We start from the raw sequence: 56192 nt of genomic DNA, 5'->3' as shown, positions 1-56192 counted from the left end.
CGGCGCCTCCTTCCGCAATTCAGCGAAGGGAAGCGCCGCCGTCGTCAGTTATTGTTCGGTTTCGCGGACCTCGTCCGGGTCCGCCAGGGGGACGGGCCGGTCCTCGGCATCGATGATGACCGGAGGCGCCTGGACCACCGGCTCCTCCTCGTCCAGGAATTCGTCCTCTGCATCCCAGTCGTCCTCTACCGGTGCATCCTCGGCGTAGTCGTAGGCGGGGTCCGCTTCGACGGCGTCCAGGTGCGGCATGTCCGGGTGCTGTCCGGTGGTGCTCATAATCCAACCTCCGTTTGTTCGCCTGACGTGCTCTTTCGTGAGGGCGCTGGCTGCGCCACACCTTCATCACAACACTGCGGGGGAGGCGGGTCAATAGTCCCGCGGAGCCCTGCCGGGGCCTGCGGGATGGGTTCCGGATTGAGGCAGACCGAAACCTTCCAGCGAGGTTTACCGGCCAAAAAACGCCGGATTTTCGCAGTAAGCTGGGCTCTGCAATGGGGCCGCACCATGCCCTGTCCAGCCCAGGAGTTTCCGTGTCACAGCACGCCCAGCCGAATCCCGCCCGCCCCTCCCCCGTACAGTCCAGTGACGCCACGCCGGTCCCCGGGTCCGGCCCGGCCCGGCAGCAGGGGCCCGAAGGCGAACGTCCGGCCCCCACGGCTGCAGACATCAAGCGGTGGCGCCAATACCTCGCCGACGAGCGTGCCGAGGCCGCCGTCTACCGCGATCTGGCACAGAACCGGCAGGGCGAGGAACGCGAGATCCTTTTGGCGCTGGCCGAGGCGGAGGGCCGGCATGAGGCCCACTGGCTGGCACTGCTGGGCGACCAGGCAGGCAAGGCGCGGCAGGCCTCGTTCCGCAGCCGGTTCGTCGGCTTCCTGGCCAGGCATTTCGGCTCTGTGTTCGTGCTGGCACTGGCCCAGCGGGCCGAGGGCCGCTCCCCTTACGCCAAAGATCCCAACGCCACCGATGCCATGGCCGCGGACGAGCAAATCCATGAGGAAGTTGTCCGCGGGCTGGCGACACGCGGACGCAACCGCCTGGCCGGAAGCTTCCGTGCCGCTGTCTTCGGCGCCAATGACGGCCTGGTCAGCAACCTGTCCCTGGTAATGGGCATGGCCGCCTCCGGGGTCGCCAGCAGCGTTGTGCTGCTCAGCGGCATCGCGGGCCTGCTCGCAGGCGCCATGTCCATGGGCGCCGGGGAGTTCATCTCGGTCCGGTCCCAGCGGGAGCTGTTGGCTGCAACCCGGCCCACCCAGGTCACCCTGGCCGCCGCCCCCAAACTGGATATCGAGCACAACGAACTCCTCCTGGTCTACCTGGCCCGGGGCATGTCCCATGAAGCTGCCGAGCACCGCGTCCAGGAACGCATGGGACTGCTGTCTTGCGACTGCGACCCGAGCCTGTCGCTGCAGCCGGAACTGCCCGAGGACGAGGACCAGCACGAGGCCGTCGGCACCGCTTGGGGCGCGGCACTGTCCAGCTTCTGCTTCTTCGCCTCAGGCGCTGTCGTCCCCATCCTGCCATTCATCTTCGGGCTGACCGGAGTGGCGGCCCTGGTGGTGGCCGGCGTCCTGGTGGGCATCGCCCTGCTGGCCACCGGCGGCATCGTGGGCCTGCTCTCCGGCACGTCCCCCATGACGCGGGGACTGCGCCAGCTTGGCATCGGGCTGGGAGCAGCCGCGGTCACCTACCTGCTGGGGCTGGTCTTCGGCACCGTGGTGGGTTGATGGCTGGCATTGCCGCTGTGGCGCGGACCACATGATTGAGACCCGTCCGCCGCGCCATGCGGGCGACAAACCCCGCGCGGGGCTGGGATACCGGTCCGTGCTGGTAGGCGCTCTCCTGTTGGCGGCAGTATCAGGCGGCGCGCTGGTGCTGGACGATCCCCGGGTCAAACACCTCCTGGACGTCCGGATCGGCCCCGGGAATCCGCAGGCCAAGCCAAGGGAAGGCAGCAACCCTTCGGGTGGCGCCGGCGCGCCACAACCTGTCGAAGCCCATGTTGACACTCCTCCCCCGGGCTATGAGGAAGCAGACGCCCCGCTGGGTACCCCCAGCCCGCCCGCCGTCGGCAGCGACTCCTACCGTTTCCTGGCCGTCAATGGCGACGGCAGCCCGGTAGGGTATTCGCCCTGCCGCCCGCTCCACTACGTGGTCAACGCGGATCTTGCCCCAGCGGGCTCGGAGCGGCTTGTTCCGGACGCCATTGCCACGATCTCGGCGGCAACGGGCATTTCGTTCATCTACGACGGCACCACCGATGAGCAGCCGTCACCGCAGCGGCCGCCGTTCCAGCCTGATGCCTACGGCGAGCGCTGGGCGCCGCTACTCATTGCCTGGACGACGCCCGAGGTCGCCCCGCAGCTCGAGGGGAAAGTGATCGGCACCGGCGGCAGCACCCATTTCAGCTACGACGGCGGACCCAAGACGTTCGTCACCGGCGGGCTGGACCTGGACGCGCCGCAGATCGCCAACGAACTGCTGAATCCGGACGGCCACCTGTACGCAACCGCGGTGATCCTGCATGAGCTGAGCCACGTGATGGGCCTGGACCATGTGGAGGACCCCCGGCAGCTCATGTACCCGGAGATCGGCACACCGGAGGGGCTGTCCGCCGGTGACCTGAACGGCCTCTACGAACTGGGCAAGGCGCAGTGCCGGAAGGACCTCTGAGCAGCCGGACTCGACGCCGCTAACCCCGGAGGACTGCCACGGCCTCGTCCACGCTGTCCACCAGGAATATCCGCTCTTCCATGGCCCGGCCCGACGCCATCTTGCGCAGCAGGGGCCACGCCGGATATTCCTGTTCCCAGTGGCGCCTGCCCACCAGGATCATCGGCGTGACCTTCTCCCTGGCCCCGTAGTAGTTCTCGCAGGCGTCCTGGAAGATCTCCTGGATGGTGCCTGCCGCTCCGGGCAGGAAGACGATGCCGCCTTGGCACAGTTCCAGCAGGATGGCTTCGCGGATGGCATTGGCAAAGTACTTGGCGATGGCAGTGGCGAAGTAGTTGGGCGGCTCGTGGCCGTAGAACCAGGTGGGGATTCCCAGTGACGGCGTTCCGCCCGGAAAGCGTTCGACGACGGCGGCCGCCGCGCGTGCCCACGCCGAGACCGAGGGACGGAAGCCGGGAACGGCGGCGAGCATGTCCAGCGCAGCCGGGAGCGCGCCGTCGTCCGCTTGGCTGAGGTAGGCGCCAAGGTTGGCCGCCTCCATGGCGCCCGGTCCCCCGCCGGTGGCAACAGAGAATCCGTTTTGTGCCAGGAGGCTGCCGAGCCTTGTCGCCGCCGCATAGTCCACGCTGCCCCGCTGGGCCGCGTGTCCGCCCATGACGCCCACCGTCGGGCGCCCGGACCAGGGAGGGGATGCTGCCAGTTCTTCAAGAGCGTCACCAATGGCATGGTCGTGCAGGGCAGACGCCAGTGTTGCGTCCACCCGGTGGCGCTGCCCCGGTTGGACGCTCCACTGGTAGATCCGGGCGTCGGGCAGGTCCTCGTAGCGCGCTTCCGCCAGGCCTGCGTAGAGCTCCCCGGGCGAGTACAGCGTGGAGCGGTATGGGTTGAAAGGCACCCCCGCAAGCCGGGGAAAGATCAGCGCGCCGCGCCGCCGCAGGCCGTCTTCCACCCCGTCGTCGAACATGCAGCCCATGAACAGCGCGCCCGCCACGTCAAGGCCGTCAAGAACCGTGGACCTGCCGCGCAGGTCCAGGGACTGGGCATGCCAGCCCTGCAGGTGAACCGCGCCGGCGGATACCAGTCGGTCAAAACTTTCGAGGTCCTCCACCTCCAGGCTGTGGGGGTTGGGCCCCAGGTTTCCGGAGAGATTCATGCGCGCCGCCACCTTCCGCTGCTCATCTCCACAGCGTAACCAGAAGTCGTTCCTGTACAGCAAGACGCCGGAGACCACGCCGGTGTCGTAGCCGAAAAGCAGGCCCCCCACGTCCATGCTCGAAACCGGGGAAGCCTGGGTCTTGAATCCCTCGGAAGCTGGTTGTACTCTTAAACAACCAAAAGGTTGATAAAGCAGTTAGTTGATTAAGAGGCTGGTATGGACTCCGACAGCATGGCATTGGACTCGGCCTTTATGGCCCTGGCCGATCCTGTCCGGCGGAGCATCATTGCCCGGCTCAGCCGGGGCCCGGCCACCGTGAATGAGTTGGCGGAACCATTCGAAATTTCCAAGCAGGCAGTTTCGAAGCACATCCAGGTCCTCGAGCAGGCGCAGTTGGTCACCCGCACCAGGGAAGCCCAGCGCAGGCCCGTCCACCTGAATCCCGCACGGCTGGAGGCGCTCACCGCCTGGATCGACCAGTACAGGCTGGTCCGGGAGGGGCAGTTCCGCAGCCTGGATGCCGTGCTTCAATCCAGCGCCGGGCATGACGGCGCCAAGGCAAAGGACAAGAAATGACCAACGCACTGAAGCTCTCCGTTCCCGAAGGTGTGCCCTTCATCGACTACGAGCGCGAGTTCGATTTCCCTGTCGCGGACGTGTTCCGGGCCCACAAGGAGCCGGACCTGATTGTGCAGTGGCTCGGCCCGCGGGGCTACAAGATGGAGGTCGGCCACTACGACTTCCGGACCGGAGGCAGCTACAGCTACCTGCACACGGGACCGGAAGGTGTCCCGTATGAGTTCAAGGGCATCTTCCACACTGTGCGCGAGAACGAATTCGCCATCCAGACCTTCGAGTTCGGCGGATACCCGGACGTGGTCAGCCTGGAATTCATGACGTTCGAGGACCTCGGAAACGGCCGGACCCGGCTCCGTGGACACTCGGTCTACCCCAGCCAGGAAGCCCGGGACGGGATGGCCCAGTCCGGCATGGAGGGCGGAATGAGCGAGGGCTACGAGCGGCTCGATGAGTTGCTGAGCAGCGCCAAGGTATAAGGGGCACCAGAAGGGCGACGACGGGCGGCGCGTCACCGGGAAAGGCGCCGCCCGTCGTCGTACTGAAAACAAACGCGGGGCCCTCCACGGCCGCTCCGAAAAGTGGAACGGCCGGGGAGTGACCCCGCAGTGTCTGTAAGGAGAGCCTAGAGGGCTGCGTATACCTCGCGCAGCAGCTTGGCGGTCTCGGACGGCGTCTTGCCGACCTTCACGCCGGCAGCCTCGAGGGCTTCCTTCTTGGCCTGAGCGGTACCGGCGGAACCGGAGACGATGGCACCGGCGTGGCCCATGGTCTTGCCTTCAGGAGCGGTGAAGCCTGCCACGTAGCCGACAACCGGCTTGGTGACATTGGCCTTGATGAAGTCGGCGGCACGCTCTTCGGCGTCGCCACCGATCTCACCGATCATGACGATTGCCTTGGTCTCGGGGTCAGCCTCGAATGCGGCCAGGGCATCGATGTGCGTGGTGCCGATGACGGGGTCACCGCCGATGCCGATGGCGGTGGAGAAGCCAAGGTCGCGCAGTTCGTACATCATCTGGTAGGTCAGGGTGCCGGACTTGGAAACCAGGCCGATGGGGCCCTTGCCCGTGATGTTGGCGGGGGTGATGCCCACCAGAGCCTCGCCGGGAGTGATGATGCCGGGGCAGTTCGGTCCGATGATGCGGGTGACCTGGTTGCCGTCGGCGTCCACCTTGGACTGGGCAAGTGCCCAGAATTCGGCGGAGTCCTGGACCGGAACACCTTCGGTGATGACAACCACGAGGCCGATGCCGGCTTCGATGGCTTCCACAACGGCGTTCTTGGTGAAGGCCGGCGGAACGAACACGATGGAGACGTCGGCGCCGGTTTCCGCCATGGCTTCCTTAACGGTGCCGTAGACGTTGATTTCCTGGTCGCCGTGCAGCACCGTGGTGCCGGCCTTGCGGGCGTTGACGCCGCCAACAATGTTGGTTCCGGCCTTCAGCATCAGGGCGGTGTGCTTGGTGCCTTCGCCGCCGGTAATGCCCTGGACGATGACCTTGGAGTCCTTGTTCAGATAGATAGACATGGTGCGTCCCTTTACTTAGCTGCGTTGGCGAGCTCGGCGGCCTTGTCGGCGCCCTCGTCCATGGTGGCGGCCAGGGTAACCAGCGGGTGGTTGGCCTCGTTCAGGATGCGGCGGCCTTCCTCGACGTTGTTGCCGTCAAGGCGGACTACCAGCGGCTTGTTCGCGGTGTGGCCGAGCTCGGCCAGTGCGCCGACGATGCCCTTGGCCACGGCGTCGCAGGCGGTGATGCCGCCGAAGACGTTGACGAACACGGACTTGACCTGCTCATCGCCGAGGATGACGTCCAGGCCGGCAGCCATGACCTCGGCCGAGGCTCCGCCACCGATGTCCAGGAAGTTTGCGGGCTTGACGTTGCCGTGGTTTTCACCGGCGTACGCAACGACGTCGAGGGTGGACATCACGAGGCCGGCGCCGTTGCCGATGATGCCGACTTCGCCGTCGAGCTTGACGTAGTTGAGGTCCTGCGCCTTTGCCTTGGCCTCAAGGGGGTCGGCAGCGTCCTTGTCCTCCAGCAGCGCGTGCTTGGCGTGGCGGAACTCGGCGTTCTCATCGAGGGAGACCTTGCCGTCCAGGGCGATGATCTCGCCGGCGCCGGTCCGGACGAGCGGGTTAACCTCCACCAGGGTTGCGTCTTCCTTCTTGAAGACGTCCCAGAGCTTGAGGATGACGTCGGCCACCTTGCCGCACAGTTCCTCAGCGAAGCCGGCCGTGGCGACGATTTCGTCGGCCTTGGCCTGGTCGATGCCGACAGCGGGGTCGATGGCTACCTTGGCCAGCGCCTCCGGGCGTTCGACGGCGAGCTGCTCGATGTCCATGCCGCCTTCAACCGAGCACATGGCCAGGTAGTTGCGGTTGGCCCGGTCCAGCAGGACGGAGAAGTAGAATTCCTCGGCGATGTCCGCACCCTGGGCAATCATCACCTTTTTGACGGTGTGGCCCTTGATGTCCATGCCCAGGATGTTGGTGGCGTGCTCGAGTGCCTCGTCAGCGGACTTTGCGACCTTCACGCCGCCGGCCTTGCCGCGGCCGCCGATCTTGACCTGTGCCTTGACGACGGTGACGCCGCCAATCTTTTCGGCAGCTGCCTTTGCTTCTTCTGGGGTGTACGCCACGATGCCGGCCAGCACGGGTACACCGTGCGCCTCGAACATATCGCGCGCCTGGTATTCAAACAGGTCCACGGTTTAGTGTCCTTCTACGTCGAAGTAGTTTCTGTACAGTCGGACACCATCGATAGACGATGACCGGGCTGCGGATTGCACGCACCGGCGGCCTGTCTGGAAACGAGCCACGCGGCGTAATGCTCCTCTGGGAACTCTAGTCCTTAATGGGGACCGGCCCGTCCAAGACTACCGCTTATGTGAGTAAGGACACTATTCTATGAGGCGTAGAAAAACCGCGGATTTACGGGGTTTTTGGGGCCTCGGCCGGTGCCGGTGAGGCCACTCCCCCGGGCCCTGGAATCAGTTCGTAGCTCCCGGGTGACACGAAGAATCCGACGCCGGCAGACACGTTTCCGCATGCCACGCCGCCGTTGTAGGCCGAGCACCGCAGCCCGTTGCGTTCCAGGTTCTGCCCCTCGGCCAGGACCGGCAGCTGGGCCAGCGCACCTGTGCGGCTGCCCTTGGGCCCGTAGGTCGCCTCCATTTGTGTGACGCCGGACCGGCACTCCCCGTACCAGGCCTTGTCCGGCGTGAGTAGGGCAACACCGCCGAGATAACCGAGCCCGGTTCCGGCGCAGTCGTCCCTGACGTCGTCCGCGCCGGGCTTGGAGTAGGTTGCCAGTTCGCAGTGCGCAACCGGGACGATGGCAAACCTGTTGTTTGCCGAATCGCTGTAGCCGTTTGTTTCATACGGGAGGTTGATGTGCTCCCCCCGGGCGGACGTGAGGGAGCATGCCACAGTGCGGTCTTCGGTGATGAACGAGAGGATGTCCTCACCATTGGAAAAATCCTGGGGGTTGGCCAGGGCGGCCTGTTTCAGCTGGTCCATGGGCGCGGGCGGAGGCGGCGGCACGTAGCCGGGATCCTCAGTGGTGACAGTGCACCCGGTGGCAGCTGCCAGGAAAAGGGCGGCGAGAATCCCCCGAACAGTCCGTCGCATGGCCCCCATTATGCTTCATGACTGGGCGCTCCTGGATCCGCCCACGCTTTCTATAACTTATGCTGCGGCCTGGGCAGGATCGTGCCGGGCAAAGTCATGCTGCATCTGTTGCGCCCGGTTTTTCCACTTCGGATCGGACAGGATGGAACGCACGGCTGCTCGAATCTTCTCCGGCGATGGGGAGTCGGTCCGCAGGTCGATGCCGGCACCGGCAAAGTCCACGCGCGCGTTGACGTCGCTCTTGCCTTCATTGATCCCGGACACCACCAGCGGGACCCCCTTGGAGAGGGCCAACTGCACCCCGCCGAACCCGCCGTTGGTGACGAAGACGTCCGTGGACTCAAAGACGGTGGCGAAGTCCACATAGTCCCGGATATGGGTGTTCGGCTGCGGGTAGCGGTCGCGCAGCTCCCTGGTTTCCCTGCCGCCGGTGGCCACAATGACCAGGGCGTCCAGATCCTTGAGTGCCTCCAGCGCGGGCTTGATGAGCTTGTTCTGGTCGGCGTTATCCACGGTCCCCTGGGTGACCACAATTGTTGTGCCGTATCCCAGCGGCAACGGTTCCTGCTGCGTTGCATCGAGGCGCCGGTAGGGCAGGAGTGCCCCACGTAGTGGACCCGGGGATTGATGTTGCGGCGGGGGAAGTCCAGGGTGCTGGCGAATATTTTCTCCCCGTCAAAGCCGATGGCGCGGGGACCTTTGAGCTTGGCCCGTTCCGGATACAGCTCGAAGAGATTGTCGGCCCGGTGCTCAATCGCCCGTTCGAAGGGATAGTGGGAATTCCAAGTTCCGGCAGCTTCCCGCAAACACCGGGCCCGTGTACCAGCGGACGTCGTGGCCGCGCTCCTTCAGCTTCATGGCCACCCCCGTCATCGGGTTGAAGTGGCCGTCAATTGCCTGGCTCGCGAACAGGAAGTTCATGGTCCGACTCCGGCTTCGAGGTCGGTTGCTGGGGGAAGGGCGGAAGCGGGCAAGGGCCCGCTCCGCGGTTCCTGGGCGTTCCTAGGCGTCCAGCTTGGTCAGCGGCGCGTAGCGAAGCAGGAGCCGCTTCTCGCCGACGTCAAACTTCACCTTGGCCACGGTCTTGTCCCCGGCACCTTCCAGGGCAAGGACGGTCCCGTTGCCGAAGCTTGTGTGGTTCACCTTGTCCCCCACTGTGACGGCGATGATTTCCTTTTGCGGCTGCACCCGGTTCCGGGCGATGACCGCGGGAACGTCGGCGTCGAAGCCGGCAGCGGCACCTCGGGAGGTACCCGCGCCCCAGAAGGATCCGCTGTACTTGCCGGAGCCGATGGACCCGCCGCCGCTCCAGGCTGCCTGCCTGCTGGTGCCTTCCCGCTTCCACTCCAGGAGTTCGGCAGGAATTTCCTCGAGGAACTGGCTGGCGGGGTTGTACTGGCTCTGGCCCCACATGCTGCGGACCTCGGATCGGGTGACGTAGAGCCTCTTCCTGGCACGAGTGAGCCCCACGTATGCAAGCCTGCGTTCTTCGGCCAGTTCCTTGGGGTCCGTGGCCGAGCGCTGGTGCGGGAACAGTCCATGCTCCATGCCGGTCAGGAACACCACGGGGAATTCAAGTCCCTTAGCGGTGTGGAGCGTCATCAGGGTGACGACGCCCAGCCGTTTGGCCTCGGCCACCGCGGAATCGATGTCGGCGCCCGGGGCGTCCGGGATCTGGTCGGCGTCGGCCACCAGGGACACCTGCTCCAGGAACGCCTCCAGGGTCCCTTCCGGGTTGTCGCGCTCATATTCACGGACGACGGCCACGAGTTCCGCCAGGTTCTCCACCCGGGACTCATCCTGGGGATCGCTACTTGCCCGCAATGCCGCCAGGTAGCCGGTTTGCTCCAGGACCGCTTCGAGGGCGGCGGCGGCGCCGGAGCCGGCTGCCACCTCGGCGAGGTCGTCCAGCAGCTTCACGAAGCCAAGGACGGCGTTGACGGAGCGGGTGGCCATGCCCGGGGCCTGTTCGGCGCGGCGGGCGGCGGCCATGAACGAAATCCGTTCACGCTGGGCAAGGGCGGCGACCGCACCTTCGGCGCGGTCACCGATCCCCCGTTTGGGTTCGTTGAGGACACGTCGGAGGTTGACGTCGTCGTCGGGGTTGACCAGGACCCGGAGGTACGCGAGGGCGTCCTTGATTTCCTTGCGCTCGTAGAACCGGGTGCCGCCCACTACCTTGTACGGCAGGCCCACCCGGACCAGGACGTCCTCAATGGACCGGGACTGGGCATTGGTCCGGTAGAAGATGGCGACGTCACCCGGGCGCAGGTTGTCCTCGTCCTGGAGCCGGTCGATCTCCTTGGCGATGAACTGGGCTTCGTCGTGCTCGTTCTCGCCCACGTAGCCGATGATCTTGTGGCCTTCCCCCTCTGCGGTCCACAGCCGCTTTTCGGGGCGGTTCGGGTTGCGGGAGATGACCGAGTTCGCAGCACTGAGGATGTTCTGCGTGGAGCGGTAGTTCTGCTCCAGCTTGATGGTGCGGGCCTCGGGGTAGTCCTTCTCGAATTCGACGATGTTGCGGATGTCTGCACCACGGAAGGCGTAGATGGACTGGTCCGAGTCGCCCACCACGGTGAGCTCCGACGCCCCGGGTCCCTCCCCCACGATCTCGCGCACCAGGGCGTACTGCGCATGGTTGGTGTCCTGGTATTCGTCCACCAGGACGTGCCGGAACCGGCGGCGGTAGGACTCGGCGAGCGCCGGGAACGCGCGGAACATGAACACGGTCTCGGCGATGAGGTCATCAAAGTCCATGGCGTTGGCCTGGCGGAGCCGCTGCGTGTAGCCCTTGTAGACCTCGGCGACGGCCTGTTCGAAGGGATCGTTGTAGTTCGCGGCCGAGGCGTAGGAATCGGCGTCGATAAGCTCGTTCTTGAGCGCCGAGATCTTGTGCTGGATGGCCTTGGGGGCGAACTTCTTGGGGTCCAGGTCCAGCGCCTTGGACACCTGGGTGACCAGCCGCAGGGAATCCGCGGAATCGTAGATGGAGAAGTTGGACTTCAGGCCCACATTCGCAGCTTCCTGGCGCAGGATCCGCACACAGGACGAGTGGAACGTTGAAATCCACATGATCTTGGCGCGTCCGCCCACCAGCGCCTCGATGCGCTCCCGCATTTCCGCTGCGGCCTTGTTGGTGAACGTGATGGCCAGGATTTCACCGTGATGGGCACGGCCGGTGGCGATCAGGTAGGCAATACGGTTACTGAGGACGCGGGTCTTGCCGGACCCTGCACCGGCCACGATCAGCAGCGCGGAGCCGGCGTGCTTGACCGCTTCCTCCTGCTGCGGGTTGAGCCCCTCCAGGAGCTTGGCGGCGTCGAGCCGGGACTTGCCAGGGTGCTGCCCCGGGCCGCCACCGGGGTGCCCGCCGCTTGCCTCCCGGCCGCCGGCAGGAATCCCGGCGGGGACACTGCCGCCCGGACCGGCCGCCGTGGCGACGCCGTCCGGGCGCGCCTTGGTGCGGGCAGCAGCTGCGGGAGCGGCCTTGAACGGTCCGTCGGAGTACGGGTCAAACAACATATCCATGGTGCCTACAAGTCTAGGCGGTGGGACCGACACGCACTTCCGGCCTGTGGATTACGCCACGGAATCTACCGGCATTGCCCCGTCCCCCGGCTTAGGCCACCGAGCCTGACTTGAGGGCCGCACGCAACTCCCGCACCGCCGTCGTGCCTCCTGCCATGAACCATTCCAGGCCGTTGACCCGGACAGTGTCCACGGCGCCCCCGGCGGCACGCACGATGGCCTTGCCCGGCAGCCAGTCCCATTCGGGGCAGCTGTGCTGGAACCAGCAGCCGAGCTGCCCGTCCGCCACCCTGCCCAGATCGCAGGAGCCGGAACCCAGCATGCGCAGGGTTGCGGCGGAGGTTGCGGCGGCGTGCCAGGGCATGGCGCACATCGGATCCATCAGCCAGCGGGGATGGATGTACGTGGCGGCGCCGAGTTCGGCGACGGCCGTTCCGTTGCGTTCGCCGCGGTTGTCGTGGAATACCGTGAGCGGTTCGCCGTTGAGGGTGGCAGGGTGCGACCGTCCGCCCAGCCAGAGCTTGTCCTCCTCCGGCTGGTAGATGGCGCCGAGCAGCACGTCGGTTCCGTCCTTCAGCGCAATCGCCGAGCACCAGTACGTGGAGCCGTGCAGGAAGTTGTAGGTGCCGTCAACGGGGTCGATGACCCAGGTCCGGCCGCTACTGCCCTGTACGGAAGCGCCCTCTTCACCCAGGATGCCGTCCTCGGGCCGGCAGCGCTGCAGCTGCTCCAGCACGTAGGCCTCGGCGGCGTGGTCCGCGGCCGTCACCAGGTCCGAAATGGATGTCTTCTGCTGGGACTGCAGCCCTGCCATCCGCATCAGGAGCGCCAGCTGCCCGGCCTCCCGCACCAGGGCTGCTGCCAGCTGGTGGTCGTCCAACGAAGGGTCAAGTTCAACAGCGCTGTGCCGGCCAATGGTCATGGCTTCAGTGTATGGGGCGGAATAATGGTGCCATGGCCAAGACCCCTGCCCAGCGGATCAAGAAGCACGGCGCCAAGGCGGCCGTGCCGCAGCACCACCTGCCGCCGGTTATCAACCCGACTACCAGCCGGACACCTGAAAAAGCCCGGAGCAACAGCAACCTGATCCTGGTCGCCGGCGTCGTGGCCAGCCTGTTCCTGTTCTGGTACCTGCACCTGCTGACCCTGGACCAGCTCCGGCAGCTGACCGGCGGGCTGGCGATGCCGGACTCGCTCATCGGCGGCTTTGACCCGGCCTACATCGGCCAGCTCCAGGCGGTGATGGACGCTGATGCACGCGGCCAGCTCAACTACGTCCACAAGACCGCCGGCACGCTGTTTCCGCTGATCTTCGGCTTCACGTGGCTGCTGCTGATCGGCACCAACGTCGCCCGCAAGGCGCTCCGCTGGGCGCTGTGGGCGTTGCCGCTGCTGTTCGTGGTGGTGCGGCTCTGGGCCAACGTTGCCATTGACGGCGTGCTGGCTGCGGAAGCGCCCGACGCCGGGCAGGTGGCCCTGGCGTCCGGCCTCACCGTTGCCGGGTGGGTCCTTTTGGTCCTGAGCCTGCTTGCAGGCGCCGCAGCCGTGCTGCTGAAGGTGCGGGGCAGGACAGCCGTCAGCTGACGGCCGCTGCCGCCCGGACCTGCTTTCGGTGCCGGTGCACCCGCTGCGCAATCACCAGGCCCGCCGTCGCCATGCCCACGGTAACGGGGTAGCCCATGAGGCGCTCCAGCGTGCCGGGCTCGGGAATGTCCATCCGGGTCAGGCCGCCGGTGACCAACGCGGCCAGGGACACCCCGCCGCAGACCAGGATGAACCAGGCCATGGCCGATTTCCGCAGCCAGAGGATGCCGAGCACCAGCAACGCCGCGGCGCCGGCCAGGAAGTACATGACGGCACCGGTGAAGTGCCAGCCGGAGCCGGCGTCCTCGGGAACCAGCCCCACAATGACGGTGCCCGCCCCGGCGGTTCCGGTCAGGATCCGCACCCAGATGGCTGCCAGCCACGGCTTGCTGCGGCCCGGCTGGACGCGCGCACCCGCCCGCGCCGCCACGCACAGCAGGCCCGAGCTCAGCAGGATGGCGCCCAGCAGCATCCCCAAACCCTGGACCACAAAGGAGGCGTTCATCAGCCAGTTCAGCGGGGAACACACCTCCCGCCCGTCGAAGATGCCACAGTTCAGGGCACCCAGGTCGCTGATGTAGCCGGTCCGCAGGTCGTAGGGCCGGGGGCCTGCCCACGCCGCGATCACCGCAGCTTCGGCGGCAAAATACTGCAGCACGCTCAAAACCGACCACGCACCGATGTACTGCCGGGTGGACGCGGTATCCGGAATGAACGCCGCCGCTGGCGCCGTGGACGGTGCTGGACTCATGCCTTGAGCGTAGTACGGCCCGGCACCTTGTATGCTTGTAACCGTGTTCGAGCCGGTCCGCCGGTCACCGGATGCCAGCCCTCGTAGCTCAGTGGATAGAGCACGGCTCTCCTAAAGCCGGTGTCGTTGGTTCGAATCCAATCGAGGGCACTTGAACCCTGATCCCCGGGAGTTGAACCTCCGCGCCTACCTGCTCGGCACCGGCGGGCGCAGCCCCGCCGGCAGCACGGTGACGGGCGGCCTGTGGACGGTTGAACGTGAATTGCTGGACCGGGCCACCGGCACCCGCGGAACCTTCTCCGGCGTCGTACGTTTCGTCCCGGACGACGACGGCGGCCTGGCCTTCCGCGAAGAAGGCACCGTGCGCTGGCCCTCCTTCACCGGGCCCGCCTTCCGGGAGTACCTGCTGCGGCCCGCCGGGCAGCCCGACGCCCTGGACGTGTTCTTTCCCGACGGACGGCCCTTCCACCGGATGAGCTTCACCCCGCAAGCCAACCTGGACAACCACTGGTGCGATCCCGATACCTACCGCGTGGCCTACACCTTTGAAGGCCCTGACCGCTTCAGCTACAGCTGGGACGTGTCCGGCCCCCGCAAAGACCTGCTGCTGACATCGCATCTGGTCCGGGGCGTTGCCGCATGAAGGCCCGGATTGTGGTGTCCGCCGTCTGCGTATTCGATCCCTCCGGCCGGCTCCTGACCGTCCGCAAGCGGGGCACGGGCATGTTCATGCATCCCGGCGGCAAGCCGGAGGCCGGCGAATCAGCTGTCCAGGCGGCAGCCCGTGAGCTTGCGGAAGAGGTGGGCATCGTGATCGATCCGCAGGACCTGGAGCTGATGGGCGTCTGGATCGCGGACGCGGCGAACGAGGCCGCCACGGATATCGAAGCCACCGTGTTCCGCGCGCCCGGCACCTGGCATGCCCACCCGTCCGCAGAAATCGCCGAGATCCGCTGGCTGGACCTGGCTGCCCTCCACAGCGGGGAGGCCCTGCCTCCAGACCTGGCACCGCTGCTGACGGACCATATCCTTCCGGAACTGGCCGCGGCGCGGGACGCAGGCGCGTAGCCGGCGCCACGGCGGAAGGCTACAGCTCGGGAACCGCCTCCTGCGCCACGGCGGTCGCCTCCGCGAACTGGGTGCGGTACAGCTCCGCGTAGCGGCCGTCCGCGGCGAGCAGCTCGGTATGGGTGCCCCGCTCCACGATCCGACCGTCCTCCACCACCAGGATGGCGTCGGCGGCGCGGATGGTGGACAGCCGGTGGGCAATCACGACGGCGGTGCGCCCCTCGAGTGCGGCGCCCAGGGCTGCCTGCACGGCCGCCTCGTTGGTGGAGTCCAGGGCCGCGGTGGCTTCGTCCAGGATGACCACCCGGGGCTGGGCGATCAGCAGCCGGGCAATGGTGAGGCGTTGGCGCTCACCGCCCGAGAGCCGGTAGCCGCGCTCCCCCACCACGGTCTCCAGCCCGTCCGGCAGGGACCGGATCATCGTTTCCAGCCGCGCCCGCCGGATGACGTCCCACATGTCCTTCTCGGTGGCGTCGGGCCGGGCCAGGCGCAGGTTGGAGGCGATGGTCTCGTGGAAGAGGTGGCCGTCCTGGGTGACCATTCCCAGCGTGTCCCGGAGGGAGTCGAAGGTGGCATCCCGCAGGTCCAGGCCGGAGCCCGGCACGCTGCCGCCCAGCCGGATGGCACCGGAATCGACGTCGTACAGCCGGGCCAGCAGCTGGGCAATGGTGGACTTGCCGGCGCCGGAGGACCCGACCAGCGCCACCGTCTGCCCGGGTTCCACCCGGAAGCTGATTCCGTGCAGCACTTCCTCGCCGCCACGGGTGTCCAGGGTGGACACTTCCTCCAGCGAGGCCAGTGAGACCTTGTCCGCGGACGGGTAGGCGAAGCGGACGTCGTCGAACTCTACGGACACCGGGCCCGGCGGAACCGGAACGGCGCCGGGCTTCTGCTGGATCAGCGGCTGGAGGTCCAGGATCTCAAAAACGCGTTCAAAGCTGACCAGGGCGCTCATGATCTCCACCCTTGCGTTGGACAGCGCCGTCAGCGGAGCGTACAGCCGGGTGAGCAGCAGAGCCAGGACCACCACGTCGCCCGCGGCCAGCTGGCCGGTAATGGCAAACCAGCCGCCCAGTCCGTAGACCAACGCCAGGGCAAGGGCGGATACCAGGGTCAGTGCCGTCACGAAGGTGAACTGCAGCATGGCTGTCCGGATGCCGATGTCGCGGACCCGGCCGGCGCGGACGGCGAACTCCCGGGATTCGTCCGCGGGCCGGCCGAACAGCTTGACCAGCGTGGCGCCCGGGGCGGAGAAGCGTTCGGTCATCTGGGTGCCCATGGCCGCATTGTGTTCGGCCGCCTCACGGCGCAGGTCTGCCAGCTTGGATCCCATCCGCCGGGCGGGGACCAGGAACACGGGCAGCAGGAGCATGGCCAGGACCGTCACCTGCCACGAGGTCCCCAGCATGACCGCCAGGGTCAGGACCAGGGCCACCACGTTGCTGACCACGCCGGACAGGGTCCCGGCGAATGCCGACTGTGCTCCGATGACGTCATTGTTCAGGCGGCTGACAAGGGCGCCGGTCCGGGTGCGGGTGAAGAAGGCGATCGGCATTTTTTGCACATGGTCAAAGACGCGTGTGCGCAGGTCGAGGATCACGCCTTCGCCGATGGTGGAGGACAGCCAGCGGTTCACCAGGCCCAGGCCCGCTTCGGCAACGGCGACAACGGCGATCAGCAGGGCCAGCCGGATGACCTCGCCCTCGCTGGCGCGCGCCACGATGGCATCCACCACTTGGCCGGCCAGGACCGGGGTGGCCACGGCAAGGAAGGCCGTCGCAACGGACATGGCGATGAAGGCCAGCAGTTTGCCGCGGTGCGGCCGGGCAAAAGCCAGGACCCGCTTGAGGGTTTCCTTGGAGAACGGCTTGGATCCGCTCTTGGCCCTGACGAGGTTGTAAAGGGAACCCCGGGCAACCTGTTCCATGCTCATCGATACTGCTCCGCGGTCAAAAGTTGTTCCCTAACTGTCGGTCCTCATGCTGCTTGAGATGTGCTGCTCGGTGACCGTGCCGTTGTCCAGTTCCCAACGTACATCCAGCCGCACGTTCTCGAGCAGCCTGCGGTCGTGGGTCACCAGCAGGAGGGCGCCGTCGTAGCTGTCCAGGGCCTCTTCGAGCTGCTCGATGGCCGGCAGGTCGAGGTGGTTGGTGGGTTCATCCAGGACCAGCAGGTTCACGCCGCGCGCCTGAAGCAGGGCCAGCGCGGCCCGGGTGCGTTCCCCGGGCGAGAGGGAATCAACGGGCCGCCCGGTGTGGTCGGCCTTCAGGCCGAACTTGGCCAGCAGGGTGCGGACCTCCGCCGGGGTCATGTCGCCAAGGACTTCCCCGACGGCGTCAGCGAGGGCCAGGTGCCCCTGCAGCAGCCCGCGTGCCTGGTCAATCTCGCCAATGGCAACGGAGGCGCCCATGGACGCGCTGCCTGCGTCGGGCTCAACGGAACCGAGGAGGAGACGGAGCAGCGTGGACTTGCCTGCACCGTTGGGACCGGTGATGCCGATCCGCTCCCCCGCGTTCAGCTGCAGGTTGACCGGTCCCAAGGTAAACCCGCCCAGGCGGACCTCGGCCTCGCGGAGGGTGGCCACCACCGAACTTGACCGCGGGGCCTCGCCGATGGAGAACTGCAGCTGCCATTCCTTCCGCGGTTCCTCCACCGCATCCAGCCGCGCGATCCGGGATTCCATCTGCCGGACCTTCTGCGCCTGCTTTTCCGAGGACTCCGTGCTGGCCGCGCGGCGGATCTTGTCGTTGTCCGGGCTCTTCCGCATGGCGTTGCGGACGCCCTGGGAGCTCCACTCCCGCTGCGTCCGGGCACGGGACACCAGGTCCGCCTTCGTGGCGGCGAACTCCTCGTACTTCTCGCGGGCGTGGCGGCGCGCGACTGCACGTTCCTCCAGGTAGGCGTCATACCCGCCGTCGTACACCGAGACGGCGTTCTGTGCCTGGTCCAGCTCCACCACGGTGGTGACGCAGCGGGCCAGGAACTCGCGGTCGTGGCTGACCAGGACCACGCCGCCGCGCAGCCCCTTCACGAAGTCCTCCAGCCGGGCGAGCCCGGCCAGGTCCAGGTCGTTGGTGGGCTCGTCCAGGAGCACCACGTCGAACCGGCTCAGCAGCAGGGCAGCCAGCGCAACCCGGGCGGCCTGGCCGCCGGAAAGGCCGGTCATGGGGGCGTCTGCGCCCGCCTCCAGGCCAAGATCGGCAAGGACGGCAGGGATGCGGTCGTCTAGGTCGGCGGCGCCGGAGGCCATCCACCGGTCGAAAGCCCGGGCGTACGCATCGTCGGCGCCCGGCGCGCCGCTGCCTAATGCCTCTGCCGTGGATTCCATTTCAGCGGTGGCCTGTGCGCAGCCCGTACGGCGGGCGATGTAGCCGGCCACGGTCTCTCCCGGCACCCGCTCGTGCTCCTGGGGAAGCCAGCCCACAAACGCGTCCGCCGGAGCCAGGCTTACGGCCCCGGCCTGCGGCTGGTCCGCGCCGGCGAGGATCCGCAGCAGTGTTGTCTTGCCTGCCCCGTTGGCTCCAACCACTCCCACAACATCGCCGGGCGCGACGGTCAGGGAAAGTCCTGCGAAGAGCTGGCGGTGGTCATGCCCGCCCGCGATGTTCTTGGCAACGAGGGTTGCAGTCATTGGTCCATCCTTTCACCGGTACAGCCCGGTTTTCTGCCGGACCAGGGCCGGCGCCGCCGTGCGGAATACCGGGGATCCCGGACGCAGGGCATGAAAGAACCCGCTGGTCCGGACTTGGGGGGTGTACGGACCAACGGGCTCGACCATCAAGCATAGTCGAAACAGCATCGGCGGTAAAATCGGCCGAATTGGCGGCACGCTAAAATTGATTCACCGTCCGTTCTGCAGAGAGCACCCCATGACCCTTCCTGCCAAGGCGTTCCAGCGCTGGCTGCAAGGCATCGCCCCCGATGCCAGCACCGCAGACGTCTGCAGGGTCTCCGGGATCAAAAGGACAACGCTCGCCCAGCAGCTGGTCAGGGGCAAGGTCTCCGTGACCACCGTGGTCAGCATCGCCCGGGCCTTCAACGTCAATCCCGTGGCCGCATTGGCGTATTTCGAAGACTTCCGTGAACTGGCCGGCCCGCTCCCGCCGCCCACGCGCTGTGAGCTGATCAGCCAAATCTCCACCCCGGACCTGCTGCAGGCGGCGCTGGCGCGCCCCGCTATGGATCCCTCCGGAAACCCAAGACCGCAGCCGCCGGCCCTTAGCCCCGCCCCGCACCCCACCTCGGTGAAGAACTGGGTTGACGCCATAGACGACGGCGAGGTGCGGCACCGCGTCTCGGCTGCCACCGGGGTGGCACCCCAGAACTACTCCGCCCAGCTGACTGCCAACCGGCTCTCCCCGGAACTTGCCCTTGCAACGTCGCGGGCGGCCGGAGTGGGACCCACAGGGGGCCTGGTGGCCACAGGGCTGGTCACGGAGGAAGAGGCAGGCTGGCCGCCGGGTGCGCGCCAGGCGGCCCTGGACAGCATGTCCGACGGCGACCTGGCCACCCTTGCCGGTGACAGGCTCCAGGCGCTGGGCAAGGTATTGCGGCGCCAGGAGCAGGACCAAGCACAGACAGAAAAGATCTGGGAGAACCTGGGATGATTGAAGTCCTGCAATGGACCACGCTGGCAGTCTGCGGCCTTACCGCCATAGCGCGGATACCCAGCCTGCTGCGGGGTGAGAACCGGTCGCCCTTCTACATCTTCGCCCTGATGACCCTTGCCATCCTGCTGAGCATCGAGGCGCCCTATGTGCTTATCGACCAGGCACTGGGCGGGATCAACTTGGCCAACCTCCTGCTGCGGTTCGTCATCTTCGCCACCATCTTCCTCCTGGGCATCCGCGTCACCAAGGGATTTGGTGCCGAGGGCGCTTACCGGCTGGTCACCGGAAGGGCCGGCATGATGGTGCTGCTGGTCATTTCCGTGGTGATGGTAGCCGTGTTCTTCCTCATGGATACCGCCGGATCGTCGGCAGGGCTCATGGGCCCGGCCTGGCGGGACGCCCGCAACGCTGTCCTGGTGGAGTACTACGGGGCGGCGGGCCGGGCCTACCCGTCCTATGTTTCGCTGGTGCTGTTGCCTGCCATGGTCCGTGCCGTGCGCAGCCGTCTGCCCATCCTCATACGAATAGCGGCCGGGCTCCTGGCACTGGGCGGAGTTGCCATCGCCCTGTCACTGCTGTTCCCATTCATCCCCCGCTCCTGGGACGCCATAGAGTTCGTCGTGAACTACACGGCGGTGCTGTGCTTCGTGATCGGGCTCGCCCTGATTTGGGCCGCAAGGGTGAAAAGCGGAAGGAGCATCGGCAGGCAAAGGACATCTACCGAAAAGTAACAAGGCAGCTTTCACAAATTCATTAGAATATGAAACAATCATGAATGTGTGAAGGTGGGGCCGAGCGGCGTTTACGAACGGGGATAAATTCTTGAACGCCTCCTGTCCCGGGGGCCTTTGCACACATTGGGGGGATGAGTGGTGGCGGCCGTTGGGGACCGCCCCCACTCAGCCTATTTAAGGCCTGTTTCCCGCGAAGTTTTTGGGCAGATATTGCGCCCTCAGAGGCCCTGAAGTCGCCATATCTGGCCAAAAACTCTTACCCGCGGGCGAACCTCAGCGTGACCAGCTGGAACGGGCGGAGCTGCAGGGCAGCAACGCCGGCCCCGGCTTCCACTCCCGGCGCCTGGACATCGCGCTCCAGCAGGTCCACGGCGCGGACAGCCGCTGCCGCGAAATTGGCAGTGACGCGCCCGGCGGAGCGCTGCCCCAACGATTCGTACAGCCTGACGATCACATCGCCGGAGCCATCCTCGGCAAGCTTGACGGCTTCGATCACCAGGGCCGGGTTGGTTACAGCGAACAACGGCTCAACCGGCGCGGCCCCATGGACTATCCGGGGTGCGAGGTTGGTGCGGTAGCCCTCCTGGACAGCCTCGGCAATGCCGGCGCCGGGCCGGATGGTGACCGTCAGGTCGTGAAGCCCGCGGTCCGACTCCGGGTCCGGGAACTTGGGCGCCCGCAGCAGGGACAGGCGCACGGTGGTGGTGGTGCCGCCGTCGGACTCCCGGATGCTCCGGGCCACGTCGTGGCCGTAGGTGGACGCGTTGGAGACCGCCACCCCGTAGCCGGGTTCGGCAACGTGGATCCACCGGTGCGCGCAGATCTCGAATTTCGCTGCCTCCCAGGACGTGTTGGTGTGGGTGGGCCGGAAAACGTGCCCGAACTGCGTCTCGGCAGCCGAGCGGTCTGCCCGGACGTCCAGGGCGAACCCCAGCTTCAGCAGCTTCTCCCGTTCCTGCCAGTCCACGGCGGTGGTGATGGACAGCGAGGGGCTGCCCGGCTCGAGCGCTATCCGCTGGGTGATCGCAGAGGCCCCGGCCAGCCGTTCCACCACCACGATGGCGGTTCCGCCCTCCCTTTCCAGCCGGACCGATTCCGCGCTGGTCAGTGCAGTGACATTGCGCCGGTAGAACTCGTCGATGTCCCAGGCATCCCACTCATTGGGGGTATCCCGGTGCAGCTCCAGCAGGTTGCCGTACTGGTCCGGGGCAATGGCTTCCCGGCCGCTGGCATAATCCCGCAGGGACGTCAGGAGGCCTTTTCCATCCAGCACCGCGCGGATAACCCCGTTGTCCAGGACGTATCCGCCCGCTTCGGCCGTTGCGCTGACGGCTTCGGAATGAATGCCCGGCTCTGCCGCCGCCAGGGCGGGCACGCCGTCCCTGGCATGCGGTGCGGCATTGAGGAGGAACTTCCGTTCCCCCGCACCCAGCACCGCGGAAGCGGCCTGGCCGATCAGTGCTTCCAGCCCGGCTTCGATCGCCTGGTAGTTGCGCTCCGCATCCTGGTGGACCCAGGCGATGGAGCTGCCGGGAAGGATGTCGTGGAACTGCTGCAGGAGCACCAGCCGCCACAGGCGCTTGAGCTCGGCTGCCGGGTAGGCATAGGCGCCGTCCGTCCGGACCGCTGCCGTGGCGCACCACAGTTCGGCCTCCCGCAACAGGTGCTCGCTGCGCCGGTTGCCCTTCTTGGTCCGGGCCTGGCTGGTGTACGTTCCGCGGTGCAGCTCAAGGTACATCTCACCCACCCAGACGGGCAGCGAGGTGTAGTCCTGTTCGGCCTGCCGGAAGAAACTCTCCGCAGACCCGATCCGCACCTTCGGCGAGCCCTCGAGGTCCGCGGTGCGGGCCGCCGCAGCAAGCATCTCCCGGGTAGGTCCGCCGCCGCCGTCGCCAAAGCCGAACGGCACCAGTGACACTGTTCCCCTGCCGTGGTCCCGGTAGTTCCGTTCGGCGTGGGCCAGCTCCCGCCCGCTGAGTTCGGAGTTGTAGGTGTCCACCGGCGGGAAGTGCGTGAAAAGCCGGGTGCCGTCGATGCCCTCCCAGTTGAAGGTGTGGTGCGGCATCCGGTTGGTCTGGTTCCAGGAGATCTTCTGGGTAAGGAACCAGCGGCTGCCCGCGGACTTTACAATCTGCGGAAGGGCTGCAGAGTACCCGAACGAATCCGGCAGCCACGCTTCCCGGCATTCGATGCCGAACTCCGACAGGAAGAAGCTCTTGCCCTCCAAGAACTGGCGGGCCATTGCCTCGCCGCCGGGCATGTTGGTGTCCGATTCCACCCACATGCCGCCCACGGGCACGAACTGGCCGGAACTGACCTTTTCGCGGATCCTGCTGAAGAGTTCCGGGTAGAACTCCTTGATCCACGCCAGCTGCTGTGCGGATGAGCAGGAGAAGACGAAGTCCGGGTTGTCGTCCATCAGGGACACAACATTGGAAAAGGTCCGCGCGCATTTGCGCATGGTTTCCCTGACCGGCCACAGCCAGGCGGAATCGATGTGGGCATGGCCGGTGGCAACCAGTTGGTGGGCGGATGCGTAGGCGGGCCTGGCCAGGACGCCGGCGAGGGCTTCGCGGCCGGCCGCCGCCGTTCCGGCAACATTATCCGGGTCCATGACGTCCATCATGCGTTCAAGGGCGCGGAGGATTTCGTGCCGGCGGGGAAGCTCCAGCGGCAGTTGCTCCATCAGTCCCGCGAGGGTCCAGACGTCCTGCTGGAGCTCCCACACAGTCTGGTTCAGTTCAGCGATCGCAATGGTCCCCAGCCGGTATTGCGGCGCCGTTCCGGCAGTGGACTTGTCCCCATAGGGTGTTGCGGCAAAGGTCCAGCCCTGGGCAACGTCAGGATTGGCGGCGGCTTCCACATAGAAGTCCACTGCCATGCCGCCACCCAGCAGCTTCAACGGGATGTACTGGTTGCGCGGGGAGACGGCCTTGATGATAGTTCCGTCCGGCCGCCAGGCAATGCCCTCGCACTGGAAACCCGGCGTCTCGATGGTGAAGCCCAGGTCCACCACCACTTCCACCGTGGTGTCCGGCTCGGTGCCCCATGACTCAGGGACCTCACCCTGGAGTCGAAGCCACTTGGTGCCCCACGGTTTGCCCCAGGCAGCACCATGCTCCTGCGGGAGGAATTCCTGCCGCATGGCCTCCAGCGCAGGGACCGGCTCATCCGGCACATCCCAGCTGCTCAAGGCAAGGGGAAGGCTCCGGCCGTAGACGGAAGGGGTGATGCGCTCACGCACGAACCTCTCGAGGCGGACTTCCGTTATCCGGCGGTCGTCATGCAATGTGTGCCTTCTTTAGAGTTTGGAAGTGGACCATGGTGTCCATTCGATGGACAAATCTACCCGCTAGTAGCCTCTTATCCAACCCCTCCAGAATGATCCGTGGCCATCTGCAGCCGCCTCAGGACGCCGGCACTTCCGCCGCCGGCCTGAGCACCCGGGCATCGCCGGCGTATACGTTGAGGCTGGTTCCCCGGCTGAAGCCCGCCAGCGTCAGGCCGCTCGCCTCCGCAAGTTCCACCGCCAGGCTGGATGGCGCGCTGACCGCGGAGAGTACAGGGATTCCCGCCAGGGCAGCTTTCTGCACCAGTTCAAAGGATGCCCGGCCGGAGACCTGCAGCACTGTGCCGCGCAGTGGAAGGAGGCCTTCGCGCAGGGCCCAGCCAACCACCTTGTCCACGGCGTTGTGCCGCCCCACGTCCTCACGGAGGCACAGAAGCTGGACCCCGCCGTCGTCCGCAATCCTGAACAGCCCGGCCGCGTGCACTCCCCCGGTTTCCTCAAAGACGCGCTGGGATTCCCGCAGCAGCGCCGGCAGCGACGCAAGCACGTGGGCGTCCACGGTGACCGGATCGTCCTGGGGGCTGTAGTGCGAGGATTTCCGGACCGAGTCGATGGAGTCAGTACCGCAGATACCGCAGGAACTGGAGGTGTAGACGTTGCGTCCCGTGTCCGGGAGGGGAACGTCGGGCCGCAGCTGGGCTTCCACCACGTTGAAGGTCTGCATGCCGTTTTCGTCCTCGCCGGCGCAGAACCGGAGGGACACCAGCTGGTCGGCACTCCAGATGACGCCCTCGGACACCAGGAATCCCGCCACCAGGTCAAAGTCGTCGCCGGGAGTACGCATGGTGACGGAGAAGGACATCCGTCCCAGCCGGATTTCCAGCGGTTCCTCCACCGCCAGGACGTCTTCCCGGTGCCGGACCGGAAACTCGAGGGCCTTTGGCGAGCCGTCCAGCAGATACTTGTGCACCTTGCGGCGCTGGGTTACGCGTCCCATGCTTCCTGCCTGTTCATAACTCAATCATTGCAACCGCAGTGCCCCCGCTCAACTGGAGTGCAGTGTTGCCCTTAACGTCCTGCGGGAACTCTTTCGGTCGGGGGGAATACTGCCTAGCCAAGCAGGGCGCTCCAGTCCACCGGGCCGGCAGGAGCCGGCTTACCCGCGGCCCGGCCAGCCCGGCTGCTCTTCGGCTTCGCTTTGGCGGGGGTGTCCGCCGGCTCGGGAATGGGCGGACCCCACGGCAGCGCAAAAGCCGGTACGGGCTCCCCCAACTGCACCCCATGCGGCGGCACCACCATGACGCCGTCAGCGAAAGCCAGTCCCCGCATCATTCCCGGACCCGTGTGCTGGGCCGGCGACGCCATGCCGTACAGGAGGCGGAAGGGCATCAGCCGCGTCCGCCCGGGGTCGGGTTCGATCACTGTGCCGGACGGAACCTGCTGCACGGCCGGCATGGCTCCGTGGCCCAGCGCAGCGAGCAACGGAGCACCTACGGTGCACAGCGCCATCATCGCGGCCAGCGGATTGCCCGGCAGCCCCAGCACGAACCGGCCGTCCGGCAGCTCAGCCAGCACGGCGGGATGCCCGGGCCGCATGGCCACGCCATCCACCAGGAGCCGCCCGCCCAGTTCGGCCACCGCCCTGCGCAGGTGGTCAGTACCGGAGCGGCCGGTCCCGCCTGTGGTAATCACGACGTCGGCGGGCAGGTCCGGCACGCCCGGCACCTCCGGGACCACATCCTCCAGGGCGGCGAGCCATTCCTGGTAGGAGTCACCGATCTTTTGCTGGCCGCCGGCGATGCCGCCCAGCATCGTGACCACCGCAGGAAGCTGCGGGCCGAACGTGTCCCGCACCTTGCCCGGAACGGGAAGTCCCTGCGCCACCACCTCGGAGCCTGTCAGCAGGAGCCGCACCAGCGGTTTGCCCTGGACACGCAGCTCGTCATACCCAGCGAGGGCAGCGAGGGCCAGATGGGCCGGATTCAGCTCCACTCCGGCAGCGACCAGGAGGTCACCCTCCATGGCTTCCTCGCCCGCCTTCCGGATATGCTGCCCCATCCGGGGCTCGCCGGGGCGGGCATTGCCGCCCGTTGTCAGGATCGGCAGACCGTCGTCGTCTTTGCCCAGCACGGCATTCTCGCTGCGAAGGACGGCCTTGCCTCCGGGGGGTATCAGGCCGCCTGTCACGATCGGGCTGGCCTGGTGCGGCGCCAGCCTTGTCCCCGGTTCCGCCGGAATCCAGGGCCCTGTCCCGTTGACTACCCACCCGTCCATCGCGGAGGACGCATAGTGGGGCATGTCCTGCAGTGCCACAATGTCCTGGTCCAGCCTGCGTCCAAGGGCCAGGCCGAGCGCTACGGGCCCGGCAGGGATCGGCGTTGCGGCATCAAAAGCGGCCTGCCGGGCTTCTTCCCAGGTGTGGGCGAGATGGTGATGCGCGTCCTGCCCTTCGGCTTCGCCGGCTTCTGAGGGGGCCTCCTCCGTCATTCGCCGGGAGTCCCGGCAGCTTCAGCATCGTAGTCGGCGGCCAGGGAGCGGGCTACGGCGAGGGCCGAGTCCATGGAGGCGGCGTCTGTTGCCCGGCCTGCCCCTGAGGCGAGGCCGGCGGCGTAGCCTGCAATGAAAGTGGTCAGCGGGGCGGCCGGGCGCACCACGGAGTGGGCAGCCACTCCGGCGAGCGAGAGAATGGCATTGACATCCACCTGGACGTCTTCGAGTTCATAGGCCTGGAGCAGTGACCTGCACCATTCCTCCAGCGTCTCTTCCTGGCTTTTCACGAACTGCCTCCCAAGTTAACTGCGGCTGCGCCGGCCCTGGTCATCGTCCTGGTGGCCGGCGGAAAATCCCTAGCGCGGCAGCATCGTCCCACGTATCCACATCAGCTGTTGAGGCGGCGGATACGGTGACAAGCTGCACGTCCAGACTAGCAAGGAGGGAGCGGACAGAGCCGTTGATTAAGGCTCCCCTGGCGGCGAGCTCGTGCACGGCTTTTTTTAGCCCGGCCGTGCGGTAAAAACCCGCCAGCGGCTGGGCTCTGCCTTGGGGAGTGCCATCGTCAGATGCGGCCATAACCACGTCGGGCCTGCCGGCACCGCCGCCAGCCAGTTCCGCTGCCAGCGCAGAGGAGAGCCGGGCCACGGCGTCCGACACCAACGGCATGTCGCAGGCCAGCACCAGCGTGTACTCCGCTTCGCTGCCAGCCCTTGACAGCACCTCCAGCCCGGCAGCAATGGCGGCGGCGGGGCCTGCAAACTCTGGCTGCTCCCGGCAGGACAAAACGCCCTCCGGCAGGCGCCCAGGATCGGGACCGACCACCACAGTCCGGCGGGCACCGGACGCCGCATCAAGGGATCGTTCCAGCAAGGTGGCACCGCGGAAAAGCAGGTGCTGTTTCGGTACTCCGCCCAGCCGGGAGGACCGGCCTCCGGCGAGGATCAGGGCATCGAAATGCGGCATTGGCTCTTGCACCGTTCCAGCCTAGCCAGCGGCAGGCAGGGACGCACAAACAGGGAAGGACCGCTCAGGCAGCGCGCTCGGGCAGCAGGAAGGGGTCCCACGCGGGGGTGGGCTTCTCCAGCTCCTTGATCTGCCAGATGGTGCCGCGCGGAGGCTCCGGAACGATGCGCAGTTTCCAGCCCATTTCCGCGGGCGTATGGTCACCCTTGGCGTTGTTGCAGCGGAGGCAGGCAGCCACGAGGTTTTCCCAGGAGTCGGCTCCGCCGCGTGATTTTGGGTGGACATGGTCGATCGTGTGCGCAGCCTTGCCGCAGTAGGCACACTTGTGCCCGTCCCGTCTCAGCACACCCCGCCGGCTGACGGCGGTGGCCTGGTTGTAGCGCGGGCGGATGTAGCGGTTGAGGAGGATCACCGAGGGACGGCCCAGTATTTCCTGTGGACCCACCACGGGGTCGTCCCCTTCGGCCACCACGCTCGCCTTGCCCGTGAGCACAAGCACCAGCGCCCGGCGGAAAGTGACAACCGCCAGCGGTTCATATCCAGCATTCAGAACGAGAGTGCGCATGCACGTACCTCTTCACGGCCGCACCCGTCAGGGGCACGAGGGCCGGCTGCCCTCGGCATGTCCGGGCTATGGATCGACACCACAAGAGTAAACACAGAAGCGCACTATCAGCTAATCGCCCTCGGGAAGGCATTTGATCCGTCCGCTGGCAGGCCGTCTCCTGGAGCCCTCCGCACGGACCGGCCGCAGGCCCCGCCTGCTTCCCTTAAAAGGGAAAGGACCCCTGCTTTGTGGGCAGGGGTCCTTCCTCCATCGCCGGCCGTCGGGGGCGCCGGCCGGGGACGCGGGGACTAGTTGACGCGGATGAAAACCGGGCCGGAGCCAACGTTGGCGCTGAAGACCACCGTCTGGTTGCCGTTGTAGCCGCCGTGGACCGCCTGGCCGTTGCCTGCGTAGACAGCAATGTGCGCCATGCCGGCGCCGCCGTCAGCGTAGTAGATCAGGTCGCCGGGCTGGGCTTCGGCAGCGCTCACCGTGCGGCCCAGTGACAGGTAGCCTGCAGGCCAGTCGTGGAAGTTGATGCCAACGGCCGCCAGGGAGTTGGTCACCAGCATGGTGCAGTCCTGCATGACACCCAGCTGGGCGTAGGCGGCGGACAGGATGGCTGCACCCTTGCCGCTGGCGGAAGCGGGCGCGGCAGGAGCAGACGCAGCAGAAACCTTGGCGGTGACCTTCGGAGCGGGAGCGGTCTGGGCAGCCGGGGCAGGGGCCGCCGGCGCGGCTTCCTCTACCTCAACCTCCGGCTCTTCCACGACCACGGGCGCCGGCGTGGTGGTCACGGCAGGCTTCTCGTAGGTGATGGCGATGGTGGAAGCAGCGGAGATGGGAGCTTCGATGGCCGATTCAACTTCCAGGGCGGACGCCGGAGCGGAGTCCCGCTGGATGTTGGCGTCGGCAGCGTTGGCGGCGACGCCGCTGGTCAGCACCAAGCCGGAGGCGGCAGCGATCACGGCGGCCTGGCGACCTACGCCGCCGGCGTTGTCGCCCACAGCCTTGGCAATGACGGCGATCGAGCTGGTTTTGGTGACCTCGGCACGGTGCCGTGCGGTAGCACGAGTAGTCATCAGTTCTCTCTTTCGATTACCTCGGGGCCTGTGGGCAACCCGAGAGTTTTGGACGCGCCGGCATCTTGGGGGTACGTCGGAGCGCCCCGAACGGGGATGGTGGTTTAGCGAAAAAGTGCGGGCAAAGAAATAGTTCCCGGGGCCGAAGCCCCAAGAACTATTAGCCTGCGAGGGTGAAGAAGGAGGAGGTGCCGGTAGCGGCGACGGAGTGCAGCAGAGTGCCCTGGGAGGGGTTGAGTGCGCTGATCATCATGCCGTTGCCGACGTAGATGCCGACGTGTGCGCCGCCGTTCTGCATCACCAGGTCACCCGGCTGGGGGGTGGAGGTGGGGGTCATGGCGGTCCATGCGTTCACGCGCGGGATGCTGATGCCGGCCTGGGCGTAAACCCACTGGGTGAAGCCCGAGCAATCCCAACCGGAGGTGGGGCTGGTGCCACCCCAGACGTAGGGGCTGCCAATGCCGGTGTAGGCGATGGCCGCGAGGCCGGTGGTGGCCGCAGAAGCGGCGGTCGCAACAACCTTTTCTGCCGCGGTTGACTGGGCGGAAGTGGCGGTTTCGTCCTCGTCGTCGGAGGTTGACTGCACGGTCACGCGTTCAACAACGGGGGCGGCGACGGTGGTGACCACCGGGCGCTCGAAGGAAACGGTGGCGGTAGGTGCTGCGGTGACTGCAAGTGCTGTCTGCGCGGAACCGGACTCGGTGGAAGCGGAGACACCGGCGGTGGTGTCCGCGGTGGCCGGCAGACCCATGGCAAGGACAAGGCCGGAAGCGGCTGCAACAACAGCAGCCTGGCGACCCACTGTCCCGGCGTTGGCACTAACAGCTTTGGACACGGCGTCCAAAGGGTTGGTACGGACCGGTTGCGCACGGTGGCGCGCAGAATTATGGCGTGAAGACACGAAGGTAGCCTCTCCCAATGCCTGCGAGGTGAGCTGTCGGATTCGGATGGGAGTCACCCGGCCGCGCCGCTTCAAGGAAGCTTTGCGACTTAACCCCAAGGCCTTCCGTGAAGAAGGCCAAAATTGGTTCCCCCGCCCCTGCCAGACGATGAAATGCGAACGGACCTTGAGCGGTGGCAGAGTTAGGCAATCCGCACAAGAGCGTCAACTTCGGAAAAGTTGACGCGAGTTAGACGGTACAGGAGTTTTGACTGAATGTCACATTCAGGTCACGGCTGGTCACGGCAATTCGAGAGTCAGCAACCATTTGACTAGAGCCAGCCCGTCGGATCCACTACTTCGCCGTTGACCTGCACCTCAAAGTGCAGGTGGCATCCGGTGGAGGCTCCGGTGGTTCCGCTCAGTGCCACAACCTCGCCGCGCGAGACCGTCTGGCCCTCAGTCACATTGAAGGACGACAGGTGGTTGTACGTGGTCTCCAGGCCGTTTCCGTGGTCGATCACCACACGGTTGCCGCCGCCGAACTGGTGCCAGCCTACAAACGTCACGGTGCCGGTGGCGGCCGCGAGAACTGAGGTCCCGCACTGGGCAACGTAGTCCTGCCCGCGGTGGAAGTCGCCGGAACCACCCGTGATGGGGCTGACGCGGTAACCGAAGGGCGAGGCTGTGGTCAGCGACGCCAGCGGGGCGCCCAGGCTTCCGGTGGATGCGGCGCGGGAAACAGCGCCGGCGGACTGGGCGCTCAGGAGCTGCTTGAGCTTGCCGTCCGGATCCGCCTGGGTCACTACGGCCGAGCGGCTGAAGTCGATCTCCGCTCCGGCTTCGGCGGAGATAGCGGGCTGCGGGGTCACAGCGGTGGCCGCAACAGGCGCAAGGCCCGCCCCGTCGGTGGCCATGACCGGGCTGGTGGCCGGAACAGTCACGGTGAGCACCAGGCCGGTGGCAGCCAGTGCCATGCCGGCCTTCTGGCCGATGCCGCTCGCCGAGGCGAACTCGGTGATTTGCCGGAACGGACCCCGACGGCGCCGCGCATCACGGTGGAGATCGCGGGGGCGCTCCGTGTGGATGACTTCGGCGACGCGCGGTGCCGAAGCGGGGCCAGCGGCGCGGCGGCGCCCCCTGGAGGTCTGCATGGACAAGAAGGATTCCTCTCTGGAAAGCCTGCGAAGTTAGCTGTCGGATTCGGGTCAGAGAGTTCAAAGACCCGGCCCGCCGTAAGCAAGCTTCGGCACAGAGATATCCGCTGAGGGATTCCTTCACTGGAAGAGGCTTGCTGCTGACGGACTTCACCCCAAGGCAGTCCCCCGCTGCCGCTTGTGGTTCCCCCGCCTCTGCCAGTTAGTGACTCGTGCTCCTGATCCGCTGGCAGAGCTCGGCTCCGGATCAGGTAACGCTTTTGTATCAACGCTTGGTTCAACTATAGGGGCTTAAGGCCCTAGGTAACAATTCCGTTATCTTGGCGTTACCGGCGTCACACCGGGCGGTCCGGCCTTCCTAGCGAACGTGAACGAACACGTGCGCGGCAACCTCCGGCGGAAGTTCCAGAGCGCCTTCAATGCCGGGCACGCGGACCGAGATGTAGTCGCCCACACGTTCAAGGGTTACCGCCGCGCCTGGGCGGATGCCTCCCTCATCGAGCTGGGACAGCAGTTCCGGCTCCACCTGGATGGGCTCTGCCAACCGGCTGACCGTGACCTCCGACGCAGGCCCGTAGGACTTCATGGCTTCCAGGAGGCTCGTCACCGTATCGCTGGAGGCAAGTGCGGGCTGGCCACCAAGTGCGGCAAGGCCCGGAATCGGATTGCCGTACGGCGATTCGGTGGGATGGTCCAGCATCTCGTAGATGCGCCGCTCCACCCGCTCGCTCATCACGTGCTCCCAGCGGCAGGCTTCGTCGTGCACATAAGCCCAGTCCAGCCCGATCACGTCGGCCAGGAGCCGCTCGGCCAGGCGATGCTTGCGCATGACCTCGGTGGCGCGCTTGCGGCCGACTTCGGTGAGCTCCAGGTGCCGGTCGCCGGAGACCACCACCAGGCCGTCGCGCTCCATCCTGCCGATGGTCTGGGACACCGTGGGACCCGAGTGGCGCAGGCGTTCCGCGATACGGGCCCGCAGGGCAACGATGTTCTCTTCTTCCAGTTCCAGAATGGTCCGAAGGTACATCTCCGTAGTGTCGATCAGATCCGTCATCCAGCTCAGCTCCTCGAGCGCAGTACCTTGCGTTGTCCCACCGTATCGCTGTTCACCGCGACGTAGTCCGTTGGCTAGCTTAGCCTATTTTGACTTAGTCCGAATAGTTGGAAGCCGCCTGGCAACCCGTCTCAGTGGCTGGACTATGACGGTCCCGGTTCCCGCCGAATCAGCTGTTCAGGCAGAATGGGAAAGGCCTTCGATGCAGTCATTGCCGACTGCGCGCCAGCGACCATCCACCCGTTCGGACCTAAGCGCGTCCACGCCGAAATTGGAGCCCCCGTGAGCGAACCAAGCATCACTATTCCTGCCGATCTCCTCCCCAAGGACGGGCGGTTCGGCGCCGGACCTTCAAAAGTCCGCCAGGAGCAGATTGATGCGCTGTCCGCCGCATCGAAGAACGTCCTGGGCACCTCGCACCGGCAGGCTCCGGTCAAGAACCTCGTCGGTTCAGTGCGCGAGGGCCTCAGCCAGTTCTTCCGCGCCCCGGAAGGATATGAGGTTATCCTGGGCGTGGGCGGTTCCACGGCGTTCTGGGATGTTGCCAGCTTCGGCCTGGTGGAGCAGAAGGCCCAGCATTTGTCCTTCGGTGAGTTCGGTTCCAAGTTTGCGGCCGCCACCAACAAGGCACCGTTCCTGGACGCCTCCTCCATCATCAAGTCCGAGCCCGGCACCCGGCCGGTGGCGCAGGCAGAGGCCGGTGTGGACGTGTATGCCTGGCCGCAGAACGAGACCTCCACGGGCGTGTACGCACCGGTCAAGCGGGTGGCAGGCGCGGATGAGGATGCACTGGTGCTGGTGGATGCCACCTCCGCAGCCGGCGGCCTGGACGTCGATGTGGCTGAGAGCGACGTCTACTACTTTGCCCCGCAGAAGAACTTTGCCTCCGACGGCGGACTGTGGCTTGGCCTGTTCTCCCCTGCTGCGCTGGAACGCGCCGCACGGGTCAAGGCAAGCGGCCGCTGGATTCCCGATTTCCTGGACCTGCAGACCGCCATTGACAACTCACGCCTCAACCAGACGTACAACACCCCGTCCCTGTCCACCCTGGTGACATTGGACGCCCAGGTGCAGTGGCTGAACTCAAACGGCGGGCTGGACTTCGCCGCGGCCCGGACAGCCGACTCGGCAGGGCGCATCTACAGCTGGGCCGACGCCGCCGAGTTCGCCACCCCCTTTGTCGCCAACCCGGATGAGCGCTCGAACGTCATTGCCACCATTGACTTCGACGAATCAGTGGATGCCGCCGTCGTAGCCAAGGTCCTGCGCGCCAACGGCATCGTGGACACGGAGCCGTACCGGAAGCTGGGCCGCAACCAGCTCCGGATTGCCACGTTCGTTGCCATCGAGCCTGACGACGTCTCCGCACTGCTGGCCAGCATCGACTACGTGGTGGGCGAGCTCCGCAAGTAGCCTTTCCTTAAGTACGACGGCGCCGCCCGGGTTTCGCCCGGACGGCGCCGTTTGTGTATCCCGGCAAGGGGACGTTCAGCAGTTACTCGCTGCCGGCGTCGTTCGCCGTCGCCTGCGTGGCAGGATCATCCGTGAAATCGGCATCGGCGGCGTCGGATTCCGTGAAACCGGCATCGGCGTCAGGTTCGGCAACAGCAGCGACGGAAACTGCCGGTGCGGTTTCTTCAGATTCGGAGGCTTCCCGTTCCTGCTGCTGCTCGTCCTCCGGACGGACGCGCTCAGCCCACGGCACCCATTCAGGAGCGAGGATCGAATCCTCGGACGGCAGCAGGCCCAGCTCGCTAACGGTGACCACCTTGGAGCGGGAGTTACGGGTTACCACCGCATACCATTGCCAGCCGGCGTAGCCGGCGAGCTTCGACTCGAACAGGTGCGTGACCAAACGGTCGCCTTCGCTCTTGGCTGCGAGGTGCCGCCCGATGTCCCCGGCGGCCGTGATGCCCTCCAGCGCGGTGCGGGCCGTATCGACGGCACCGGCAAGGAAGGCGTCCGGCTTGCCGGTCCGCCATACCGGCACGCCTGCCCGGCGCTTTGGCGCGTTCCTGGCTACCGCCGGGGCTGTTCCCGCTGCAGGAGCCGTCGCGGCACCTGCAGCGTCGTGCACCTGCGTCTGCGGCTGTTCAGCTTCCGGACTCATCGGCTGCTAAACGTCCAGCTCGTCGGCAACCTTACGCAGGGCAGCCGCGATTGCCTTGCCCTTGTTGCCTTCCGGGTATTTGCCTTTGGACAGCGTGCCGGACAGATTGTCCAGCACGCTCACCAGGTCCTGGACCAGCGGTGCGAGGTCCCGGGCGGCGGGCCGCTTTGCCTTGGCGATGGACGGCGTCTTGTCCAGAACCCGCAGGCCCAGGGCCTGGGCGCCCTTGCGTCCGTCGGCCACGCCGAATTCCACTCGGGTGCCGGCCTTGAGCTCCGTCACGCCCTCGGGCAGCGCCGATTTGGGCAGGAAAACCTCCTGGCCGTCCTCGCCTGCCAGGAACCCGAAGCCCTTGTCCTTGTCATACCACTTGACCTTGCCGGTAGGCACGTAATCAACCTTCTTCTGCTGTCATGAGACACGGCCAGCCGCCACCGCATCCGCATTGTTGTGCGGGTTCAAGGTATGGCTGCTCTAAACCGTGTTGGTCTATATCCTTCAAGGTTATCCTGCCCGGTGCCCTATTCACGCTTCCAACAGGGCCGGGCAACAGCGTTCACGCCGGGTGCCCGGAGCGCTGTAGCGTTACATTCATGACACCCTCGCGCTACCGGCGGCCCATCATGATCGCGGCCGCAGTCATTGCAGTGCTTTCCCTGGTGGCCGTGGGAGCAGTGATGGCCCTCGCTTTTGCCGGGTCGGTGGCGCCGTCATTGGTAACGTACGCGGCACTGTATGGCCTGCCGGTAGCGTTTCTCCTCATGCTCTTCCTCGTCCTGGACAGTGTTGCCGGGCGGCGCCGGGCAGGAAAGCCGGACCAGCGGTAACGTTGGGACTGATGTCCCTCATACGCGCGCTCGGCAAGGATCTGGAGTCACGCAGCGACGACTCGTTGCGTGCGCTTTTCGCCGCGCGGCCGGACCTGATCTCCCCTGCTGTTCCCGATTTCTCCGCCCTCGCTGCCCGCGCAAGTTCCCGGGTCAGCGTCCAACGGGCCCTTGAACGGCTCAACCGGCCACAGATGCAGGTGCTGGAAACCCTTCACCTGTGCACCAACACGGATACCGAGCACAGTGCTTCGGCCGCGGGGCTGCGCAAGATGATCTCCGGTGCCACCGTGGCCACCGTCGAGCAGATCCTGGCCGGACTGCAGGAACTGGCACTGGTACACCGGGCGGCCCCGCCGCACGGGACGTCCGCCGCAGGCACCAGGCAGCACTACTACCTGCCGGTCGGGTGCCTCAAGGATGTTGTGGGACTCTACCCGGCCGGCCTTGGCCGGAGCTACACGGAACTGGTGCGCCTCCAGCCGGCGTTTGCCCAGCGCGTGGTCCAGCTGGTCTCCGAGCTGCACCACAGCGGCGCCGCCATCCAGGATGCAACCACCCCCATGGAGGCCGCCCTCGCCCTGCAGCACTGGACGTCCTCCCCCGAGGCGCTGAAGGGCATCCTCGCCGGTGCGCCGGAACGGACGACGGCGTTGCTCGGCAGGTTCCGCAACTGGGCCATGGGTGCCGTCCCCCAGGCGCAACGCAAGGCTTCCGTCACGACGGAAGGTTCCGACGCCGGGCCGATTGACTGGCTCCTGGCCCGCGGCCTGCTGGTACCGCTCGATGCGGCACACGTGGAACTGCCGCACAGCGTGGGACTGTCCCTGCGCGGTGGCGTGATCATCGACGACTTCGCCCTCACACCGCCCGTTCCGGAGCTGGGCCGGACCACTGCCATGCTGCGGAGGAATGCGGCGATGAGCGCCATTTCCGAAACGCTGCGGCTGGTGGGCGAACTTCTGCACGCCGTACGGGAACAGCCCCTGATGACGCTGCGCAGCGGCGGGGTGGGGGTACGGGAAACCCGCCGGCTTGCCGATCTGCTCCGCGTTGAGCAGGCGCGGGTTGGGTTGCTGCTGGAGCTGTGCGGGCTCGCGGGCCTGATACGGCTGGATGTGGACTCGTCGTCCTGGGTCCAGCCGCCGGAGCTGGAGTGGCTTGGACTGCCCCGGCAGGAGCAATGGCTGTGGCTGGTAAACGCCTGGCTGGCCAGCGAGCGGGTCCCGTCCCTGGTGGGCCAGCCCGTCAATGGCGCCCAGGGGCTGCCGGCGGCACACCGCACCGCCTCCGGCAGCACCATCGTGCCGCTGTCCGCCGAGCCCCAGCGCCCCGACGCCCCGGTGATCCGCAAGCGCATCCTGGAGATACTGCACGAACTCACCACCGAAGCCTCGGCGCAGGATGGAGCGGCTCCCGTGCTGGACACCGCCGCCGTCCTCCAGCGCGCCGAGTGGGCCCAGCCCCGGATGGCGCGGCGGTTCAGCTCGCTGATCCGCGGCGTCCTGGCGGAGGCCGAACTGCTTGGACTGGTGGGGTCCGGGGCGCTGACGCAATTGGGCAGCGCCTTCGCGGAGGACCGACCGGACGCGGCCCTGTCGATCCTGGGAGAACACCTTCCGGCTGCCTTGAACCATGTGCTCCTGCAGGCGGACCTCACCGCTGTTGCACCCGGATACCTCGCCCCTGAACTGACCGAAAAGCTCCTTGTCATGGCCGACGCCGAGGGCCAGGGGCCCGCCACCATCTACAGGTTCACGGACAGTTCCATCCGCCGCGCGCTCGATTCCGGCTATGACGCGCCGGGGCTGCTGGAGTTCCTGCGGGAGCACTCCGCCACCGCCGTACCCCAGCCGCTCGAGTACCTGGTGGAGGACACCGCCTCACGCCACGGCCGCGTGCGCGTGGGGCAGGCGGCCAGCTTTATCCAGAGCGAGGACGAGGCGGCCTTGCTCGAGCTCCTGTCCGGGCCCAAGGCGGCCGGGCTGGGGCTGGTCAGGATTGCGCCCACGGTCCTCATCTCCACGGCACCGCCGCGGCAGGCAGCCCAGGTTCTGCGGAGCCTGGGGCTGTCCCCTGCCGTGGAAGGAGCTGAGGATCCTGCCATCCGGCTCCGGAGGAACCCCGTTCCGCAGGAAAGCCTCCGGCCCGTCTATACGCCGCCCCGCTCGGCTCCTGCTGATGAAGACGTGGATGCCCAGCTGGCGGTACTGCGCCAGGCGGGTGCCGCCGTCGTACGCCATCCCAGCGGTGACCAGGCCGGTGAAGTGGCCACCCAGCTGGGGCTGGAGGTACTGCAGCGGGCCATCCGGCTGAAGCAGCGGATCAGCATGAACGTGGTGGACAGCCTTGGGAATGCCAACCTTGAAGTTGTTGTTCCCCTATCCGTAAGCGGCGGACGCGTCCGGGTCTTTGACCCAGCAAAGGAGACAGAGCGCGTCCTGTCCATCCACCGGATCATCGATGTTGAGGCTGCGGAGGAACTGCGCCAGTGAAGGACTCCCCCGCGTGAACGACGGACCCCTGATCGTCCAAAGCGATAAAACCATCCTCCTTGAGGTGGACCACGAGCTGGCCACCGAGGCGCGGCATGCCATCGCCCCGTTCGCGGAGCTGGAACGGGCACCCGAGCACATGCACAGCTACCGGCTCACGCCGCTGGGCCTGTGGAACGCCCGCGCCGCGGGACTGGACGCGGAAAAGGTGCTGGACACCCTGCTGAAGTACTCCCGGTTCCCCGTGCCGCATTCGCTGCTGATCGATATCGAGGAGACGATGTCCAGGTACGGCCGGCTCCGCCTGGAAAAGGATCCCCAGCACGGCCTGGTGATGCGAACGGACGACTACCCGGTCCTGGAGGAAGTAATCAGGGCCAAGAAGATCCAACCCCTGCTGGGGCCCCGGATCGACGGCGAAACGGTGGTGGTGCACGCGTCCCAGCGAGGCCAGCTCAAGCAGCTCCTGCTCAAGATCGGCTGGCCCGCGGAGGACCTGGCGGGTTATGTGGACGGCACACCGCACCTGATCGCACTGAACGAGGACGGCTGGCAGCTGCGGCCCTACCAGCGGCTGGCCAGCGAGAATTTCTGGGCCGGCGGCAGCGGTGTGGTGGTGCTGCCCTGCGGTGCCGGCAAGACCCTGGTGGGGGCGGCAGCCATGGCCACCGGTTCCACCACCACCCTGATCCTGGTCACCAACACCGTTGCGGCACGGCAGTGGAAGGACGAGCTCCTGAAGCGCACGTCCCTGACCGACGACGAGATTGGTGAATACTCCGGCTCCGTCAAGGAAATCCGTCCGGTCACCATCGCCACCTACCAGGTCCTGACAACCCGGCGCGGAGGCCTGTATCCGCACTTGGAACTGGTGGACGGCCACGACTGGGGCCTGATCATCTACGACGAAGTCCACCTGCTGCCGGCCCCGATCTTCCGGATGACGGCGGACCTGCAGGCGCGCCGCCGGCTCGGGCTGACCGCCACCCTGGTTCGGGAGGACGGCCGGGAAGGCGAGGTGTTCAGCCTGATCGGGCCCAAACGCTACGACGCACCCTGGAAGGACATCGAGTCCCAGGGGTACATCGCCCCTGCCGACTGCGTGGAGGTCCGCGTGGACCTGCCCAAGGATGAGCGGGTGGCGTACGCCATGGCGGACGACGCCGACAAGTACCGGCTGTGTTCCACCTCCGAGTCCAAGACACAGGTGGTGGAGGAGCTGGTCGCCCGGCATGCCGGGGAACAGCTGCTGGTGATCGGGCAGTACATCGACCAGCTGGATGACCTTGGGGGGCGCCTGGGAGCGCCGGTCATCAAGGGCGACACCTCCGTGAAAGTCCGCCAGCGGCTTTTCGATGAATTCCGTGCTGGAGACATCCAGACGCTCGTGGTGTCCAAGGTTGCCAACTTCTCCATCGACCTGCCCGAAGCCTCCGTGGCCATCCAGGTGTCCGGCTCCTTCGGGTCCCGGCAGGAGGAGGCCCAGCGGCTGGGGAGGCTGCTGCGGCCCAAGAAGGACGGCCGGGCAGCCCGCTTCTATTCGTTGGTGGCGCGGGACACTTTAGATCAGGATTTCGCAGCGAAGCGCCAGCGGTTCCTGGCCGAACAGGGCTACGCGTACCGGATCATGGACGCCAAGGACGTCGGCCAGCCCGGCTAGGGCTAGTCGTGCAGGGCGGCGGTGCCGGGTGCACACTGGAGTAGTGCACGCCAGCAAAACCCCTGTGGTTCCCCTTCCCGGCCAGGAATCGGTGTGGGACTATCCGCGGCCGCCCAGAGTGGAACCAAGCAACGAGCGGATCCGGATCATCCTGGGCGGGGAACTGGTCCTGGACACCACACACTCGCTCCGGGTGCTTGAAACGAGCCACCCGCCCGTCTACTACTTTTGCCGGCAAGACTTCCGGCCAGGATCCCTCATCCCTGCGGAGGGCAGCAGCTTCTGTGAGTTCAAGGGCACGGCCAGCTACCTGAGCGTCCTCGGCGGCGGCCTGGCCGCGGAAAGGGCCGCGTGGTTCTATCCGGAGCCCATGGACGGCTACGCGGAGCTCGCGGACCGGGTGGCCGTTTATCCCGGGAAAATGGACTACTGCGAGGTGGACGGCGAGCGCGTGCGTCCGCAGGCCGGCGGCTTCTACGGTGGTTGGATCACCAGCCGGGTGGTTGGCCCATTCAAGGGCGGACCGGGAACGATGGGGTGGTAGGCAGTTTTCAGTAAACGTCCAGACAACTCCCAGTGACTGGGAGCATGATGGGAGTATGAACAAGACCGGTCCCGAAGCCAAGCTCCTCGTCGTCGACGACGAACCGAACATCCGCGAGCTGCTCTCCACCTCGCTGCGTTTCGCCGGGTTCGAGGTTGTCTCCGCCGCCAACGGCCGGGACGCGCTGGCCGCCGCGGATACGCACGCCCCTGACCTGGCTGTGCTGGACGTCATGCTTCCGGACATGGACGGGTTCACGGTGACCCGGAAGCTCCGCGCCTCCGGCAAGCACTTCCCCGTCCTCTTTCTGACGGCCAAGGACGACACCGAGGACAAGGTCACCGGACTGACGGTGGGCGGCGACGACTACGTCACCAAGCCGTTCAGCCTGGACGAGGTGGTGGCCCGGATCCGCGCCGTGCTGCGCCGCACGCAGCCGCTGCTGGACGACGACGCCGTCATCCGCGTGGGAGACCTCGAGCTCGACGACGACGCCCACGAGGTGCGCCGCGGCGGCACCGTAATCGAGCTCTCCCCCACCGAGTTCAAACTGCTGCGCTACCTCATGCTCAATCCCAACCGTGTGCTGTCCAAGTCACAGATCCTGGACCACGTGTGGGAGTACGACTTCAACGGCGATGCGTCCATCGTTGAGTCCTACATCTCCTACCTCCGGCGGAAGGTGGACATCGATCCCGAGGCGCCGGCCCTGATCCAGACAAAGCGCGGTGTGGGCTACGTGCTCCGGACGGCAGAAAAGCGCTGACCTTGCTGGAACGGTGGAAGTCCTCCTCCCTGAGGACGCAGCTGGTGGCCATGATCATGGCCCTGCTGATCGTGGCACTGACGGTGACCGGGGCCGGCACCCTCGCGCTGCTGCACAGCTACCTGCAGGGCCAGGTGGACGAGAAGCTGAACGCGGCTGTGGGGGTTGCGCGGAAACAGGGCTCCTTCAGCCAGCTGCAGGCACCCAATCCGGTGCCCACGGATTACTCCCTGATCCTGTTTGCCCCCGGCGAGGAACCCATTCCGTTCGGCGGCGACCCCGATATCCATCCCGACATTAAGTCCATGTCGGTGGTGGCAGCGCAGGCACGGGGCGTGGTGCCGTACCAGGTCCGCGGCACGGACGGCGAGAACTGGCGGGTTGTCGCCGTTCCGGTCCAGACCAACCAGGGCGCCGGAGTGGTGGTCATTGGTCTGCCGCTGCAGAGCGTGGACGATGTCCTCAAACACGCCAGCCTGGTGGTGACCGGCGTTGGTCTGCTCACCCTGCTGCTGGCCTCCCTGATAGCCTCCTGGACGGTGTCCCGGTCCTTCCGGCCCCTGGCCAGGGTGGAAAAGACGGCGGCAGCCATTGCCGCCGGTGACCTGTCCCGGCGCGTGGAGGTGGAAAATCCAGCCACGGAACTCGGCAGGCTCAGCAGTTCGCTGAATGCCATGCTTGCGCACATCGAAACGGCGTTTGCGGCCCGCACCGCCTCGGAAGCGAGGATGCGGCGGTTTGCCGCCGACGCTTCCCACGAACTGCGCACGCCGTTGGTGACCATCCGTGGCTTTTCGGAGCTGTACCGGCATGGTGCCCTGGCAACCGACGAGGATGTGGCCACCGCCATGGGCCGGATCGAAAGCGAAGCCAAGCGCATGGGCTCCATGGTGGAGGACCTGCTGCTGCTGGCCCGGCTTGATGAGCAGCGGCCGCTGCAGCAAAAGCCGGTGGACCTGCAGCTGATAGCGCACGACGCCGTGGTGGACACCCAGGCCAGCGACCGTTCCCGCGTCATTTCACTGACCGGGCTCGACGGCGGCCCCGCCTCCCCGGCGCCAGTGCTCGGCGACGAAGCCAAGCTTCGCCAGGTGGTGGGCAACCTCGTGGGCAACGCCCTCCGGTATACCCCGGAGGGCAGCCCCATCGAACTGGCCGTGGGTGTCCGGAGCACCAACAACGAAGCCTTTTCCATCATCGAGGTCCGCGACCACGGGCCCGGGATATCGGACGAGGACGCCTCCAAGGTGTTTGAACGGTTTTACCGGGCGGACACCTCGCGTACCCGCGAAACAGGAGGAAGCGGACTGGGCCTGGCCATTGTGGCCGCGATCGTGGGCTCCCACGGCGGATCAGTCCGGGTTGCCCAGACCGACGGCGGCGGGGCCACCCTGGTGGTCAGCCTGCCCTGCCGTGAGGACAATCCTCAGCAGGCCGATGCCACCGGCAGCGACGGCGAGGTTATCCACATATAGCGATCCCCCTTGGCGCGGGACACGCCCGCGTTCCTAGGCTCGTTGCAAGCACCCGGAAAGGCCGGGCGGGGAAGCTTCTGCTGCCCACCATCGCGAAAGGCACTGCCATGAGCATCATTTCCGTCGATACCGAGCTGCTGCAGCTGAAATCCGCCAACGTCCAGGCCACCGTGGACAGGATCAGCGCTGATGTCCAGACCATGAAGCACGGACTGGACGAACTCCAGGGCTCCTGGCGCGGCTCTGCGGCAACCAACTTCCAGGCCCTGATAGCCGAGTGGACTCTCACTCAGGGCAGGGTTGAGGCCGCCCTGGCTTCCATCAACGCAGCCCTGGCATCCGCAGCCGCCACCTACGCCCAGGCGGAACAGGGCAACACCCAGCGTTTCAGCTAGGCCGCGGGCCGTGCGCGTTTTACGCCTCCGGTGTTCCCTGGTGGAATCGCAGGCGCCAGCGGTCTCCGTCCAGGACCCACAGCGAACTCCGAAGGACGGTTCCCGAGCGGGCGAAGCTCCGGTAGGTCAGGAGGACTGCACCCGTACCAATCCGGTCTGCGCCCAGGATCTCGATGTCGGTCCGCTCCCCCGGGTCCTCCTCCAGTGCCATCATCATCGCGTCGCGCGTCCACACCCGTCCTGAACTGCCGATCTCCATGAAATCAGGGTGCAGCAGGACGGCCGTGCGGCCGATGTCACCGCGCACCAACGGCCCAAGCAGCTCGCGCTCCAGCTCCTCCACGAGGGCTTCGGGCGGAGAGGCCTGCCGCTTGGCTTCAGCGACGTCGAAAGCGTCGTTTTCGAGCTGGCTGAACAGATCCGGTTCGTCCAGGCTCCCCGGGGGCAGGGCGCCTTGTGTTCTTGTAGATTCGGCAGCACCCTGGGGGGTCACTGCCGGCTGCGTCCCTGTGCCCTGCCGCGCCTCCGCGGTTGCCTTCGCGGGCCGGGAGGCCGTGGCACCTGCCGAAATGGGGTGGTGCCCGCCCGGGAAACCCGGGCCCGAGCGCGCGGCGACGCCTTGCTGATAGGCCGTGGCCGCAGCGCGGGCGCGTTCATCCGCCGCCTCATTCAGGTCGTGCCCGGCGTGGCCCTTGACCCACTCGAATGTGTACTTTCGGCCTGCAAGCTCCCGGTCCAGCTCCTTCAGGAGCTCAACGTTCAGGACGGGTTTGCCGTCGGCCTTGCGCCAGCCTTTGCGCTTCCATCCCGGCATCCACTTGGTGATGGAGTTGATGACGTATTGGCTGTCGCAGAGGATGTGCAGGTCCTCCTCCGGGAGGTGGGCAGTGGCGCGCAGGAGGTCAAGCACCGCCATCAATTCACCCTGGTTGTTGGTCCCGTGGGGCCACCCGCCGGCGCGCCAGCAGTCGTCATTCACGTACCAGGCCCAGCCGGCCGGGCCGGGATTTCCCAAGGCCGAACCGTCAGCCGCTGCAGTAATCGTCACCGGTCCATCCTCCCAGACCGGCACGACAATGATGGCACGTACCGGCTTTCCCGTCGCCTGGGCGAAGCGGCGGCGGCCGAGAAAACGTTTACCGAAAGTTCTTGACGCGCGGGAACCGTTCGGGAAACAATCTCAGTACTACTCGAGAAAACGCTTTCCTAATCCTGAGCCGAGGACGCTTTGGGTAGGGAAGGCGGCATTCAGGAAGGCACATCAATGACGATTCGGACTGTCAGCCGGCGGAAATTCCAACTCGGCGCAGCGGCCCTGGCTCTTTCCATCCTCGCCACCGGCTGCGGAGCCCCAGGCGGCTCCGGCGGCGACGGACAGGTCACCCTCCGCTTCGCGTGGTGGGGCAATGAGTACCTCAATGCACAGACCGAAAAGGTCATCGCCGCTTTCGAGGCGGAACACCCCAACATCAACATCGAATCAGAACCGGGCGAGTGGTCCAGCTACTGGGACAAGCTCGCCACCAAGACTGCAGCGAATGACGCGCCGGACGTCATCCAGATGGACCAGAAATACATCGCCGAGTACGGCGGGCGGGGCGCCCTCCTGGACCTCGGAAAACAGGACGGGATCGACACTTCAAAGCTGGATAAGGAAGCCCTGGCGTCGGGCCAGTACGACGGTGCGCAGTACGGTTTGAGCACCGGCCAGAATGCCTATGTCATCATGGCCAACACCAAGGTTTTCGAGGCCGCGGGCGTGCCACTCCCGGACGACACCACCTGGACCTGGGACGACTACATGGACACGGCGTCGAAGATCAGCGCAGCCGGCGACGGAAAGAACTACGGTGCCGCATACGGCAGCAACGAAGCGGACCTGATCATTTGGCTGCGGCAGCACGGCGAAAACCTGTACTCTGCCGACGGCAAGCTGGACTTCGACACGGCGACGGCTGCATCCTTCTGGGAACGCCTGAAGGAGCAACGCGACTCCAAGGTAAGCCCTCCGGCAACGGTGGCCACCGAGGACTCGGGCGCCGGCCTGGAGGAAAGCCTGTTCGGCACCAACAGGGTTGGCATGGCCTGGTGGTGGACCAACCAGCTGGGTTCACTGGAATCCACCACGGGCAGCAGCATCAAGATGCTCCGCGCCCCCAGCATTCACGGGTCCGCCGCGGACAACGGGATGTACTACAAGCCCACAATGTTCTGGTCGGCTTCATCACGCTCCAAGCATCCCGAGGAGACCGCCACCTTCATCAACTACCTGACCAACAGTCCCGAGGCCGGCGCCATCCTGATGACGGACCGGGGCGTGCCCACCAACGCGGAGATTGTGGAAAGCATTACCCCCGACCTGAAGCCAGCAGACACCACGGTGGTGTCCTTCCTCAAGGACATTGCCCCGGACATGAAGGAAGCACCCCCGGTCCCGCCGGTGGGGGCTGGCAGCGTGCAGAACGTCATCAAGCGGTACACGGACGAAGTGCTCTACGACCGCCTCACTCCCCAGGCTGCCGCCGAAGCCTTCAAGAAGGAAGTCGAAGGGATGCTCTCCAGCGCACGGAAGTAGCGGCCCCGGTCCTCGAAAAATCCAGCCAAGAAAAAATGCGGCCCCTCGAAAAGAGGGGCCGCATTTCTTATAGCTGCGGGACTGGCCCGGCAGGAAGGCTAGAAGCCGCCCATGCCGCCCATCTCGTCGCCGCCGCCAACGGGAGCGGGGTTCTTCTCCGGCTTGTCGGCCACGACTGCTTCAGTGGTGAGGAACAGGCCGGCGATGGAGGCCGCGTTCTGCAGGGCAGAGCGGGTCACCTTGACGGGGTCGTTCACTCCGGCAGCCAGCAGGTCGGTGTATTCACCGGTTGCGGCGTTCAGGCCGTGGCCTGCGGGGAGGCCGCGGACCTTGTCCACCACCACGCCGGGCTCCATGCCTGCGTTGAAGGCAATCTGCTTCAGCGGGGCGTCGATGGCAACACGGACGATGTTGGCGCCGGTTGCTTCGTCGCCGGAGAGCTGCAGGTTGGCGAATGCCTTTGCGCCGGCCTGGATGAGGGCTACGCCGCCACCGGCGACGATGCCTTCTTCAACGGCAGCCTTTGCGTTGCGCACGGCGTCCTCGATGCGGTGCTTGCGCTCCTTGAGCTCAACCTCGGTTGCGGCACCGGCCTTGATGACTGCGACACCGCCGGCCAGCTTGGCCAGGCGCTCCTGCAGCTTCTCGCGGTCGTAGTCGGAGTCGGAGTTTTCGATCTCGGCGCGGATCTGGGAAACGCGGCCGGCGATCTGGTCGGCGTCGCCTGCACCCTCGACGATGGTGGTCTCGTCCTTGGTCACAACAACCTTGCGGGCCTTGCCCAGCAGCTCCAGGCCGGCGTTCTCCAGCTTCAGGCCGACTTCCTCGGAGATGACCTGGCCGCCGGTGAGCACGGCGATGTCGGCGAGCTGTGCCTTGCGGCGGTCACCGAAGCCCGGAGCCTTGACGGCGACGGACTTGAACGTGCCGCGGATCTTGTTGACGATCAGGGTGGCCAGGGCCTCGCCCTCGATGTCTTCGGCGATGATCAGCAGCGGCTTGTTGGACTGCATGACCTTTTCGAGGACAGCAACCAGTTCCTTGACGTTGGAGATCTTGGAGTTGACGATCAGGATGTACGGGTCCTCGAGGACCGTTTCCTGGCGCTCTGCGTCCGTGACGAAGTAAGCGGAGATGTAGCCCTTGTCGAAGCGCATGCCTTCGGTGAGTTCGAGCTCCAGGCCGAAGGTGTTGGATTCCTCGACCGTGATGACGCCTTCCTTGCCAACCTTGTCCAGGGCTTCGGCAATAAGCGCACCGATTTCGTCGTCGCCGGCGGAGATCGAGGCCGTGGCGGCGATCTCTTCCTTGGTTTCGATTTCCTTGGCGGAGTTCAGCAGCTCGGCGGTGACAGCGTCAACAGCCTTTTCGATGCCGCGCTTCAGGGACAGCGGGTCGGCGCCGGCGGCAACGTTGCGCAGGCCTTCCTTGACCAGGGCCTGGGCCAGCACGGTAGCGGTGGTGGTGCCGTCGCCTGCGACGTCATCCGTCTTCTTGGCAACTTCCTTGACCAGCTCGGCGCCGATCTTCTCGTAGGGATCGTCCAGCTCGATCTCCTTGGCGATGGAAACACCATCGTTGGTGATCGTGGGGGCGCCCCACTTCTTTTCGAGGACGACGTTGCGTCCACGCGGGCCGAGGGTGACCTTAACGGCGTCGGCGAGGGTGTTCAGGCCCCGCTCAAGGCCGCGGCGTGCCTCTTCATCAAATGCAATGATCTTGGCCATAACGGCAGTGGTCCTTTCGGGACGGTCGTTAAGAATGAACCTTCGCTGCAGTGCCCGCGACGGACGGTCCTTTGCCGGCGGCCTCTGTATGCCTCCGGGTGCGGACCTCACTCCAGTTAGGTGTTTCTTGGCTCCTAGCCCGATGCCGCGCACCGCCTGGTTGAAACAGGCCTTGCGTTAGCAGTCGGTACGTCAGAGTGCTAAGTCAATAATTAGCACTCCCTACGTGAGAGTGCAAGCGAAAGGCGATTGAAGCAGCGGCCGTCCGAGGAGTATTCGCTGACGGCGATCAGCGCGTCAGTTTCCGCTGCGCCCCGCTGTTTCGCTGCCGCTCGGTGCCGGCAGGTTGTCGGCACCATACGTGAAGACCCTGAAGTTCGCGGTGGTGATGTCTCCGTTGGCGTCGAACGCGACGGGGCCGGATTCGCCGTCGTAATTGATCTCATCACCCGCTGCCAGCCCCGTGACGCAGCCCTTGTAGGTGGAGCAGGCGGGAGCCTCGGCGGAACCGCCGGCAGCGCCGCCGGACACGTTGATGAGGTTGGCGGCGATGGAACGACCGGCGTCGTCCTGTGCCCGGGCCGCGGCCAGCGCCGCCAGGGTGACGGCGTCGTAGGCCTCGGCGGCGAAGGAAAGATCCTTCAATTGGCCGTCGACGGCGAGCAGCCGTTCCTGGAATCCGGCGGAGGGAAGCTGTCCGGGGACCACGGCACGGGCGCCCTCCAGTGCCTTGGCGCCCAGCTTGGACCCGTACCGGGCGAAGGCTCCATCGCTGAGGATGATGCGGGAGCCGGCGATCCCGGCACTGTCCAGTTCCGCGAGTGCGCCCTGGGCGCCTTCGCGGGCCACCAGGATCACGGCATCGGCACCGGCCTCCCTTGCCGCGCCGGCGGCCCGGCCCGCCTCCCCCGGAGGGAACTCCTCGGTTGCCGCAACGTCCAGTCCGGCCTGGCCCGCTGCTTCGGAAATGGCGACGGCGACGTCCTTGCCGTAGGCGCCTTCCTGGTACACCACGGAAACGGAGGCAGCACCGGCATTCTTCGCAAGCTTCACCAGGACGGGTGCCTGGGCGACGTCCGCGGCGGCCGTGCGGAAGTAGTAACCGCCGGAGTCCGCGCCGGTAAGTCCTGCAGCCGTGTTGGCCGGCGAGATCAGCGGTGTCCTGGCCCGGGAGAGAACATCAATTACAGCGGTTGCGTGGCTCGAATCGGTGGGTCCTACGACAACGTCTGCCTTGCCGGCCACCAGTGCATGTGCCTGTGCCGCGGCATCCTGGCCCGACTCGACCGGCAGGAGTTCCACCGGCCTGCCCTTGTGGCCGCCGGTCGCGTTGATCTCCCTGACCGCGAGCCTGGCCGCGGCAAGCTGGGAGTCATTGAGGAAACTGCTGTCACCGGTGTTGTCCAGGACCAGGCCAACCCGCAGGATGCCGTCGCCTGACGCCTCGACTGACTCTACGCGGACGTTGCCGGTGACTCCGGAACAGGCAGTGGCAGCCAGGAGGGCACACGTGGAGAGGGCGAGCGCCGGACGGATATGGACGGCGGAAACGGGGAAATGCTTCACTCGGCCGGCCGGACGCTTTCGGCCTGCGGGCCCTTCTCGCCTTCGCCGACTTCAAGCTCAACGCGCTGCCCCTCATCCAGCGCGCGGTAGCCCTCACCCAGAATGGCGGACCAGTGGACAAAGATGTCGTCGCCGGATCCGTCAACGGTGATGAAGCCGTAGCCCTTTTCCGCGTTGAACCATTTCACGGTTCCCAGTGCCATGCTGACCAACTCTTTCCGTTGAGACCGGGGACTCAGGAGCCCGAATGATGCTTGCCTGCCCCGAACCGGACCCTGGACTTCACTTTAGCCAATGCCTGCCTGGCGCTGCAGGTGTCCGGGAGTGGAGCCGGGAATAGTTATTTACGCGTGACCGGCCGGACCGGGGACGCTCACCGGTAACCGGGTCCCAGCACCACAACCAGGGGAACCTGGAAGTCCGTGCTGCTGACCAGCGTGGGGACGCCTAGCAGCCGCGCGAGGGCCTGGGCGTTGGCCAGCTGTTCAGGTCCGGCGTAGAAGATGGTGGAACCCTGCTGCGGCGCTCCGGCCCAGTTGCCAACCTGCCCCAGGGTCCAGCCGTCCGCCTGGACGGTTCCGCCCACCCGGCCCGCCAGGCCTGCCGCTCCGGTGGCGTTGTAGACGGCAACGGGCTGGGTCCGGTCAAGGAAGACCTGCGCCTGCGCCGCGGTGGTGGCTTCGGGAACAGCCTCGGCACTGGGCGATGGCCCGGTCGACGCCGATGGCGTGGCTTCCGCAGTAGGTTCCGGGGTGCTTTCAGGACTGGCCGAAGGCGTTGTCCCCGTTTCCGCCAGCGGGGCCGCTTCCTGGCTGGAAGATACCTGGGCACCCGTGCCGCTGAAGCCAAGTTTCGGAAGGATCAGGAAAGACACCAGCCCGATGGCCAGCGCCGCCACCCCTACTGCCAGGATGGGCCAGAGACGTACCCGCGAGGGCGCAGAAGCAGTGCGGTGGACACCTTGCCGCTGGGGGTTTTCCGGGACCTTGTCGAATTCGTCGCGGGCGTATCTGGTCATGGCTGACTTCCTTGGGAATTGCGGCTGGGGGCGCGGGTGGTCCTAGGTGTCGGAGCCCAGGCGCCGGGCGGTCCGGGCACGGTGGCGGGACGTACGTAGTCTACGCAGTCTTTTGACCAGCATGGGATCGTGGGCGAGTGCATCCTCGCGGTCGATCAGGGCGTTCAGCAGCTGGTAGTAGTGGGTGGCAGAGAGGTCGAAGAGCTCCCGGATGGCCTGTTCCTTTGCCCCGGCGTACTTCCACCACTGACGCTCAAGCGCCAGCACCTGCTGCTCGCGTTCATTGAGCGGGGACTCGCGCAGCGTGAAGTCCGCCAGCAGGGTGTTCCGTGGTTCCTGCGCCGGCAATTCCTCGGGCAGATGTTCCCGGGCCGGTTCCGCCACGGCACACTCCTTCGAGGTCTAGGGGAAAATGTCTTACCCCCATGCTACGGACGAATAACAGCCTTGTCATTTGCGTCGGCGAGGGCCGGGACCCGCATCCGAGCCTAAGTGCCGCCGCTCGCCTGCAAGAATGGGACGGTGCCTGAATCAGACGCCTTGTTCGAATTGGAGCAGGACCCCGCCGGAATGGAAGAGTTCGCCGAACTCGCGCGGCGCCCGCTGACGGACCTCGTGGCTCCGGACTGGGCCGAGGCGCTGGCGGGGGTGGAACCCGAGCTTCGCGCCGTCCTCGGCTTCCTGGCAGATGAGGTGGCGGCCGGGCACCAGGTGCTGCCGTCGCCGTCGAACGTCCTGCGCGCGTTCCGCCAGCCCCTTGCCGGTGTGAAGGTCCTGGTGGTGGGCCAGGACCCCTACCCGACGCCGGGTCACGCCGTCGGCCTCTCATTCTCCGTTGACAGGCGCACGCGGCCCATCCCCCGCAGCCTCGCGAACATCTACCGCGAACTGGAGGCGGACCTTGGCATCCCAGCCCGGGTGCACGGCGACCTTTCCGCCTGGGCGGAGCAGGGTGTGCTGCTGCTGAACCGGGTGATGACCGTGCGTGCCGGTTCCGCCGGTTCCCACCGCGGCAAGGGCTGGGAGAAAATTACGACGGCGGCCGTCGCCGCGGTCGCCGCCCGGCAGTCCCCGTACGGCGCGCCCTTGCCGCTGGTGGCCTTGTTGTGGGGCAAGGAAGCCGAATCAGTCCGTCCGCTGCTTGGTGATACCCCGGTGGTGTCCAGCGCCCATCCGAGTCCGCTGTCGGCGTCCCGCGGCTTCTTCGGCTCCCGGCCCTTCAGCCAGGTCAACCGGCTCCTCCGGGAGCAGGGCGCCCGGGACGTAACCTGGGAGCTTCCGCCAGTTCCTTTAGCTTAGGCTTACCTTATGAGCATTGTTCCTGCCGCCACCAGCGCCACCAAGAAGAGCCGCCCCCAGATCAATTTGGAGGTCCTCCGCCGGGAACAGCTCTCGCCGCACATGGTCCGCATCGTGGCTGGTGGCCCGGGCTTTGCTGACTTTGTCAACAACGGCTTCGTGGACCGGTACGTGAAGATTGTCTTTCCGCAGCCCGGCGTCCAGTACCCGTCTCCCCTGGACCTATGGAGCATCCGGGAAACCATGCCGCGCGAGCAGTGGCCCTATACGCGCACGTACACCCTGCGCTGGGTTGATCCGGCCGCCCGGGAACTTGCCATCGACTTTGTGGTGCACGGCGACGACGGGCTGGCCGGCCCTTGGGCGGCCAAGGCACAGCCCGGCGATCCCATCACCTTCACCGGCCCGGGCGGCGCCTACAATCCCAACCCGGAGGCCGGCTGGTACCTTTTTGCCGGCGACGAGGCAGCCCTGCCCGCCATCGCCGCGTGCCTCGAGGCACTGCCTCCGGAGGCGACAGGCCTGGCCTTCCTTGAAGTGGATTCCGACGCCGACGTGCAGCCGCTCACCGCACCGGCAGGCGTGGAAATCACCTGGCTGTTCCGTAACGGCGTACCGGCCGGGTCCAGCGACCAGCTGGTCAGCGCTGTGGCCGGCGCCGAATGGCCTGGTGGCACGGTGGACGTTTTCGCGCACGGCGAGCGGGGCTACATGAAGGCCCTCCGGGAAGTCTTCTTTACCCAGCGCGGCCTGGAACGCAGGCAGGTTTCGCTATCCGGCTACTGGGCGCAGGGACGCGTGGAGGACGTGTTCCAGGCCGAAAAGAAGCTTCCGGTCGGCCAGATCTGACCTTCGGCACCGTCAGCCGGAACCTGCCGCGTGCCGGGTCAGCGCCGGCGGGCGCGGCGCCGCTCGTTGCTTGCCAGGCTCCGGGTCAGTGGCCGCGCCAGGGTGTCGCCCAGGACGATTCCCCCGGCCGTTCCCAGCACAATCGCGCCCGCGCTGAGCATACCCCCGGCACCCAGAAGGATCTCGGCTTCCTCGATGGTGAGTACGTACATGGAGCGGAAAATGGTGAGGCCCGGGAGCAGGATCAGCGCCGCGGGGACTGCCACCACCAGCTGCGGCGCGCCCAGGCGGAGGGCGACCACGCGTGCCAGCAGGCCGATCACCACGGCAGCAAGGGCCGGTGAAAAGCGGTCACCGATGCCGAGCAGCCCGCCGCCAAGCAGGACGAAGTAGCCTGCGACGCCCACAGCCGCGGTGGGCAGCAGGAGCTGCCAGCTGGTCTGTTCCGTGATGCAGATGGCCATCACAGCCACCGCCACGAAGATGACCAGGACCCACAGATCGTAGGCCGGCGGGAACGTCTGCGTGACGTCGATCCGCGGCATCCCCGTCAGTTCACCCACCACAAACGCGACGGCGATGCCGGCCACGATGGCGCCGAAGGTCAGCAGTGTTGAGAGGAACCGTCCGGCCGCCGTGACGGGGAACCCGTTGATGGCGTCCTGCACGGACGAGACAAGGCGACCTGTCGGGAGCAGCAGGAGGATGCCGCCCACCACTACGATCGCCGGCGAGTTGGTCAAGCCGAACTGCCAGAGCAGGAGGGCCAGCTGGGTCACCACGAAGGAGCAGCTGGCGGTAATGAAGAAGTCCGGCACCCGCCAGCGTCCCAGCTGGCGCGCCAGCAGGCTGATGCCGATATTGGCAACGAACGCGATGGCCGAGGCCACCGGGCCGCCGCCCAGCACGCCCACGAACGCCGCCGCGAAAATACCGAAGGCCACCGTGACCATCCAGCGCGGAAAGGGCTTGGGGCTGGTGATCGCCTCATTCAGCCTGCGGATGGCCTCATCCCGGCCCACTCCCCCGGCCACAATGTCCGTCACCAGCTGGTGCACTTTGGCCAGGCCGGCATAGTTGTTGGTCCAGGACCGCACCACGCGCAGCAGCGCAATGGGCGTCTGGTCCTTGGGCGCGTAATTGATGCCCACGGACTGGTTGGTGATGTCCACCTCGATGTTTTTCAGCCCCAGCGCCGCGGTGACAGCGATGATGCTGGTTTCCACCTCCAGCGCGCCGGCACCGTACCGGAACATGGTTTCAGCCAGGTGCAGGGCGAAGTCAAGCGTCTTGCGCGCGGAGGTGTCCACGCCGCCCACCTGGATGGTGGGGTTTGCATAAGGACTGCCAGCCAGCCGGTCCACGATGCTCAACGGCGCCGTCGGCGGGTTTTCACCCTGGACCAGGCGGCGCAGCATCTTCTTCGCCGCAGCATCTTGCCGCAGTTCGGCAGCGGTCAGCGCCTGCGTCTTTGGCAGGCCGTCGGTGTGAGGCCGAACCCCGGAAGACTGGGCACCGGAAAGCTGGGCCCCGGAACGTCCGTCTCCGGCCCGCTCCGGTCCTGTGGCGGCGGGTTCAGGCTTTGCAGGGTCAGATTTCGCCCGTTGCGGGCGGCCTGCCGCCGGGCTCCCGGGTCGGTCAGTCAAGGGTCCCTCCTCCCTGTGCGGTGTGGACTGTGCCGTGGCGTGGACTGCCCGTCAGGATGTACGCCTGCCGGGCAACCTGCCCAGTACCGTGCGGGCCGCCGCAACGGCCCCGCGCGCAAGCCGGTTCGCGTGGAACACGGCAGGCCTGACGGGCATCGCGAAGTCACCCACCAGCTGGACCACCTCGCCGCCGAAGCCCTTCTTGAACTCGTAGCCGCCGTGGCCTTCCTGGTCCTGGCCGGAGATGCCAAACGTTCCGTAGAAGTTGTAGCGCGGATAGCCCTTTTCCAGGGCGTGCAGCATCATGCCCCAATACAGCGACGTGGCGCCGTTGAAGTAGATGTAATCCTGGACGGTGCCGCCGATCACGCAGACCACCTCATCGCCGTAGCAAACGAAGTGGATGGCGGCCACCGTGGCAACGCCCACGGAGTCCGGGAACCGCTCAATGTCCTTGAGGCTGCGCTCATAACTGTCCACCAGGTCCTGGACCACCTTGAGCCGGTTGGCTTTCTTCTTGCTGCCAGTCTCTTCCACTTCGCGGCGGAGGTCGGCGGCAGTGGCGGACTCACTGGCCAGGCGGTCGCTGATGGACTTGCGGTAGGCCGGGATGTCGATCTTGGCCATCATGAGCTTGGTGAACTCAGGGGACGTGCTGCGGAGCAGATGCTCGTAGTAGGCCCGCTCGCGGTAGACGAACCCCTTTTCGTCCCCGGCCCGGCTGAGCGCGGCGTAGAAGTCGTCCAGCGTTTCCAGCGTGGCCTGCTCGAGGAACACGCCGTTCTTCTCTGCCTTCCGGATTGCCTTCCGGGTGCGGTAGCTGGTGCTCATGATCAGCTCTTCCGCGTCCTGGATGCCCTGGAGGCTCTTGATGAACATCCAGTTGACGTTCACGAAGTCCATGTCCAGTCCCTGGTGCCGGAATCCCAGCCCTTCCAGCTGAGCCACGAGCGGACGGTTGTCCAGCACCTCGGGGTGTTCTGCACCGTCCTCGTCCCGGGCGATGTAGTGGATGTTTGGGGAGATGCGCAGCTCGGCTGCTTTGCGTTCGCGGGCACGCTTCCGCAGGAGTCCGACGACGGCGGTCACCAGTTCCCGGTCCGCGTAGTCCATCAGGGGCCCCTTGGCGCATTCGGACACGGTGTAGCCCAGGCGGGTGGTGGTGTAGTTCAGCTTTCCGGCCGCCACGAGTTCGCCGTCCCTGCGTACCCCGAAGAGTTCCACTTCCTGGCCGCGGGCTCGCTGGAACCTGGCAAAGTCGACGGATTGCAGGAAGCTGTTCTGCGGATGCTTCAGGGCGAATGCCTCGAACTCGGCATCGCTGAGGACTGCGGGCTCAAGGCCGGTGGCCGTGGGAACTGGATTCAAGGGGCTTACCTTCTTCGGTGTTCTCGCGGCGTGGCAGGGGCCGCGGTGCGGGAGGGGCTTGAGGCGGCGCACTGCTGGCGCTGGCGGCCGCGGGACGGGTGGGGGTCAGTAGAACTGCTGGCCGGTCCGCGCCGTTTCGATCCGGCGGAACACCCTTTCTGCGCCCTTGACCCAGAGACGGTGCCGCAGTGGCGAGAGCACGTAGTCGTGGCAGCCCACAAAGTCCGTGACCGTCTTGGTGAAGCTGGTTTTGAACATTCCCATGCCGTAGAGGTTGTGGCTCTTGTCCTTGATGCGGGAGGACGGAGGTGTGCCGCAGAAGTCGTATTCGGTGCAGCCAAGTTCCTGCATGCGCCGGATTGCTGTCCACTGGACCAGGTGCGAGTCGCCGTACTGTTTGCGGTTCTGGGTGGAGCCGCCGTCTTTGTAGGTCGCTTTGGCGCCGTAGTTGATCACGAAGGCGCCCACGCTGGGCTTGCCGTCCTCGTAGGCAAAGAAGAAGTTCCCCTGGCCCCGGTTGCAGAATTCGTCCCAGAAGGCGGCGTAGTACTCGTAGCTGCGCAGAGGCATCGAGCCCTTGGCCTTGACCGTGTCCGCCATGAGGTCGTACAGGGCGCGGTACGTTTCCGGCCCCTGTTCCTTGCGCACAACTTCGCAGCCTTCCCGCTCGGCCCGCCGGATGGCGTTGCGGGCGCGGGAAGAGATGTTCTTAAGGACCGTTTCCTCGGATCGGGAAATATCCAGCAGGGCGGTGGAGTCGTTGGACTGGATGTTCGGCGCCTTGACCAGTCCGGCGGCGGCTAGCTGCGCCTGGGCATCAGCAGAGTCAATAATGTCCGGTTCGATCTTGATGGTGAAGACGTTGAGCTTGCGCCCACGGGCAAGTGCGGCACAGGCTTCCAAGGAGGCCTTTAGATCTTTCGGCGCGGCGAGGTCCGGGCCTTTGATGAGGTACCACAGCCGGCCGAGCACGGGGAACTTCTTTTCCAGTACCAGGTTGTAGCTGGCTGTTTCCCGGCTTTCCAGCACCAGGAAGCGGACCTTCCAGCCGCTGCCGTTTTTCACCGTGGCGTAGGCGGCCGACTGCAGCATGTTGCCGCCGTTCGGGTTGGCCGTGACGTGCTTGTCCCAGTTTTCAATTTCCTCGGCGGTGGCAAAACGTGCGGTGAATTCTCGCAAGGGGGCCGTGTCCAATCGGGTTGATGCGCGGTTTCGGTACTCGTGGATGTGTGCGGACATGCAGCCTCAAGTCTAAAGCCTGCAGCAGGACCGGCCTTCCGCCTTGACTCAGGCACCGGGGCTCGCAAGGGTGGGAGGATGCAGCCAGAACGGAAACAGCTGATGCCGCCGCCGGAGGAACGCGCCCAATCCCACCGCGGCAGCATCCAGGTGGCCGCGTTGGCCGGCTTCCTGGCAGCGTCCTTCCTGGTTGCGGCGCTGGGCGGGCTGGCCACCGCCAGCAACGTTGACGGCTGGTACGTCACAGCGGACAAGGCGCCCTGGTCCCCGCCGAACTTCTTGTTCGGGCCGGTATGGACTGTGCTGTACACGGCCATGGCTGTTGCGGCGTGGCTTGTCTGGCGGAAGCGGAGGGCGAACACCAGGCCAGCGCTGACCGCTTACGCCATCCAGCTTGTTCTCAACCTTGCCTGGACTCCGGTGTTCTTCGGCCTGTACCCCATGCTGGGTTCTGCGGCGTTATGGCTGGCACTGGCCATCATCCTGGCACTGATAGCCGCCGTCGCCATCACTGTCCTGCAGTTCGGTCCGATCAGCAGGGCCGCCGGCCTGCTCCTGCTTCCCTACGTGGCGTGGCTGGTGTTCGCTTCCACCTTGAACTGGTGGGCCGCCGTCCATAACTAGCTGCCGCCGGCCGTCCCATCGAGACACCGCAGGTCAGCATTCGACGACGTTGACGGCGAGGCCGCCCATGGCGGTTTCTTTGTATTTGTCGCTCATGTCCTTGCCGGTTTCGCGCATGGTGATGATGACTTCGTCCAGGGAGACGCGGTGCGTGCCGTCGCCCCAGAGCGCCATTTTCGCGGCGTTGATCGCTTTCGCGGCCGCGATCGCGTTCCGTTCGATGCAGGGCACCT

The 56192-nt window shown here is 66.3% G+C and carries 55 protein-coding genes, 1 tRNA gene and 2 riboswitches; of the genes, 22 read left to right on the top strand and 34 right to left on the bottom strand.

What is annotated here, in order from left to right; all coding sequences use genetic code 11:
- Window positions 1-48: 48 nt before the first annotated feature.
- Window positions 49-276, bottom strand: a complete 228-nt coding sequence (locus AC5RU7_RS14610; RefSeq protein WP_494052836.1) for a hypothetical protein — start codon at window positions 274-276, stop codon at window positions 49-51.
- Window positions 277-530: 254 nt separating this feature from the next.
- On the opposite strand from AC5RU7_RS14610, the gene AC5RU7_RS14605 reads away from it, so the two are divergent.
- Entirely contained in the window at window positions 531-1727 is a 1197-nt protein-coding gene (locus AC5RU7_RS14605) for a VIT1/CCC1 transporter family protein (protein ID WP_494052835.1), read from the top strand.
- 31 nt (window positions 1728-1758) lie between these two features.
- Window positions 1759-2673, top strand: coding sequence for a matrixin family metalloprotease (locus AC5RU7_RS14600; protein ID WP_494011679.1), 915 nt, complete (start codon window positions 1759-1761; stop codon window positions 2671-2673).
- Between the two features lie 19 nt (window positions 2674-2692).
- On the opposite strand, the gene AC5RU7_RS14595 is transcribed toward AC5RU7_RS14600, so the two are convergent.
- On the bottom strand, window positions 2693-3826 hold the full coding sequence (locus AC5RU7_RS14595; protein ID WP_494052834.1) for an LOG family protein: 1134 nt from the start codon (window positions 3824-3826) through the stop codon (window positions 2693-2695).
- A 219-nt stretch (window positions 3827-4045) separates the two neighbouring features.
- On the opposite strand from AC5RU7_RS14595, the gene AC5RU7_RS14590 reads away from it, so the two are divergent.
- On the top strand, window positions 4046-4405 hold the full coding sequence (locus AC5RU7_RS14590) for an ArsR/SmtB family transcription factor (protein ID WP_494011681.1): 360 nt from the start codon (window positions 4046-4048) through the stop codon (window positions 4403-4405).
- A complete protein-coding gene (locus AC5RU7_RS14585) occupies window positions 4402-4884 on the top strand; it encodes an SRPBCC family protein (protein WP_494052833.1) in 483 nt (160 codons plus the stop codon). The genes AC5RU7_RS14590 and AC5RU7_RS14585 overlap by 4 nt, the downstream gene beginning before the upstream one ends.
- 146 nt (window positions 4885-5030) lie before the next feature.
- Here the strand turns inward: AC5RU7_RS14585 and sucD are convergent, their stop codons facing one another.
- The 7 genes from sucD to AC5RU7_RS14550 all read right to left on the bottom strand — a co-directional run bounded on the left by sucD (window position 5031) and on the right by AC5RU7_RS14550 (window position 12486).
- The gene (gene sucD / locus AC5RU7_RS14580) at window positions 5031-5933 is read right to left on the bottom strand and encodes a succinate--CoA ligase subunit alpha (RefSeq protein ID WP_494011683.1); all 903 of its coding nucleotides are present in this window, start codon (window positions 5931-5933) and stop codon (window positions 5031-5033) included.
- A gap of 11 nt (window positions 5934-5944) precedes the next feature.
- Window positions 5945-7114 carry an ADP-forming succinate--CoA ligase subunit beta gene (gene sucC / locus AC5RU7_RS14575; protein WP_494052832.1) on the bottom strand — a complete coding sequence of 390 codons (1170 nt, stop codon included), beginning with the start codon at window positions 7112-7114 and terminating at the stop codon, window positions 5945-5947.
- Between the two features lie 223 nt (window positions 7115-7337).
- On the bottom strand, window positions 7338-8045 hold the full coding sequence (locus AC5RU7_RS14570) for a hypothetical protein (protein WP_494052831.1): 708 nt from the start codon (window positions 8043-8045) through the stop codon (window positions 7338-7340).
- Between the two features lie 48 nt (window positions 8046-8093).
- Window positions 8094-8567, bottom strand: a complete 474-nt coding sequence (locus AC5RU7_RS14565) for a glycosyltransferase (protein ID WP_494052830.1) — start codon at window positions 8565-8567, stop codon at window positions 8094-8096.
- 219 nt (window positions 8568-8786) lie between these two features.
- The gene (locus AC5RU7_RS14560; RefSeq protein ID WP_494052829.1) at window positions 8787-8957 is read right to left on the bottom strand and encodes a hypothetical protein; all 171 of its coding nucleotides are present in this window, start codon (window positions 8955-8957) and stop codon (window positions 8787-8789) included.
- A gap of 81 nt (window positions 8958-9038) precedes the next feature.
- Window positions 9039-11558 carry a DNA helicase PcrA gene (gene pcrA, locus AC5RU7_RS14555; protein WP_494052909.1) on the bottom strand — a complete coding sequence of 840 codons (2520 nt, stop codon included), beginning with the start codon at window positions 11556-11558 and terminating at the stop codon, window positions 9039-9041.
- 97 nt (window positions 11559-11655) lie between these two features.
- Entirely contained in the window at window positions 11656-12486 is an 831-nt protein-coding gene (locus tag AC5RU7_RS14550; RefSeq protein ID WP_494052828.1) for an inositol monophosphatase family protein, read from the bottom strand.
- 32 nt (window positions 12487-12518) lie between these two features.
- Between AC5RU7_RS14550 and AC5RU7_RS14545 the strand changes: the two genes are divergently transcribed.
- Window positions 12519-13148, top strand: a complete 630-nt coding sequence (locus AC5RU7_RS14545) for a hypothetical protein (protein ID WP_494052827.1) — start codon at window positions 12519-12521, stop codon at window positions 13146-13148.
- Here AC5RU7_RS14545 and AC5RU7_RS14540 read toward each other — a convergent pair.
- Window positions 13141-13899 (bottom strand): DUF998 domain-containing protein, encoded by a 759-nt coding sequence (locus tag AC5RU7_RS14540; RefSeq protein ID WP_494052826.1) that lies wholly within the window; start codon window positions 13897-13899, stop codon window positions 13141-13143. The genes AC5RU7_RS14545 and AC5RU7_RS14540 overlap by 8 nt on opposite strands.
- Window positions 13900-13976: 77 nt before the next feature.
- On the opposite strand from AC5RU7_RS14540, the gene AC5RU7_RS14535 reads away from it, so the two are divergent.
- The 3 genes from AC5RU7_RS14535 to AC5RU7_RS14525 all read left to right on the top strand — a co-directional run bounded on the left by AC5RU7_RS14535 (window position 13977) and on the right by AC5RU7_RS14525 (window position 14967).
- Window positions 13977-14049: transfer RNA gene (locus AC5RU7_RS14535), tRNA-Arg, on the top strand.
- Window position 14050: 1 nt separating this feature from the next.
- On the top strand, window positions 14051-14542 hold the full coding sequence (locus AC5RU7_RS14530) for a DUF6314 family protein (protein WP_494052825.1): 492 nt from the start codon (window positions 14051-14053) through the stop codon (window positions 14540-14542).
- Entirely contained in the window at window positions 14539-14967 is a 429-nt protein-coding gene (locus AC5RU7_RS14525; protein WP_494052824.1) for an NUDIX hydrolase, read from the top strand. The genes AC5RU7_RS14530 and AC5RU7_RS14525 overlap by 4 nt, the downstream gene beginning before the upstream one ends.
- A 19-nt stretch (window positions 14968-14986) precedes the next feature.
- On the opposite strand, the gene AC5RU7_RS14520 is transcribed toward AC5RU7_RS14525, so the two are convergent.
- Both AC5RU7_RS14520 and abc-f read right to left on the bottom strand, forming a co-directional pair.
- Entirely contained in the window at window positions 14987-16900 is a 1914-nt protein-coding gene (locus AC5RU7_RS14520; protein WP_494052823.1) for an ABC transporter ATP-binding protein, read from the bottom strand.
- 30 nt (window positions 16901-16930) lie between these two features.
- Entirely contained in the window at window positions 16931-18598 is a 1668-nt protein-coding gene (gene abc-f, locus AC5RU7_RS14515; RefSeq protein WP_494052822.1) for a ribosomal protection-like ABC-F family protein, read from the bottom strand.
- Between the two features lie 238 nt (window positions 18599-18836).
- Here abc-f and AC5RU7_RS14510 point away from each other — a divergent pair, with 238 nt between their 5' ends.
- Window positions 18837-19574 (top strand): hypothetical protein, encoded by a 738-nt coding sequence (locus AC5RU7_RS14510; RefSeq protein WP_494052821.1) that lies wholly within the window; start codon window positions 18837-18839, stop codon window positions 19572-19574.
- Window positions 19571-20308 (top strand): hypothetical protein, encoded by a 738-nt coding sequence (locus AC5RU7_RS14505; protein ID WP_494052820.1) that lies wholly within the window; start codon window positions 19571-19573, stop codon window positions 20306-20308. Before AC5RU7_RS14510 ends, AC5RU7_RS14505 begins: the two co-directional genes overlap by 4 nt.
- Window positions 20309-20567: 259 nt before the next feature.
- Here the strand turns inward: AC5RU7_RS14505 and AC5RU7_RS14500 are convergent, their stop codons facing one another.
- The 10 genes from AC5RU7_RS14500 to AC5RU7_RS14455 form a co-directional block, all read right to left on the bottom strand.
- Window positions 20568-23600 carry an alpha-mannosidase gene (locus AC5RU7_RS14500; RefSeq protein ID WP_494052819.1) on the bottom strand — a complete coding sequence of 1011 codons (3033 nt, stop codon included), beginning with the start codon at window positions 23598-23600 and terminating at the stop codon, window positions 20568-20570.
- A gap of 118 nt (window positions 23601-23718) precedes the next feature.
- Window positions 23719-24597, bottom strand: coding sequence for a formate dehydrogenase accessory sulfurtransferase FdhD (gene fdhD, locus AC5RU7_RS14495; RefSeq protein WP_494011698.1), 879 nt, complete (start codon window positions 24595-24597; stop codon window positions 23719-23721).
- 113 nt (window positions 24598-24710) lie between these two features.
- Window positions 24711-26087, bottom strand: a complete 1377-nt coding sequence (locus tag AC5RU7_RS14490) for a molybdopterin molybdotransferase MoeA (protein WP_494052818.1) — start codon at window positions 26085-26087, stop codon at window positions 24711-24713.
- On the bottom strand, window positions 26084-26377 hold the full coding sequence (locus AC5RU7_RS14485) for a DUF6457 domain-containing protein (RefSeq protein ID WP_165976987.1): 294 nt from the start codon (window positions 26375-26377) through the stop codon (window positions 26084-26086). The genes AC5RU7_RS14490 and AC5RU7_RS14485 overlap by 4 nt, the downstream gene beginning before the upstream one ends.
- Before the next feature lie 40 nt (window positions 26378-26417).
- Window positions 26418-27068, bottom strand: coding sequence for a molybdenum cofactor guanylyltransferase (gene mobA / locus AC5RU7_RS14480; protein ID WP_494052817.1), 651 nt, complete (start codon window positions 27066-27068; stop codon window positions 26418-26420).
- A 52-nt stretch (window positions 27069-27120) separates the two neighbouring features.
- The gene (locus AC5RU7_RS14475; RefSeq protein WP_494052816.1) at window positions 27121-27621 is read right to left on the bottom strand and encodes an HNH endonuclease; all 501 of its coding nucleotides are present in this window, start codon (window positions 27619-27621) and stop codon (window positions 27121-27123) included.
- Window positions 27622-27911: 290 nt separating this feature from the next.
- Window positions 27912-28685 carry an NlpC/P60 family protein gene (locus AC5RU7_RS14470; RefSeq protein ID WP_494052815.1) on the bottom strand — a complete coding sequence of 258 codons (774 nt, stop codon included), beginning with the start codon at window positions 28683-28685 and terminating at the stop codon, window positions 27912-27914.
- A 160-nt stretch (window positions 28686-28845) separates the two neighbouring features.
- A complete protein-coding gene (locus AC5RU7_RS14465) occupies window positions 28846-29520 on the bottom strand; it encodes a C40 family peptidase (protein ID WP_494052814.1) in 675 nt (224 codons plus the stop codon).
- Between the two features lie 70 nt (window positions 29521-29590).
- A riboswitch (cyclic di-AMP (ydaO/yuaA leader) is annotated at window positions 29591-29769 on the bottom strand.
- A 128-nt stretch (window positions 29770-29897) separates the two neighbouring features.
- Window positions 29898-30719 (bottom strand): M23 family metallopeptidase, encoded by an 822-nt coding sequence (locus AC5RU7_RS14460; RefSeq protein WP_494052908.1) that lies wholly within the window; start codon window positions 30717-30719, stop codon window positions 29898-29900.
- Between the two features lie 10 nt (window positions 30720-30729).
- Window positions 30730-30949, bottom strand: a riboswitch (cyclic di-AMP (ydaO/yuaA leader).
- 131 nt (window positions 30950-31080) lie between these two features.
- Window positions 31081-31776 carry an iron-dependent transcriptional repressor DtxR gene (locus AC5RU7_RS14455; RefSeq protein WP_494052813.1) on the bottom strand — a complete coding sequence of 232 codons (696 nt, stop codon included), beginning with the start codon at window positions 31774-31776 and terminating at the stop codon, window positions 31081-31083.
- A 282-nt stretch (window positions 31777-32058) separates the two neighbouring features.
- Between AC5RU7_RS14455 and serC the strand changes: the two genes are divergently transcribed.
- Entirely contained in the window at window positions 32059-33189 is a 1131-nt protein-coding gene (serC, locus tag AC5RU7_RS14450; protein WP_494052812.1) for a phosphoserine transaminase, read from the top strand.
- 82 nt (window positions 33190-33271) lie between these two features.
- On the opposite strand, the gene AC5RU7_RS14445 is transcribed toward serC, so the two are convergent.
- Together AC5RU7_RS14445 and AC5RU7_RS14440 are read right to left on the bottom strand one after the other, a co-directional pair.
- Window positions 33272-33886: a DUF3027 domain-containing protein gene (locus AC5RU7_RS14445; protein ID WP_494052811.1), complete on the bottom strand. Its 615-nt coding sequence runs from the start codon at window positions 33884-33886 to the stop codon at window positions 33272-33274.
- 6 nt (window positions 33887-33892) lie between these two features.
- The gene (locus tag AC5RU7_RS14440) at window positions 33893-34276 is read right to left on the bottom strand and encodes a cold-shock protein (protein ID WP_494052810.1); all 384 of its coding nucleotides are present in this window, start codon (window positions 34274-34276) and stop codon (window positions 33893-33895) included.
- 203 nt (window positions 34277-34479) lie between these two features.
- On the opposite strand from AC5RU7_RS14440, the gene AC5RU7_RS14435 reads away from it, so the two are divergent.
- The 7 genes from AC5RU7_RS14435 to AC5RU7_RS14405 all read left to right on the top strand — a co-directional run bounded on the left by AC5RU7_RS14435 (window position 34480) and on the right by AC5RU7_RS14405 (window position 42048).
- The gene (locus tag AC5RU7_RS14435) at window positions 34480-34713 is read left to right on the top strand and encodes a hypothetical protein (protein WP_494052809.1); all 234 of its coding nucleotides are present in this window, start codon (window positions 34480-34482) and stop codon (window positions 34711-34713) included.
- Window positions 34714-34724: 11 nt separating this feature from the next.
- Window positions 34725-37208, top strand: a complete 2484-nt coding sequence (locus tag AC5RU7_RS14430) for a helicase-associated domain-containing protein (RefSeq protein WP_494052808.1) — start codon at window positions 34725-34727, stop codon at window positions 37206-37208.
- Window positions 37209-37221: 13 nt separating this feature from the next.
- Window positions 37222-38868, top strand: a complete 1647-nt coding sequence (locus AC5RU7_RS14425; RefSeq protein WP_494052807.1) for a DNA repair helicase XPB — start codon at window positions 37222-37224, stop codon at window positions 38866-38868.
- Between the two features lie 43 nt (window positions 38869-38911).
- Window positions 38912-39412, top strand: coding sequence for a DUF427 domain-containing protein (locus tag AC5RU7_RS14420; RefSeq protein ID WP_494052806.1), 501 nt, complete (start codon window positions 38912-38914; stop codon window positions 39410-39412).
- Between the two features lie 55 nt (window positions 39413-39467).
- A complete protein-coding gene (locus AC5RU7_RS14415; RefSeq protein WP_009358145.1) occupies window positions 39468-40178 on the top strand; it encodes a response regulator transcription factor in 711 nt (236 codons plus the stop codon).
- Between the two features lie 2 nt (window positions 40179-40180).
- Window positions 40181-41653, top strand: coding sequence for a sensor histidine kinase (locus AC5RU7_RS14410; protein WP_494052805.1), 1473 nt, complete (start codon window positions 40181-40183; stop codon window positions 41651-41653).
- A 107-nt stretch (window positions 41654-41760) separates the two neighbouring features.
- Entirely contained in the window at window positions 41761-42048 is a 288-nt protein-coding gene (locus AC5RU7_RS14405) for a WXG100 family type VII secretion target (RefSeq protein ID WP_494052804.1), read from the top strand.
- A gap of 19 nt (window positions 42049-42067) precedes the next feature.
- Here AC5RU7_RS14405 and AC5RU7_RS14400 read toward each other — a convergent pair whose 3' ends face one another.
- The gene (locus AC5RU7_RS14400) at window positions 42068-43096 is read right to left on the bottom strand and encodes an RNase H family protein (protein WP_494052803.1); all 1029 of its coding nucleotides are present in this window, start codon (window positions 43094-43096) and stop codon (window positions 42068-42070) included.
- 216 nt (window positions 43097-43312) lie between these two features.
- On the opposite strand from AC5RU7_RS14400, the gene AC5RU7_RS14395 reads away from it, so the two are divergent.
- Window positions 43313-44623, top strand: coding sequence for an ABC transporter substrate-binding protein (locus AC5RU7_RS14395; protein ID WP_494052802.1), 1311 nt, complete (start codon window positions 43313-43315; stop codon window positions 44621-44623).
- A 98-nt stretch (window positions 44624-44721) separates the two neighbouring features.
- On the opposite strand, the gene groL is transcribed toward AC5RU7_RS14395, so the two are convergent.
- The 5 genes from groL to AC5RU7_RS14370 form a co-directional block, all read right to left on the bottom strand.
- A complete protein-coding gene (gene groL / locus AC5RU7_RS14390) occupies window positions 44722-46350 on the bottom strand; it encodes a chaperonin GroEL (protein ID WP_138134342.1) in 1629 nt (542 codons plus the stop codon).
- A gap of 297 nt (window positions 46351-46647) precedes the next feature.
- Window positions 46648-47916, bottom strand: coding sequence for an ABC transporter substrate-binding protein (locus AC5RU7_RS14385; protein ID WP_494052801.1), 1269 nt, complete (start codon window positions 47914-47916; stop codon window positions 46648-46650).
- Window positions 47913-48119, bottom strand: a complete 207-nt coding sequence (locus AC5RU7_RS14380; RefSeq protein ID WP_494011715.1) for a cold-shock protein — start codon at window positions 48117-48119, stop codon at window positions 47913-47915. Before AC5RU7_RS14380 ends, AC5RU7_RS14385 begins: the two co-directional genes overlap by 4 nt.
- A gap of 170 nt (window positions 48120-48289) precedes the next feature.
- Window positions 48290-48934, bottom strand: a complete 645-nt coding sequence (locus AC5RU7_RS14375; protein ID WP_494052800.1) for a LytR C-terminal domain-containing protein — start codon at window positions 48932-48934, stop codon at window positions 48290-48292.
- Between the two features lie 42 nt (window positions 48935-48976).
- Window positions 48977-49318 (bottom strand): DUF3263 domain-containing protein, encoded by a 342-nt coding sequence (locus AC5RU7_RS14370; RefSeq protein WP_494052799.1) that lies wholly within the window; start codon window positions 49316-49318, stop codon window positions 48977-48979.
- A gap of 138 nt (window positions 49319-49456) precedes the next feature.
- On the opposite strand from AC5RU7_RS14370, the gene AC5RU7_RS14365 reads away from it, so the two are divergent.
- Both AC5RU7_RS14365 and AC5RU7_RS14360 read left to right on the top strand, forming a co-directional pair.
- Entirely contained in the window at window positions 49457-50233 is a 777-nt protein-coding gene (locus AC5RU7_RS14365; protein WP_494052798.1) for a uracil-DNA glycosylase, read from the top strand.
- A gap of 9 nt (window positions 50234-50242) precedes the next feature.
- Window positions 50243-51082, top strand: a complete 840-nt coding sequence (locus AC5RU7_RS14360; protein ID WP_494052797.1) for a siderophore-interacting protein — start codon at window positions 50243-50245, stop codon at window positions 51080-51082.
- Between the two features lie 38 nt (window positions 51083-51120).
- Here AC5RU7_RS14360 and AC5RU7_RS14355 read toward each other — a convergent pair whose 3' ends face one another.
- The 3 genes from AC5RU7_RS14355 to AC5RU7_RS14345 form a co-directional block, all read right to left on the bottom strand.
- On the bottom strand, window positions 51121-52728 hold the full coding sequence (locus AC5RU7_RS14355) for a threonine/serine exporter family protein (protein WP_494052796.1): 1608 nt from the start codon (window positions 52726-52728) through the stop codon (window positions 51121-51123).
- Between the two features lie 51 nt (window positions 52729-52779).
- A complete protein-coding gene (locus tag AC5RU7_RS14350; RefSeq protein ID WP_494052795.1) occupies window positions 52780-54096 on the bottom strand; it encodes a peptidoglycan bridge formation glycyltransferase FemA/FemB family protein in 1317 nt (438 codons plus the stop codon).
- Between the two features lie 105 nt (window positions 54097-54201).
- Window positions 54202-55335: a lipid II:glycine glycyltransferase FemX gene (locus AC5RU7_RS14345; protein WP_494052794.1), complete on the bottom strand. Its 1134-nt coding sequence runs from the start codon at window positions 55333-55335 to the stop codon at window positions 54202-54204.
- A gap of 102 nt (window positions 55336-55437) precedes the next feature.
- On the opposite strand from AC5RU7_RS14345, the gene AC5RU7_RS14340 reads away from it, so the two are divergent.
- Window positions 55438-55959, top strand: coding sequence for a TspO/MBR family protein (locus AC5RU7_RS14340; protein ID WP_494052907.1), 522 nt, complete (start codon window positions 55438-55440; stop codon window positions 55957-55959).
- Window positions 55960-55992: 33 nt separating this feature from the next.
- Here the strand turns inward: AC5RU7_RS14340 and AC5RU7_RS14335 are convergent.
- Window positions 55993-56192, bottom strand: a 200-nt coding sequence (locus tag AC5RU7_RS14335; RefSeq protein WP_494052793.1) for an L-serine ammonia-lyase, iron-sulfur-dependent, subunit alpha, incomplete at its 5' end; no start/stop codon positions are given.

It is taken from the genome of Arthrobacter sp. K410C, from assembly GCF_059090105.1.
This window is presented reverse-complemented; position numbering and strand designations above follow the sequence as displayed.

Coding starts and splice junctions, on each gene's coding strand:
- AC5RU7_RS14590 (WP_494011681.1), top strand. CDS start 4,046: ATGGACTCCGACAGCATGGCATTGGACTCGGCCTTTATGGCCCTGGCC.
- AC5RU7_RS14375 (WP_494052800.1), bottom strand. CDS start 48,934: ATGACCAGATACGCCCGCGACGAATTCGACAAGGTCCCGGAAAACCCC.
- AC5RU7_RS14525 (WP_494052824.1), top strand. CDS start 14,539: ATGAAGGCCCGGATTGTGGTGTCCGCCGTCTGCGTATTCGATCCCTCC.
- AC5RU7_RS14460 (WP_494052908.1), bottom strand. CDS start 30,719: ATGCAGACCTCCAGGGGGCGCCGCCGCGCCGCTGGCCCCGCTTCGGCA.
- AC5RU7_RS14600 (WP_494011679.1), top strand. CDS start 1,759: ATGATTGAGACCCGTCCGCCGCGCCATGCGGGCGACAAACCCCGCGCG.
- fdhD (WP_494011698.1), bottom strand. CDS start 24,597: ATGGGACGCGTAACCCAGCGCCGCAAGGTGCACAAGTATCTGCTGGAC.
- AC5RU7_RS14510 (WP_494052821.1), top strand. CDS start 18,837: ATGACCCTTCCTGCCAAGGCGTTCCAGCGCTGGCTGCAAGGCATCGCC.
- sucD (WP_494011683.1), bottom strand. CDS start 5,933: ATGTCTATCTATCTGAACAAGGACTCCAAGGTCATCGTCCAGGGCATT.
- AC5RU7_RS14360 (WP_494052797.1), top strand. CDS start 50,243: ATGAGCATTGTTCCTGCCGCCACCAGCGCCACCAAGAAGAGCCGCCCC.
- AC5RU7_RS14340 (WP_494052907.1), top strand. CDS start 55,438: ATGCCGCCGCCGGAGGAACGCGCCCAATCCCACCGCGGCAGCATCCAG.
- AC5RU7_RS14415 (WP_009358145.1), top strand. CDS start 39,468: ATGAACAAGACCGGTCCCGAAGCCAAGCTCCTCGTCGTCGACGACGAA.
- AC5RU7_RS14345 (WP_494052794.1), bottom strand. CDS start 55,335: ATGTCCGCACACATCCACGAGTACCGAAACCGCGCATCAACCCGATTG.
- AC5RU7_RS14475 (WP_494052816.1), bottom strand. CDS start 27,621: ATGCGCACTCTCGTTCTGAATGCTGGATATGAACCGCTGGCGGTTGTC.
- AC5RU7_RS14585 (WP_494052833.1), top strand. CDS start 4,402: ATGACCAACGCACTGAAGCTCTCCGTTCCCGAAGGTGTGCCCTTCATC.
- AC5RU7_RS14550 (WP_494052828.1), bottom strand. CDS start 12,486: ATGACCATTGGCCGGCACAGCGCTGTTGAACTTGACCCTTCGTTGGAC.
- pcrA (WP_494052909.1), bottom strand. CDS start 11,558: ATGTTGTTTGACCCGTACTCCGACGGACCGTTCAAGGCCGCTCCCGCA.
- AC5RU7_RS14595 (WP_494052834.1), bottom strand. CDS start 3,826: ATGAATCTCTCCGGAAACCTGGGGCCCAACCCCCACAGCCTGGAGGTG.
- AC5RU7_RS14490 (WP_494052818.1), bottom strand. CDS start 26,087: ATGACGGAGGAGGCCCCCTCAGAAGCCGGCGAAGCCGAAGGGCAGGAC.
- AC5RU7_RS14505 (WP_494052820.1), top strand. CDS start 19,571: ATGATTGAAGTCCTGCAATGGACCACGCTGGCAGTCTGCGGCCTTACC.
- AC5RU7_RS14395 (WP_494052802.1), top strand. CDS start 43,313: ATGACGATTCGGACTGTCAGCCGGCGGAAATTCCAACTCGGCGCAGCG.
- AC5RU7_RS14540 (WP_494052826.1), bottom strand. CDS start 13,899: ATGAGTCCAGCACCGTCCACGGCGCCAGCGGCGGCGTTCATTCCGGAT.
- AC5RU7_RS14470 (WP_494052815.1), bottom strand. CDS start 28,685: ATGACTACTCGTGCTACCGCACGGCACCGTGCCGAGGTCACCAAAACC.
- groL (WP_138134342.1), bottom strand. CDS start 46,350: ATGGCCAAGATCATTGCATTTGATGAAGAGGCACGCCGCGGCCTTGAG.
- AC5RU7_RS14380 (WP_494011715.1), bottom strand. CDS start 48,119: ATGGCACTGGGAACCGTGAAATGGTTCAACGCGGAAAAGGGCTACGGC.
- AC5RU7_RS14545 (WP_494052827.1), top strand. CDS start 12,519: ATGGCCAAGACCCCTGCCCAGCGGATCAAGAAGCACGGCGCCAAGGCG.
- AC5RU7_RS14570 (WP_494052831.1), bottom strand. CDS start 8,045: ATGGGGGCCATGCGACGGACTGTTCGGGGGATTCTCGCCGCCCTTTTC.
- AC5RU7_RS14520 (WP_494052823.1), bottom strand. CDS start 16,900: ATGAGCATGGAACAGGTTGCCCGGGGTTCCCTTTACAACCTCGTCAGG.
- AC5RU7_RS14455 (WP_494052813.1), bottom strand. CDS start 31,776: ATGACGGATCTGATCGACACTACGGAGATGTACCTTCGGACCATTCTG.
- AC5RU7_RS14445 (WP_494052811.1), bottom strand. CDS start 33,886: ATGAGTCCGGAAGCTGAACAGCCGCAGACGCAGGTGCACGACGCTGCA.
- AC5RU7_RS14405 (WP_494052804.1), top strand. CDS start 41,761: ATGAGCATCATTTCCGTCGATACCGAGCTGCTGCAGCTGAAATCCGCC.
- AC5RU7_RS14560 (WP_494052829.1), bottom strand. CDS start 8,957: ATGAACTTCCTGTTCGCGAGCCAGGCAATTGACGGCCACTTCAACCCG.
- AC5RU7_RS14430 (WP_494052808.1), top strand. CDS start 34,725: ATGTCCCTCATACGCGCGCTCGGCAAGGATCTGGAGTCACGCAGCGAC.
- AC5RU7_RS14610 (WP_494052836.1), bottom strand. CDS start 276: ATGAGCACCACCGGACAGCACCCGGACATGCCGCACCTGGACGCCGTC.
- abc-f (WP_494052822.1), bottom strand. CDS start 18,598: ATGACTGCAACCCTCGTTGCCAAGAACATCGCGGGCGGGCATGACCAC.
- AC5RU7_RS14435 (WP_494052809.1), top strand. CDS start 34,480: ATGACACCCTCGCGCTACCGGCGGCCCATCATGATCGCGGCCGCAGTC.